Annotated in this window: 52 protein-coding genes; 6 read left to right on the top strand and 46 right to left on the bottom strand. The window is 45.9% G+C overall.

Features of this window, described 5'->3' with window-relative positions; all coding sequences use genetic code 11:
* Positions 1-387 precede the first annotated feature (387 nt).
* The 22 genes from K8O68_RS08615 to prfA all read right to left on the bottom strand — a co-directional run bounded on the left by K8O68_RS08615 (position 388) and on the right by prfA (position 21,439).
* A complete protein-coding gene (locus tag K8O68_RS08615) occupies positions 388-795 on the bottom strand; it encodes a F0F1 ATP synthase subunit epsilon (RefSeq protein ID WP_093053087.1) in 408 nt (135 codons plus the stop codon).
* A gap of 249 nt (positions 796-1,044) precedes the next feature.
* Positions 1,045-2,457, bottom strand: a complete 1,413-nt coding sequence (atpD, locus tag K8O68_RS08610) for a F0F1 ATP synthase subunit beta (RefSeq protein WP_230896496.1) — start codon at positions 2,455-2,457, stop codon at positions 1,045-1,047.
* 125 nt (positions 2,458-2,582) lie between these two features.
* The gene (gene atpG / locus K8O68_RS08605) at positions 2,583-3,482 is read right to left on the bottom strand and encodes an ATP synthase F1 subunit gamma (protein WP_230896495.1); all 900 of its coding nucleotides are present in this window, start codon (positions 3,480-3,482) and stop codon (positions 2,583-2,585) included.
* 54 nt (positions 3,483-3,536) lie between these two features.
* Positions 3,537-5,042 carry a F0F1 ATP synthase subunit alpha gene (atpA, locus tag K8O68_RS08600; protein WP_230896494.1) on the bottom strand — a complete coding sequence of 502 codons (1,506 nt, stop codon included), beginning with the start codon at positions 5,040-5,042 and terminating at the stop codon, positions 3,537-3,539.
* An 11-nt stretch (positions 5,043-5,053) separates the two neighbouring features.
* Positions 5,054-5,608 (bottom strand): F0F1 ATP synthase subunit delta, encoded by a 555-nt coding sequence (locus K8O68_RS08595; protein WP_230896493.1) that lies wholly within the window; start codon positions 5,606-5,608, stop codon positions 5,054-5,056.
* Complete coding sequence (atpF, locus tag K8O68_RS08590; RefSeq protein WP_230896492.1) at positions 5,605-6,102, bottom strand: F0F1 ATP synthase subunit B; 498 nt, start codon at positions 6,100-6,102, stop codon at positions 5,605-5,607. Before atpF ends, K8O68_RS08595 begins: the two co-directional genes overlap by 4 nt.
* A 96-nt stretch (positions 6,103-6,198) precedes the next feature.
* Positions 6,199-6,420, bottom strand: coding sequence for a F0F1 ATP synthase subunit C (gene atpE / locus K8O68_RS08585; RefSeq protein WP_093053068.1), 222 nt, complete (start codon positions 6,418-6,420; stop codon positions 6,199-6,201).
* A gap of 126 nt (positions 6,421-6,546) precedes the next feature.
* Positions 6,547-7,269, bottom strand: a complete 723-nt coding sequence (gene atpB / locus K8O68_RS08580; RefSeq protein WP_230896491.1) for a F0F1 ATP synthase subunit A — start codon at positions 7,267-7,269, stop codon at positions 6,547-6,549.
* A 95-nt stretch (positions 7,270-7,364) separates the two neighbouring features.
* Positions 7,365-7,745, bottom strand: a complete 381-nt coding sequence (locus K8O68_RS08575) for an ATP synthase subunit I (protein ID WP_230896490.1) — start codon at positions 7,743-7,745, stop codon at positions 7,365-7,367.
* Positions 7,742-7,975, bottom strand: coding sequence for an AtpZ/AtpI family protein (locus tag K8O68_RS08570; protein ID WP_093053062.1), 234 nt, complete (start codon positions 7,973-7,975; stop codon positions 7,742-7,744). Before K8O68_RS08570 ends, K8O68_RS08575 begins: the two co-directional genes overlap by 4 nt.
* 558 nt (positions 7,976-8,533) lie before the next feature.
* Positions 8,534-10,858, bottom strand: coding sequence for a S8 family serine peptidase (locus K8O68_RS21430; protein WP_370640505.1), 2,325 nt, complete (start codon positions 10,856-10,858; stop codon positions 8,534-8,536).
* 579 nt (positions 10,859-11,437) lie between these two features.
* Positions 11,438-12,067 (bottom strand): uracil phosphoribosyltransferase, encoded by a 630-nt coding sequence (gene upp, locus K8O68_RS08560; RefSeq protein ID WP_230896489.1) that lies wholly within the window; start codon positions 12,065-12,067, stop codon positions 11,438-11,440.
* A 267-nt stretch (positions 12,068-12,334) separates the two neighbouring features.
* Entirely contained in the window at positions 12,335-13,600 is a 1,266-nt protein-coding gene (locus K8O68_RS08555) for a serine hydroxymethyltransferase (RefSeq protein WP_230896488.1), read from the bottom strand.
* 324 nt (positions 13,601-13,924) lie between these two features.
* Complete coding sequence (locus K8O68_RS08550) at positions 13,925-14,497, bottom strand: TIGR01440 family protein (RefSeq protein WP_230896487.1); 573 nt, start codon at positions 14,495-14,497, stop codon at positions 13,925-13,927.
* A gap of 246 nt (positions 14,498-14,743) precedes the next feature.
* Entirely contained in the window at positions 14,744-15,193 is a 450-nt protein-coding gene (gene rpiB / locus K8O68_RS08545; protein ID WP_230896486.1) for a ribose 5-phosphate isomerase B, read from the bottom strand.
* A gap of 157 nt (positions 15,194-15,350) precedes the next feature.
* Entirely contained in the window at positions 15,351-16,013 is a 663-nt protein-coding gene (locus tag K8O68_RS08540) for a low molecular weight protein arginine phosphatase (RefSeq protein ID WP_230896485.1), read from the bottom strand.
* 178 nt (positions 16,014-16,191) lie between these two features.
* Positions 16,192-16,740: a manganese efflux pump MntP gene (locus K8O68_RS08535; protein ID WP_230896484.1), complete on the bottom strand. Its 549-nt coding sequence runs from the start codon at positions 16,738-16,740 to the stop codon at positions 16,192-16,194.
* Between the two features lie 68 nt (positions 16,741-16,808).
* Complete coding sequence (locus K8O68_RS08530; RefSeq protein WP_230896483.1) at positions 16,809-17,861, bottom strand: L-threonylcarbamoyladenylate synthase; 1,053 nt, start codon at positions 17,859-17,861, stop codon at positions 16,809-16,811.
* A gap of 145 nt (positions 17,862-18,006) precedes the next feature.
* Entirely contained in the window at positions 18,007-18,462 is a 456-nt protein-coding gene (locus tag K8O68_RS08525; RefSeq protein WP_230896482.1) for a GNAT family N-acetyltransferase, read from the bottom strand.
* 168 nt (positions 18,463-18,630) lie between these two features.
* Positions 18,631-19,323, bottom strand: coding sequence for a stage II sporulation protein R (locus K8O68_RS08520; protein ID WP_230896481.1), 693 nt, complete (start codon positions 19,321-19,323; stop codon positions 18,631-18,633).
* A 150-nt stretch (positions 19,324-19,473) separates the two neighbouring features.
* Positions 19,474-20,364, bottom strand: a complete 891-nt coding sequence (prmC, locus tag K8O68_RS08515) for a peptide chain release factor N(5)-glutamine methyltransferase (protein ID WP_230896480.1) — start codon at positions 20,362-20,364, stop codon at positions 19,474-19,476.
* 7 nt (positions 20,365-20,371) lie between these two features.
* Complete coding sequence (prfA, locus tag K8O68_RS08510) at positions 20,372-21,439, bottom strand: peptide chain release factor 1 (protein WP_230896479.1); 1,068 nt, start codon at positions 21,437-21,439, stop codon at positions 20,372-20,374.
* 202 nt (positions 21,440-21,641) lie between these two features.
* On the opposite strand from prfA, the gene K8O68_RS08505 reads away from it, so the two are divergent.
* Positions 21,642-22,970 carry an FAD-dependent oxidoreductase gene (locus tag K8O68_RS08505; protein WP_230896478.1) on the top strand — a complete coding sequence of 443 codons (1,329 nt, stop codon included), beginning with the start codon at positions 21,642-21,644 and terminating at the stop codon, positions 22,968-22,970.
* Positions 22,971-23,524: 554 nt separating this feature from the next.
* Here K8O68_RS08505 and K8O68_RS08500 read toward each other — a convergent pair.
* From K8O68_RS08500 to K8O68_RS08460, 9 genes are all read right to left on the bottom strand, one after another.
* Entirely contained in the window at positions 23,525-24,034 is a 510-nt protein-coding gene (locus K8O68_RS08500) for a hypothetical protein (protein WP_230896477.1), read from the bottom strand.
* A 714-nt stretch (positions 24,035-24,748) separates the two neighbouring features.
* Positions 24,749-25,372 carry a thymidine kinase gene (locus tag K8O68_RS08495; protein WP_093053024.1) on the bottom strand — a complete coding sequence of 208 codons (624 nt, stop codon included), beginning with the start codon at positions 25,370-25,372 and terminating at the stop codon, positions 24,749-24,751.
* A gap of 371 nt (positions 25,373-25,743) precedes the next feature.
* Positions 25,744-25,983, bottom strand: coding sequence for a type B 50S ribosomal protein L31 (locus K8O68_RS08490; protein ID WP_093053021.1), 240 nt, complete (start codon positions 25,981-25,983; stop codon positions 25,744-25,746).
* Between the two features lie 285 nt (positions 25,984-26,268).
* The gene (rho, locus tag K8O68_RS08485; RefSeq protein ID WP_093053018.1) at positions 26,269-27,543 is read right to left on the bottom strand and encodes a transcription termination factor Rho; all 1,275 of its coding nucleotides are present in this window, start codon (positions 27,541-27,543) and stop codon (positions 26,269-26,271) included.
* Positions 27,544-27,910: 367 nt separating this feature from the next.
* The gene (glpX, locus tag K8O68_RS08480) at positions 27,911-28,876 is read right to left on the bottom strand and encodes a class II fructose-bisphosphatase (RefSeq protein WP_230896476.1); all 966 of its coding nucleotides are present in this window, start codon (positions 28,874-28,876) and stop codon (positions 27,911-27,913) included.
* A 73-nt stretch (positions 28,877-28,949) separates the two neighbouring features.
* Entirely contained in the window at positions 28,950-30,236 is a 1,287-nt protein-coding gene (locus tag K8O68_RS08475) for a UDP-N-acetylglucosamine 1-carboxyvinyltransferase (protein WP_230896475.1), read from the bottom strand.
* Positions 30,237-30,410: 174 nt separating this feature from the next.
* Positions 30,411-31,055 (bottom strand): fructose-6-phosphate aldolase, encoded by a 645-nt coding sequence (gene fsa, locus K8O68_RS08470; protein WP_230896474.1) that lies wholly within the window; start codon positions 31,053-31,055, stop codon positions 30,411-30,413.
* 101 nt (positions 31,056-31,156) lie between these two features.
* The gene (gene fba, locus K8O68_RS08465; RefSeq protein WP_230896473.1) at positions 31,157-32,020 is read right to left on the bottom strand and encodes a class II fructose-1,6-bisphosphate aldolase; all 864 of its coding nucleotides are present in this window, start codon (positions 32,018-32,020) and stop codon (positions 31,157-31,159) included.
* A gap of 271 nt (positions 32,021-32,291) precedes the next feature.
* Positions 32,292-32,654 carry a response regulator gene (locus K8O68_RS08460; RefSeq protein WP_230896472.1) on the bottom strand — a complete coding sequence of 121 codons (363 nt, stop codon included), beginning with the start codon at positions 32,652-32,654 and terminating at the stop codon, positions 32,292-32,294.
* Positions 32,655-32,968: 314 nt separating this feature from the next.
* On the opposite strand from K8O68_RS08460, the gene K8O68_RS08455 reads away from it, so the two are divergent.
* Positions 32,969-33,487 (top strand): DUF2529 family protein, encoded by a 519-nt coding sequence (locus K8O68_RS08455; RefSeq protein ID WP_230896471.1) that lies wholly within the window; start codon positions 32,969-32,971, stop codon positions 33,485-33,487.
* A gap of 228 nt (positions 33,488-33,715) precedes the next feature.
* On the opposite strand, the gene K8O68_RS08450 is transcribed toward K8O68_RS08455, so the two are convergent.
* The 11 genes from K8O68_RS08450 to K8O68_RS08400 all read right to left on the bottom strand — a co-directional run bounded on the left by K8O68_RS08450 (position 33,716) and on the right by K8O68_RS08400 (position 49,116).
* Positions 33,716-34,192 (bottom strand): PaaI family thioesterase, encoded by a 477-nt coding sequence (locus K8O68_RS08450; protein WP_230896470.1) that lies wholly within the window; start codon positions 34,190-34,192, stop codon positions 33,716-33,718.
* 285 nt (positions 34,193-34,477) lie between these two features.
* A complete protein-coding gene (locus tag K8O68_RS08445) occupies positions 34,478-36,079 on the bottom strand; it encodes a CTP synthase (RefSeq protein WP_230896469.1) in 1,602 nt (533 codons plus the stop codon).
* 273 nt (positions 36,080-36,352) lie between these two features.
* Entirely contained in the window at positions 36,353-36,859 is a 507-nt protein-coding gene (rpoE, locus tag K8O68_RS08440; protein WP_230896468.1) for a DNA-directed RNA polymerase subunit delta, read from the bottom strand.
* Between the two features lie 410 nt (positions 36,860-37,269).
* Positions 37,270-40,518 (bottom strand): fused isobutyryl-CoA mutase/GTPase IcmF, encoded by a 3,249-nt coding sequence (gene icmF, locus K8O68_RS08435; RefSeq protein ID WP_230896506.1) that lies wholly within the window; start codon positions 40,516-40,518, stop codon positions 37,270-37,272.
* Between the two features lie 2 nt (positions 40,519-40,520).
* Positions 40,521-41,204 carry a TetR/AcrR family transcriptional regulator gene (locus K8O68_RS08430; protein WP_230896467.1) on the bottom strand — a complete coding sequence of 228 codons (684 nt, stop codon included), beginning with the start codon at positions 41,202-41,204 and terminating at the stop codon, positions 40,521-40,523.
* Between the two features lie 4 nt (positions 41,205-41,208).
* Complete coding sequence (gene meaB, locus K8O68_RS08425) at positions 41,209-42,180, bottom strand: methylmalonyl Co-A mutase-associated GTPase MeaB (protein WP_230896466.1); 972 nt, start codon at positions 42,178-42,180, stop codon at positions 41,209-41,211.
* Positions 42,181-42,337: 157 nt separating this feature from the next.
* Positions 42,338-43,489: an acyl-CoA dehydrogenase gene (locus K8O68_RS08420; RefSeq protein ID WP_235788452.1), complete on the bottom strand. Its 1,152-nt coding sequence runs from the start codon at positions 43,487-43,489 to the stop codon at positions 42,338-42,340.
* 14 nt (positions 43,490-43,503) lie between these two features.
* A complete protein-coding gene (locus tag K8O68_RS08415; protein WP_230896464.1) occupies positions 43,504-44,646 on the bottom strand; it encodes an acyl-CoA dehydrogenase in 1,143 nt (380 codons plus the stop codon).
* A gap of 25 nt (positions 44,647-44,671) precedes the next feature.
* On the bottom strand, positions 44,672-45,523 hold the full coding sequence (locus tag K8O68_RS08410; RefSeq protein ID WP_230896463.1) for a 3-hydroxybutyryl-CoA dehydrogenase: 852 nt from the start codon (positions 45,521-45,523) through the stop codon (positions 44,672-44,674).
* A 67-nt stretch (positions 45,524-45,590) separates the two neighbouring features.
* The gene (locus K8O68_RS08405) at positions 45,591-46,769 is read right to left on the bottom strand and encodes an acetyl-CoA C-acetyltransferase (RefSeq protein ID WP_230896462.1); all 1,179 of its coding nucleotides are present in this window, start codon (positions 46,767-46,769) and stop codon (positions 45,591-45,593) included.
* Positions 46,770-47,010: 241 nt separating this feature from the next.
* A complete protein-coding gene (locus tag K8O68_RS08400) occupies positions 47,011-49,116 on the bottom strand; it encodes a (Fe-S)-binding protein (RefSeq protein ID WP_230896461.1) in 2,106 nt (701 codons plus the stop codon).
* 418 nt (positions 49,117-49,534) lie between these two features.
* Here K8O68_RS08400 and K8O68_RS08395 point away from each other — a divergent pair, with 418 nt between their 5' ends.
* The 4 genes from K8O68_RS08395 to K8O68_RS08380 all read left to right on the top strand — a co-directional run bounded on the left by K8O68_RS08395 (position 49,535) and on the right by K8O68_RS08380 (position 53,916).
* Positions 49,535-50,194: a peroxiredoxin gene (locus K8O68_RS08395; protein WP_230896460.1), complete on the top strand. Its 660-nt coding sequence runs from the start codon at positions 49,535-49,537 to the stop codon at positions 50,192-50,194.
* A gap of 15 nt (positions 50,195-50,209) precedes the next feature.
* A complete protein-coding gene (locus K8O68_RS08390; RefSeq protein ID WP_230896459.1) occupies positions 50,210-50,440 on the top strand; it encodes a hypothetical protein in 231 nt (76 codons plus the stop codon).
* 120 nt (positions 50,441-50,560) lie between these two features.
* Positions 50,561-51,757, top strand: a complete 1,197-nt coding sequence (gene cls / locus K8O68_RS08385) for a cardiolipin synthase (protein WP_230896458.1) — start codon at positions 50,561-50,563, stop codon at positions 51,755-51,757.
* 188 nt (positions 51,758-51,945) lie between these two features.
* Positions 51,946-53,916 carry a heavy metal translocating P-type ATPase gene (locus K8O68_RS08380; RefSeq protein ID WP_230896457.1) on the top strand — a complete coding sequence of 657 codons (1,971 nt, stop codon included), beginning with the start codon at positions 51,946-51,948 and terminating at the stop codon, positions 53,914-53,916.
* A 107-nt stretch (positions 53,917-54,023) separates the two neighbouring features.
* Here K8O68_RS08380 and K8O68_RS08375 read toward each other — a convergent pair whose 3' ends face one another.
* From K8O68_RS08375 to K8O68_RS08360, 4 genes are all read right to left on the bottom strand, one after another.
* Positions 54,024-54,800, bottom strand: a complete 777-nt coding sequence (locus tag K8O68_RS08375) for an alpha/beta fold hydrolase (protein WP_230896456.1) — start codon at positions 54,798-54,800, stop codon at positions 54,024-54,026.
* Between the two features lie 66 nt (positions 54,801-54,866).
* Positions 54,867-55,037: a XapX domain-containing protein gene (locus K8O68_RS08370; protein ID WP_230896455.1), complete on the bottom strand. Its 171-nt coding sequence runs from the start codon at positions 55,035-55,037 to the stop codon at positions 54,867-54,869.
* A 196-nt stretch (positions 55,038-55,233) separates the two neighbouring features.
* A complete protein-coding gene (argS, locus tag K8O68_RS08365; protein WP_230896454.1) occupies positions 55,234-56,901 on the bottom strand; it encodes an arginine--tRNA ligase in 1,668 nt (555 codons plus the stop codon).
* A 7-nt stretch (positions 56,902-56,908) separates the two neighbouring features.
* The gene (locus tag K8O68_RS08360) at positions 56,909-57,346 is read right to left on the bottom strand and encodes a YwiB family protein (RefSeq protein ID WP_230896453.1); all 438 of its coding nucleotides are present in this window, start codon (positions 57,344-57,346) and stop codon (positions 56,909-56,911) included.
* Between the last annotated feature and the right edge of the window lie 325 nt (positions 57,347-57,671).

Here is a 57,671-nt window from a genome sequence, read left to right as displayed (position 1 = left end):
CTCTTGATTTCTACCTGATACTTCGGTGGGTGTTACTTCTCTGTTACTATGGTAACACACACGTATCACCTACCTTTAACACTCTCCTCGTTTCTTTCGTTTTCTCTTGATTTCTACCTGATACGTTGGTGGGTGTTACCTCTCTGTTACTACGGTAACACACACGTATCACCTACCTTTAACACTCTCCTAATTTCTTTCGTTTTCTCCTGGTTTCTACCTGATACGTTGGTGGGTGTTACCTCTCTGCCACCCCGGTAACACACACGTATCACCCACCGCACCCATAGCGCACCCACTATTCTTAACACCCCCACCCCTTCCAGCAACTTCATACCAATACAAAAACGCTGTTTGCCCGGAGGCAAACAGCGTCTGTTTTGGTTGTTACATGCGGTTTTCGGAGACTTCCAGGCGGTTGATGGCACGTTTGAGTGCCAGTTCGGCGCGCTTGAAATCGACATTTTCCTTCCTGGCTTCAGCCAGACGGCGTTCGGCGCGTTCTTTAGCTGCGCGGGCGCGGGTAATATCGATATTTGATGGAAGTTCTGCCGATTCTGCGAGAATGTTCACTTCATCTGGACGGACTTCCATGAAGCCGCCGCTGACTGCGATGAGTTGAACTTTGGAATCTTTTTTGATGCGGATGGCGCCGATGGTAAGGGGCGTGACAAGAGGCAAGTGACGAGGTAAAATACCGAGTTCGCCTTCTTGTGTTTTGACGCTTACCATCTCTGTTTCTCCGCTGAATACACTGCCATCAGGAGTGACGACATTGGTTTGCATCGTCTTCATGGTTCATCCTCCTTATTAAAGGGACGATTCACCGGCTGGCCAGAGTGGTTTTATACGGGTCTGCTGCTCAAGGTGCTTACCAGTCCGGCGCGGCGCAGGGCGCCGGGGGCTGGATATGGCAGCGGACACGGGGTGCGTTCATCCGGCATGGAAGGTCCTGGCCCTGGCTGGGCATGAGACCGGGATGCCGGAGTGCGGCCCGTGATTTTTCCCGAAAAGAACGGTTCTGGCCTTTGGGAATATCGCTTCCTATTGCATTTGTTTCGCGCGTTCTACGACGTCTTCGATGCGGCCGACGAGTCGGAAGGCGTCTTCAGGGATGTCGTCGTGTTTGCCGTCAAGGATTTCGCGGAATCCTTTGATGGTTTCTTTAACAGGGACATAGGATCCTGGCTGGCCTGTGAACTGTTCGGCTACGTGGAAGTTTTGTGACAGGAAGAACTGAATGCGTCGGGCGCGGCTTACTGTCAGCTTGTCTTCTTCAGATAGTTCGTCCATACCAAGGATGGCGATGATATCCTGAAGTTCTTTATATTTCTGAAGCGTCACCTGGACTTCACGGGCAACTTCGTAATGGTCTTCACCTACGATTTCAGGTGAGAGGGCACGGGAAGTTGATGCGAGCGGGTCCACGGCCGGGTAAATACCCATTTCGGATAGTTTACGCTCCAGGTTGGTTGTTGCATCCAAGTGGGCGAATGTTGTTGCTGGTGCCGGGTCAGTATAGTCATCCGCTGGCACGTAGATGGCCTGGATGGATGTAACGGACCCTTTTTTGGTTGATGTGATTCGCTCCTGCAGCTGACCCATTTCCGTTGACAATGTCGGCTGGTAACCTACCGCGGATGGCATACGTCCTAAGAGGGCGGATACTTCCATACCTGCCTGTGTGAAACGGAAAATGTTGTCGATGAAAAGAAGTACGTCGGCACCTTTTTCATCACGGAAGTGCTCTGCCATTGTCAGTCCTGTCAGGGCAACTCGCATACGTGCTCCTGGCGGCTCGTTCATCTGACCGAATACCATGGCAGTTTTGCTGATAACGCCGGAGTCTTTCATTTCAAAGTAAAGGTCGTTCCCTTCACGGGTACGCTCCCCTACACCGGCGAATACTGAGATACCGCCGTGCTCCTGGGCGATGTTGTTGATAAGTTCCTGAATAAGTACTGTTTTACCTACACCGGCGCCTCCGAAGAGACCGATTTTACCACCTTTAACGTAAGGGGCAAGCAGGTCAACGACTTTAATGCCTGTTTCAAGAATTTCTGTCTGGGTAGACAAATCGTCATAGGCAGGTGCTTCGCGGTGAATTGGATCACGCGGCACCTCTGCCCCGATTTCTTCGTCGAGGTCAATGTTCTCGCCTAATACGTTAAATACACGGCCCAATGTGGCGTCTCCGACTGGTACGGCAATTGCTTTACCTTGGTCGATGGCTTCCATGCCGCGGACAAGTCCGTCTGTGGATGCCATGGCGATTGTACGTACGGTGTCATCGCCAAGGTGAATGGCAACTTCTAACGTAAGATCGACGTCCACTTCGCCTGCAGACTGGGCTTTGTGTTCAACCTTAATTGCGTTATAGATCTCAGGCAGCTGGCCTCGTTCGAACTGAACGTCTACGACCGGACCAGTTACTTGAGTGACGCGTCCTTTATTCATCGTCTTTCCTCCTTCTTTACAAGACCAGGCTTACCGCCAATAAAGGCGAAAGCGTTAGTCGCAGTAAACTTTCGCTAATCCGGGAAACTGTTATATGTGAAGTGAAGGCGGTTCAGCCCGGGCTGTTAGCTCTGGGCTGCTGCGCCGCCTACAATTTCGTTAATTTCCTGCGTAATTGCGGCCTGACGGGCGCGGTTATAGCTTAATGTCAAGTCGTCAATCATGTTATCCGCATTGTCTGTAGCAGAACGCATGGCGGACATTCGGGCACCGAATTCACTTGCTTTTCCGTCAAGCAAGGCACCGAAAATTAAACTTTCAGCATAGTGGGGAAGCAGCTGTTCAAGGATTGTTCCTGCATCCGGTTCATAAATGTAATCCAGATTGCCGGCCGGTTCACTTGACTCGCCGCTGTCTTCCGTATTTTCAACTTCTTCACCCAGGTCAGTTAACGGAAGCAGTTTTGCTTCGGTTACGACCTGGCTGATCGCGCTGACAAAGTGGTTATAGTGCACGTACACTTCGTCAAACAGTTCATCTTCAAACATTTCTACTGTTGTAGCTGCGATGCTTTTAATATCGGTATATTCAGGCTGGTCAGGCAGACCAGTGATCTCCTGGTAAATCGGCATGTTGCGTTTTTTGAAAAAATCGCGGCCGACTCGTCCGATTACAACAATACCGTATTCATCGGGAGAGCTGTGCCGTTTATTGATGAGGCGCATCGTTTCCCGTAATAGTCCGCTGTTATAGGCGCCGCAAAGTCCGCGGTCTGAAGTAATGACTATATAGCCGGTTTTCTTAACTTCCGGGCGGTCTTCGAGCATCGGATGGGATACCCCTTCCGTGCCTGCGGCAATGCTTGTAACAACTTCACGGATTTTATCAGTATAAGGCTGGAAAGATTCAGCTCTGTTCTGAGCTTTATTCAGCTTGGCGGCTGAAACCATTTCCATCGCCTTTGTGATTTGCTTTGTTTTTTTAGTGGAACTAATACGTGTTTTAATTTCTTTTAAAGAGGCCATCGTTCTTCACCACCTTCGTTTTGGAACTTGGAAAAAATCAGATCGTTCCGCTCTTTACTTTGACTGGAATGTTTTCTTGAACGCTTCGATCGCCTGTCTCATTGCATCATCATCAGCAAGGTTGCCTGTTTCCCTGATATGGGAGAGAAGATCCTTGTGATTGTGTTCTAAGAACGTGTGCATTTCGGACTCGAAGCGGCCGATATCTTCTACTTCAACATCGTCGAGGAAACCTTTTGTTAAAGCAAAGAGGATAAACACCTGTTTTTCAACTGCAAGCGGCTGGTGAAGGCCTTGTTTTAAAACTTCAACTGTACGTGCTCCACGGTTAAGTTTCGCCTGAGTGGAGGCGTCAAGGTCCGAACCGAACTGGGTAAATGCCTCAAGTTCACGATAGGATGCCAGGTCAAGACGCAGCGTACCGGCAACTTTCTTCATCGCTTTAATCTGGGCGGAACCACCTACACGGGATACTGACAAACCGGCGTCAACCGCTGGCCGTACACCTGAGAAGAACAGGTCGGACTGCAGGAAGATCTGCCCGTCAGTAATGGAAATAACGTTTGTAGGAATATAAGCTCCAATGTCGCCTGCCTGTGTTTCAATAAAAGGCAGGGCCGTTAAAGAACCGGCGCCTTTATCGTCACTGAGCTTGGCTGCACGTTCCAGCAAACGGGAGTGGAGGTAGAAGACGTCACCCGGGAATGCTTCACGGCCCGGCGGACGTTTTAAAAGTAAGGACAATTCACGGTAAGCTGCTGCCTGTTTAGTTAAATCATCATAAATACAGAGGACATGCTTGCCGTTGTACATGAATTCTTCTCCCATTGTAACCCCTGCATATGGTGCAAGGAACAGAAGCGGCGCAGGCTGGGAAGCACTTGCTGTAACAACAATTGTGTAATCGAGTGCTCCATGCTGGCGGAGAGTCTCCACCACTCCGGCTACCGTGGATTCTTTCTGGCCGATTGCAACATAGATACATATCATATCTTCATCTTTCTGGTTAATGATTGTATCGATGGCAATGGCTGTTTTACCCGTCTGACGGTCCCCGATAATCAGCTCACGCTGACCACGGCCGATCGGAATAAGTGAATCAATGGCTTTTAGGCCTGTTTGCACCGGTTCGTGAACCGATTTACGGTCCATAACCCCTGGTGCCGGACTTTCAATAGGACGTGTTTTGCCGGTTTCCACAGGACCCATGCCGTCAAGCGGCTGTCCGAGCGGATTTACAACGCGGCCAAGAAGTTCGTCACCTACAGGAACTTCCATGATACGGCCTGTACGGCGCACCTCGTCCCCTTCACGAATTTCTGTAAACGGTCCAAGGATAATGATCCCGACCGTATTTTCTTCTAAGTTCTGTGCCATACCCATGACACCGTTAGAAAACTCAAGCAGTTCCCCGGCCATCGCGTTTTCAAGACCGTGAGCAACTGCAATCCCGTCCCCGACACGGATGACGGTTCCTACATCGTTAACTTCAATCTCTGATTGATAGCCTTCGATCTGCTTTTTTAACAGAGAGCTGATTTCATCGGCTCTGATGCTCATTTCGTTCACCCCTATCTACTAACGTTCCCGTGTATCATGCGCGCCTGAATGCGTGCAAGCTGGTTTGCGACGCTCCCATCATAAACGGTATCTCCTATACGGACTTTTAAACCGCCGATGAGCTCTTCGTCTACGATATTTTGAATTAATAATTTGGCTTTACCTGCGCGTTTAGAAAAAACGCCTGCGACAGCAGCTTGTTCTTCGCCGTTCAATGCTTTGGCTGAATAAACCGTTGCTTCGGCAATGCCCTGTGCTTCATTTGCAAGCTGTTTATAATTATCAGTCACGGCCTGCAGTACATCCAGCCTCTTGTTATCTACCATTAAAAGTAACAGGTTCATAACAGAGGGGCTCACTTTTTCAGAAAAAGTGTTTTTCAGGATGGTTTTCTTCTGTTCATTCGTCATTTTCGGGTGTCTGAACACTTCGTCAAGAAGGTTCGTATCCTTAAAGACTTGTGACACAATCTCAAGGTCGTTCGTTGTTTCGACGAGACTTCCTTGTTCCCGCGCAAGCTCAAACAACGCGTAAGCGTAACGGTAACCTACGGGATGTCTTCTCATAGGTCTTCGCCCACTTCCTTAAGAGTGCCCTGGATGAGCTTTTCCTGCTCTTTTTCATCGAGTTCTTTCTCGATGACTTTAGACGCCACAAGTACAGACAAGGTCGAAACTTGCTCACGAAGCGCGGAGATTGCTTGTTCTTTTTCTGTATTGATTTCAGCAAGCGCGTTCTGTTTCATGCGCTCTGCTTCTTTTCTCGCATTTTCCAGCACATCTTCCGCCTGCTGGTCACTCATTTTCTTAGAGTTTTCTACGATTTCCTTAGCTTCCTGACGGGCTTCCTGAATCGCTTCCCGTTGTTCAGCCAGGAATTTTTCTGATTCTTCACGGTTTTTTTCCGCGGAAGAAATCTGGTCTGCCACATGCTGTTCACGCTTTTCCATCATGTCCATGATTGGACCGAAGGCAAACTTTTTCAAAAGCAATAAAAGTACACCAAACGCTAAAATCTGATAAATGGCATTAATCCATTCGATTTCCGTTACATCAAACAACGAATTCGCCTCCTTTTTTCAGTCATTCATACAAAAGGAATGGCGAAGAGTGTATGATTTACGTTCTCCGCCATTTTTCATTCGAGACTTGTTTCCTTACATGTTACCTAATAATAAGAAGGCAATAACGATTGCGAAGATCGGAAGGGCCTCAACCAACGGTACACCAATGAACATAACAGTTTGAAGCGGACCGCGAATCTCCGGTTGACGAGTAATCCCCTGTAATGTACTTCTCACAACGATTGCTACCCCAAATGCTCCTGCCAGAGCTGCTAACCCTGCTGTAATTGCTACTGCAATAGCGACTGCACCCATAATAAAAATCCTCCTTTAAGTATTAAAAAATATAATTTTTTTTATTAAATAAAGTACTCTTTAAATATGTGTAAAGAGTTCTTATTCACAAAAGATGTTTGTTCCCCCGATTTATGGGGAGACTGTTTAATGATCCTCGCTGACTTTGTGTGCCATGTAGACCATCGTCAGCATACAGAAAATAAAGGCCTGCAAAGAACCGATGAACACACTGAATGCCTGGAAAATCACCAGTGGAATGAAGGCTCCAAACGCCCAGAAAAGGGAAGAAGCTCCAAGCCCTACGAGCATAACCATAATCATTTCTTTCGCATAAATGTTGGCGTAAAGACGCATTCCAAGTGTTAAAGTGTTTGAGAAATCTTCAATCACTTTAAACGGAGCCATAAAAAAGGCTGGCCGGAAATAATCTTTCCCGTATTCTTTAGGCCCTTTCAGCTTCAGCCCGTAAATATGGGTGAGCACAATAACAAAGGCCGCGAGGGAAATGGTTAAGACCGGATTGGATGTAGGTGAATTCCACCACACATCGTGATTAGCTGTTGCGAGTTCAAACGGCACCCCCATCATATTGGCTACAAATACATAAAGAATAATTGTAATACCTAACATGACGAAGTTCTTTCCCTGCTTCCAGTCCATCGTACTGTGAATAATGTTCTTGACGAACTGGACCAGATACTCCAAAGCATTTTGGGCACCGGTGGGGTACATGCGGATTTTTCTGGACATAAAAAATGTTACAAAAAAGACGATGGCCATAGCAACCGTAGTCAAAATTAAATTAGGAACATTTACCGTCAGCCACGGAATACCAAACAAATCCATTTTGTAAAAATAACTATCCAATTCTTCTCACCTCTTTTCTGTATTGCAAAGAGCGGTCCCATGTGCTTAAGCCGCCGAGCCCCAAAGAAAGTCCGGGAACAAAGCCGCATAAAGGGTCACTCTTTAACTGCAAATGCTTTATGGTTGAAAATAGGCTCTATCAAGAGGATGATATAGGTCACAGCCAGTCCTATAATCACTCCTGTTAGATTTAAATACTGGGGAAACTGCTGAGCGGTAAACAGCGCAGCTACTACTATAATAATTCTTCCGAGAGTCCCGACAGAAAACCTGAATTTCCTGTCTGCCACTGATTTCCCTATACGTTTCACCTGGAAATATGTACTTAATAAATTCAAAAAGCTGAAACTCGCTCCGAAAGCCATCCCCCAGAAAAAAGCTGGTTCAGAACTGAACAAGGCTGTGAACAGAAGAATAAGGATAATGACAGCCGAGTAAATGGCGTAGCGCTTTACCAGGACTTTGATGTCGTTCATGATGAATCGTCCCCCATAAATTGGTGAACAGCCTGATAAATGCCGTAAACAGCTGTCGTGATACCGACCAGCAGTCCGATCACTATATACAGCCCGCCACCATCCAGCTGGTTATCCAGCCATCTCCCTCCGAAAACGCCAATCAAAATGGCTCCGACAAGATAAGAGGTAATCGTGGTCATTAACGCAAAAGCTTTCATTAATTGACGGTACTTTGACGGCTCAGACATCGTCCCCCACCTTGTCTTGTGAATGGGCGTTCACCCATTCGGTATTTTCGGAAAAACCCTCCCGCGAAACGAGTGGAAATTTGGTGGATATCCTTTGTAATCGTACAACAGCCAAGGATTCGTGTCAATATTACGAAAGCGGCAGGCCTTATGTGCAAACGATTTAAATTAGAGTGTAAAACGCTTACACGTAAGTTCATAAAAATTTCAAAAATTGACCTTGCGCACGATTTATATTATACATAATTCTGTTGTGAATGTCTTTGGAATTTTCAAGAAAATTAAAGTCTGAATTTTCAATAAAAAAGAGCCCTGGACAGAAGTACTAAAATACAGTTGATTTTCGAAAAATCATCGGTAAAGAAAGAAGCGAACTTATATATAGAAGCCCTCAGAGTTCTTTCAGCACGTGGAGAGTTTGGCCTGGCCAAAGTTCCTGTGCCTGATGCTGTGGTAATACTCCAGAGTGCAGGCAAGCGCAGGCCGAATAATTATTACTCAAAAAAGAACGGCCCTCACATGAGAGCCATTTTTTTGCAGGTTTGTCACCAGCCGTTGTTAATCACCTATATAAAGCATTTGTTCAATCGTATCTTCCTGACCATTCTTTTCGGCAAAAATGAGGGCTTTATATATTCCGCCTGGCACATCCTTTACTTTAATCTCTTTTTCAAACATTCCTCTGTGCAGATTTTTTTCGGCATCGAGGTAAGTTATAAATTGGAAGGTATCCGGATCATAAAGAACTACTCCCATTTCATCGGCCCCTCCAGGCAGATACACTTCGTAATGGTACGTATCGGGTTCATCCCCTTTTTCAAACATAAAAGACATTAGCCGGGGATAATCCGGTTCCTCTACGAAAAATAAATACGGGATATAAATTGTTTCTCCCCCGCTTTTTACGGAAATTCTGTCGTGGTAAATCCCTTCTTCAAACACAGCTGGAAACACATCGACAGTGACAGGCACTTCGGCTGTTTCACCCGGATCTAAATAGGTAGAAAAAGGGACTTTCCATTGAATGCCGTCCGGTACTTCAAAAGGAGGTTCTACAGTATATTTCCGCCGCTTGTCTGAAAGATTTTCTATAGTAAGAGTGACTTCTTTTTCAAGCCTGCTGTCGGTCCGCATCCATTGGCCAAAACTAATCTGGGCCGGGTAAACAAGCGTGTCGGCAGCCAAAGCTTTGTCCACCTGGAGCCTCCCTGTCCCCTGAACGTGCGGGGGATGAAGATTGCCATCCTTATCTGTTAACGGTTTGGCTGTATTCATAAGAGCGGCCTTTATTTTTTCAGGGGTCCAGTCCGGATATTTTTGCTTTAGCAGAGCCGCTGCGCCTGCGACATGAGGCGATGCCATACTTGTTCCATTTAAATCCAGATAACCGCTCGGAACGGTACTGTCAATTTGGACGCCCGGCGCGACTAAATCCGGTTTTACCTCCCACGTATGAGTTACAGGGCCCCTGGAACTGAACGGTGCAATCCGGTCTTCTTCTTCCCGGTAAATGGTCCGGATATGTTCCTCTCCGTTTTCTTCAAGCCTTTTTGCCAGACTCTCCCCCTCTTCTTTCGGAATACTGACGACAGGGAGATCAACAGGCTCTTCAAGCATCCCGGCAAATTCTCCCGGCAGGTGGTTGTACACTATTAAGGCTTTAGCTCCCTTCTTTTTAGCTATTTTAGCTTTCCTTGTAAAACTGATCAGACCACGTTTTGCGAGGACAATTTTATTGGCGACGTCGATATTTTCATAATCTTCCTCTCTTCCAAGGTCTGCGTTTATCACAGGATAAGAGCGGTTCAGCTTCCATTTATCAGCTTTCTGCATAGGCTGAACGGCTATTTCCCGTTTCCGGTCTGAATCTGTAATCAGATAAGGAATAAGCATCGGCGGTGTCGAGGCGCCTACAGAAATGGCTTTTGCTGAAGTGCCCGGCGAACCGACTGTCCACAGGCTCGGACCGCTGTTTCCGTTTGAAGTAACAGCTACGACTCCTTTTTCCACTGCTTTATCGAGAGCGATGCTGGTAGGCCAGTCAGGTCCGTTCACCGTGTTTCCAAGCGACAGGTTTATGACGTCCACCTCTTCTTCCACCGCTTTTTCAATAGATTCTATCACCTGTTCTGTCGTCCCCATTCCTGATGGGCCGAGTGAGCGATAGGCGTAAATGTCAGCTTCCGGCGCCACGCCTTTAAGCTTTCCATTGGCAGAAATAATACCGGCTACATGTGTCCCGTGAAGGGTTGGCATCCCCTGGTCTTTCTGCGTCTCCATTGGATCCTCGTCCTGATCTACCACATCAAAACCGCCTCTGTAATTATTTTTCAGGTCCGGATGGTTATAATCAACCCCTGTGTCTATGACAGCCACTTTTACTCCTTTTCCGGTGAGCTTATCGTTATCTCTTGTAAAAAGACTGTTTGTTTTTCCGCTTGTCCCCCCGATGAAAGGGACACTCTCATCAACGTAGGGCTCATAGTAAGCTAATTCGTCCACCCGGTTAACGCCTGCCATTTCAGCAATATTTTCCACCTGGTCGACAGGCAGCTGAATTGAAAACCCGTTATAAAGTGTGGGAAACAGTTTACGGATCTTCGCCCCTTCAATAGTGCTTTCAATTTTTTCAGCCAGCCTCTCCGGGTTTGAAGAGGATTCTATTATATAGACTGCCGTTTGTCCCTCAGTGGCACTGCTCGCTAAAGCTTCTTCCTCGATAGCCGGCCTTTCGGGAAAAATCACATGCCCGTCTTCTTCGGCTCCTGCAGCAAAACTGTAGGCAGGCAGACAGGCGCCAATTAAAATAAACGCAATCAGTGTACAAAGAGCACCTAATTTGTACAGATAAGAAGGTAAAAAGTATTCATCGTGCTTTTTCACAGGAGATCAACCTCTCTTTGTACTGGCTTCTGAACTATATCGTTTGCTGTGGGGAGCCATTTTATGTGTGAGAGGCCGGATAAGCTCACTCGGCAAGCGTCCACCACACACCAGGCGCCCTTAATTTACAACTTTTATTTTTCTTTATGTACAAAAACAAAAAGTGCCTGAGAAAAAACTAAAACAGGTCGTAAAAGACGAACTTGCTTTTATCCTCTTTTAGTGCCTGTCAACTTAAGTTTTATAAGTTGTTCTACAGCAATAATTATTCTAAGTTACTGATAGAAGGGGGAAATTCGCTGATTGATTTTGTTTTTCGCTGATTGAATCATTTTTTCGCTGATAGAAATCTTTTTTCGCTGATTGGACCCTCAATTTCGCCGATAGAGACGCTTTTTCGCTGATTAAATTTAAATATAACCGGCTTAACTGCTCTTATTCTTTGTAAAAGTTCATTTTCTTTATGTACAGAAACAAAAATCCGGAGAAATATCATCAGTTGATATTTCTCCGGATTTCTTTTGCAGCTATTTTTTTGTGCCAGCCTTTTTCGCCCTCTAATATAGGAAGCTGTTTGGTTTACTTAGTACCGAATAAACGGTCGCCTGCATCGCCCAGGCCAGGTACGATATAACCTTTTTCATTCAGCTTCTCATCCATTGCAGCCAGGTAAATATCTACTTCAGGATGAGCTTTCTGCATCTCTTCAACACCTTCAGGAGCGGCAACAAGGCACATAAGTTTAATATTTTTAGCGCCGCGCTTTTTCATTACATTAATTGCCTCGATAGCTGAACCGCCTGTAGCAAGCATCGGATCAACTACAATCAGTTCGCGTTCCTCTATGTCTTTAGGGAGTTTTACGTAATATTCGACCGGTTTAAGCGTATCCGGATCGCGGTATAAACCGACGTGCCCGACTTTTGCTGCCGGAATCAGTTCAAGAATACCGTCTACCATACCAAGCCCCGCTCTGAGAATGGGAATGATTCCTAATTTTTTCCCGGCAATCATATGGCATTTAGCCATCGCAACCGGCGTCTCTACGTCGACTTCCTTCAAAGGAAGTTCTCTCGTAATTTCAAACGCCATTAACCCTGCAATTTCGTTCGTCAGCTCACGAAATTCCTTCGTCCCTGTTCCTTTATTACGGATATAAGTCAGTTTGTGCTGAATAAGTGGATGATCAAAAACATATACCTTCCCCATGAAACCCCGCTCCTTTATAAAAAATTAGCTTTTCAGCCTGTTTACAGCAGTTGTTACAAGCTTTCTTTTTACACTCCTATGAAATTCTACATAATATGACTCTTACATTCAAGCTGAAAATTAATCCCAGCCGGTTATACCGGCCATCGGACATGAAAGTAGCACCTGCTTATTAGGTGAGCAGGTGCTACTTTCGGCTGCAGTTCCGGTTCGTGCCGGACACTTAAGGCCTGTTGTCTGTTGGTTCACCGGCAACTGCGCGTAAATTTATTCGCTTTCGTAAAGAGGGAACTTGCCAGTCAATTTGCTGACCGCTTCTTTCGCCTCTTTTAAAGTCGCCTCATCTTCCGTGTTTTTAAGAACACGAGCCATAATTTTTCCTACCTCTTTCAATTCCTCTTCTTTAAACCCGCGGGAAGTAACGGCCGCTGTACCGATTCTGAGGCCGCTTGTAACAAACGGGCTTTCAGGATCAAACGGAATGGTGTTTTTGTTGGTAGTAATGCCAACTTTATCAAGCGCTTCTTCCGCGATTTTTCCCGTCAGGGAGAGACTTCTTAAGTCAAGAAGAACAAGGTGGTTGTCAGTTCCGCCGGAGACAAGGTTAATGCCTTCTTCATTTAGCGATTTAGCGAGTGATGCAGCGTTTAATTTAATTTGTTTTGAATACGTGACAAAGTCATCAGAAAGGACCTCTCCTAATGCGACAGCTTTTGAAGCAATGACGTGCATCAGCGGCCCGCCCTGAAGTCCCGGAAAAATAGCTTTGTCAATTTTCTTGCCGTATTCTTCTTTGCACAGAATCATACCGCCGCGTGGTCCGCGAAGCGTTTTGTGAGTGGTAGTGGTCACAAAGTCGGCATACGGGACAGGATTCTGGTGGTGGCCTGCAGCAATAAGGCCGGCAATATGAGCCATATCAACCATTAAATAAGCATCTACTTCATCTGCAATTTCTTTGAATTTGGAAAAATCAATTTCACGAGGGTATGCGCTCGCACCGGCAACGATCATTTTCGGTTTATGCTCCAGCGCTTTAGCACGGACATCCTCGTAATTTATTCTCCCTGTTGCTTTATCAACTCCATAATCAACAAACTGATACTGTTTACCGCTGAAATTGACCGGGCTTCCGTGAGTGAGATGTCCGCCGTGGGATAAATTCATTCCGAGAACTGTATCTCCCTGGTCTAAAAACGCAAAATAAACGGCCATGTTAGCCTGCGCTCCTGAATGCGGCTGAACATTAACGTGGTCTGCACCGAATATCTTTTTCGCTCGTTCACGGGCGATGTCTTCCACTACATCCACATGTTCACACCCGCCATAATAGCGTTTGCCTGGATAACCTTCTGCATATTTGTTCGTCAATACCGATCCTTGCGCTTCCATGACTGCTTTTGAAACAAAGTTTTCAGATGCGATTAACTCAATGTTTTCCTGCTGGCGTTTTAACTCTGCGTCCATAGCTGCAAAAACTTCTGCGTCCTGTGTTCTTACGTGACTTAATTCCCGCTTATCAATCGTCGTCATTTGTCGGAACCTCCCTGAACTCATTCCACGCTGATTATCATTAGTAAGTATATACGTGTTATAGTTATCAATCTGCTCTCTATTCTATACGTTTATTCCCCCGTTGTAAAAGGGGTGACGACTTGTCAGACAAATGTATCCGTTACCAATTTAAAAAAATAGTTAATTGTCGAAAATTTGTTGGTAATTATACTTGTTTCTGGGTGTTTTTACTGGATGAGGAGTCAGACGTATTTGGAGGAATAAGGGAGCACGGGGCACCTCCTCTTTCTCCTTATTAAAAAATAAAAAGACGTTACCTGTTTTCAGGTAACGCCTGGAGAATTACTTTTGTGGAGGCGGTTGTACAGTATAAACAGCCCTCGCTCCTCCGATAAGCTTCGGGCGGGTGCGGGCCAGAGTCAGGTGCGCCTCCCCGATTTGGTTAACAGTAGTGCGGACAGGAACAGCGACTTTTTTCAAATGCATACCGATAAAAGTGTCTCCTATATCAATACCGGCGTGCGCTTTCACTTCTTCCACGGTGACCGGGTCTTCCATTTGCCTGTAAACAAACGAAGCCATTGAACCTCCGGCTTTGGCTACAGGGACGGCTGCTACTTCGTCGAGCCTCTCTGCTTCTGCCACTTTCCTTTCAAGAACAATCGCGCGGTTCAAATGTTCACAGCATTGGAAAGCAAGATTCACGCCTGTTTTTTCCTGGAACTGTTTAATTGTATGCCACAGTTCAGCAGCTACCTCTTCAGAACCGGCACTGCCGATATGCCTGCCGATTACCTCACTTGTGCTCGCTCCGATCACGAACAGCTGGCCGGCTTTAAGCTGTGCCGCTTCCTGGAATTCATCCAAAGCTTTCATCAGATCGGATCCTGTTTGTCCTGCGAATGTCTCTGCCATCAGACACCGCTCCTTCCTTATTATCCAAGTAGCCTTAAGTCCCTCGGTTTTTGAAAAAGAAAGAAAGATATCTCACCATCTCATCACTGCCGGCGGACGCTTTCTCCCCTGAATGGGGACAAGCATGGGGCTTGTCTTCAACTAATTCTGACTCAGCGAGGCATCTTCAGAATGGATTTTCAGACTGCGCTTATCCCATCGGAGTCGCTGCCTTTCGTTCTTCATCAACCTAAAATGAAGGATGTATTATCCTTCATTCTTTGTTTCGTATTCTGAAATTTTTCCTATGCGGCGCTCATGGCGGCCGCCTTCAAATTCAGTTGAAAGCCATATTTTTGCAATTTCCTGAGCTACTCCAGGCCCGACAATGCGTTCTCCCATCGCTAACACATTGGAGTCGTTGTGTTCTCTTGTTGCTTTTGCGCTGAATAAATCATGCACAAGAGCACATCGAACACCCTTCACTTTATTAGCGGAGATGGACATGCCGATCCCTGTGCCGCAAATGATAATGCCTCTGTCCGCTTCTCCGGAAGATACTTTTTCCGCAGCAGGGATGCCGTAATCTGCATAATCTACCGAGTCTGCGCAGTCGCAGCCTACATCTATCACTTCATGGCCTAATTCTTTCACTACTTTAACGATCTCTTCTTTTAACGCGTAACCTGCGTGGTCCGATCCCATTGCAATTTTCATTGTAACGACCTCCTTTATAGTTAAACAGTAAAACGTGGAACAGTTTTTTTCAAGTCATCAGCTCTATGTATCCGGCCGCCGGCGCATAGTTGCCGGCGGTTTTTAAAACCCGGGGCCGGGTATTTAGTCATTCTTATTTTCCCTGCAATTTCGCAGATTATTTACTTTGCTCTTCTTTTAAGATTTTCAGGAGTTTTTCTATCGCCTTTTCCATTTCCAGATATAACTCTTCGTATACTTCATGGCCTGACCCGAAAGGATCGGAAATATCAAGAGAAGGCATGTCCCATTGAAGACGGTCAATGGCAGCCTGGTGCGGGTGAAGCTGGTTTAGCAGCTCTTGTTCCAGATCAGACTGTTTGTTAATTTTTTTATTTTTGTTGTACTTCTCGACCTGGTTGTGGTTATCAGCTAAGAAAGACGCCCGTTTAAGTTCCAGCTGTGTCATATGATGTTCCAGATCTTTAATCTTCTGCTTGATTTCCGGATCGTCAATAATAAATTCTTTTAATGTAAAAACATTGGACACGAGCTCAGGGTACTGTTCTACCACGATCCGTTTATGGTTTTCTGTCATTGTTAATACCACGTCAGCCCAGTTGATTAATTCCTTTGACAGGGAATCTGACTGGTGGCTTTCCATAATTCCCCTTTTCGCGAGCGCGCTTTTCGAGCCTTCAGACATCGGCATACCCTCCATGCCATGAATGCCTGCTGACCGGGCTTCAAGTTTCTCATCATCTTTTTTGTGTTCAAAAATTGCCTCTGCCATCGGACTTCTGCACGTGTTTCCCGTACATACAAAAAGTATTCTTTCCATTTTATCCACCCTCTGTTTCTTAAATTGCTCTATTTTCCAATAAAAAAACCTGCTTTCAGCCAGGCACTGGGCGAAAGCTTTCCATTTCTTATAAATTAATTCCTGAAAATAAGGACGATCTTCCTATTATATATTATCATAAGCTGCCATGATTTCGCATTGTCTGACAAAATATTGGCTAAAAGACTCCTGTAATCATTTTTACCCCGAATGCAATAAGCACCAAACCGCCAATCCACTCGCCGCTTGAGCCTACTAAATGCCCTGCCTTTTTTCCGAGAATTAATCCAGCCCAGGTGAAAACGGCGCTGACGATGCCGAAGCTTCCTACAGTCAGCCATGTTTGCGCCCCCAGCATACCGAGACTTAGTCCTGCCGCAAAACTGTCCATGCTGACACTTAGCGAAAAAATAAACAGCCCTATTCCACGCGGCGAAAAAATAGGAGACTCATCTTTATTAAAGGAAGAAACAATCATCTGCAAGCCAATTATGATCAGGCCGCTTCCTCCTGTAAAAATCGCGATGACGCCTAAATACTGCGAGAGCATCTTGCCTATGACGAGCCCGCACAAAGGCATCACAATATGAAAAAATCCAACTGAGGTACCGACTGCCGCGATCCGGCGGTAACGCATGCCGAAAAGCCCCAGACCTACAGCTATAGAAAAGGCGTCCATACTTAAAGCAACAGCCATAACAGCAACAGTGACAAGTTCACCAGACACAAAATCACCCCTCGGACCAGCTATTCCAACTTATGCATGTCCGAAGGGGTTTATTATGATTATTTAACCTATTCCTTTTGGCTGATTATTTTTCCACCGGCTGCTTTCCTGAGACGGTTCATTATGGCGCCCCCAAGCTCTGTTTCCGGGAACACCTGTGCATAAATGACGTCCACTTCATTTTGATTAAAAGCCCGTAAAGAATCATACAGGCGGCGGGCTACAGCAGGCAAATCGCCTGAAGGCCCCAGCCGGATTTCCTTGTCGGCAGGCATCCCTTCATACTCATCAGTGATAAGGACACCGACCTTTTTCCCTTCCCTGCGTGCCTCCTCTGCTTTTTGGGCAAAAAAACGCCGGTCGCCGTCTACAAGAATAAGCGGTGCGTGCGGGGCGTAATGAGTATATTTCATTCCGGGCGACACAGGTGCCTGATCCTCTTCCACTAACGCCGGATCAGTCGTCACCGGGCCCGCCACTTTCTCCAAATCCTCTTTCGTTATTCCTCCAGGCCGAAGAATAACAATCTCATCGTTCGTACAATCCACTACTGTTGATTCCACCCCTACACCTGTAGGGCCGCCATCAACTACCCCGGCAATCCGGCCGTGCAGATCATCTGTCACATGAGCGGCCGTCGTTGGGCTGGGACGTCCGGAACGATTCGCACTCGGAGCTGCCACCGGCAAACCGGATGCTTTAATTATTGCTGATGCTACGGGATGATCCGGCATTCTCACAGCCACTGTAGGAAGGCCGGCCGTCACTTTATCCGACAATTCCCCGTTATGCTCTAAAACGATCGTCAACGGTCCCGGCCAAAACGCTTCAATCAGCTTGTCTGCTTGAGAAGAAACAGAACGGACATACCGGTAGAGCTGTTCTTTCTCAGCTATGTGGACAATCAACGGATTATCTGAAGGTCTTCCTTTCGCTTGAAAAATCAAGTCGATCGCTTCATCCGATTCAGCATTTCCGCCCAGCCCGTATACGGTTTCGGTAGGAAATGCGACCACTTTATTCTGCTTTATAAAACCGGCTGCTTCATGAATCTGCGGGGAATTTTCCAGATTACCCACAGACTTATCCACAATCCAGTGTCGAGTATGTTGATATGTCATAAACGTGCCTCCTTGCTCTTCATTATTTTGCTTATCATTTGAACGTATGTCAATAGCAAAGAAGCCGGCAGACACCAAAAAAATAAGTTATCCACACGATCCGGTGGATAACTTAAGTTGTACTGTTTATAACTTGTGGGTAAGACTACCTTTTATCCACAGGTTTCGAAGCTTTATACACAGGAAGGCCATTTTCCAAGTGGGTGAAGATTTCCGGAACTACTGTGATTTCCACAGGCAGGTCCTCTTTCTCCACTTTTTTAAAGCCGAGATTTTCCATCATCTCCCCTGCTTCTTTAACCATCATGTAAATTTCTTCGTTTTTTTTCTCCCAGGCGTATTGCACCGCAGTCTCCAGCATTTTTAATACAAAACTCGCTCCTACTTTTTCAGAATCAATGACGAGTGCTCTGATCAGACTTGATGTGTCTGTTACCGGCTGAAGTGCGGCTGTGGCTGCAATCGCCCCCTGTCCATCTTCAGCTACTATAAACTGTTTCCAGTCCAGAGGGACTGACCCCAGCTGCACACCTGCTTTACTAATAAAGTGCTGAATCAACAGCACGTCTTCTTCTACTGCTTCACGAATAGCAACGCTCATTGAGATCCCTTCTTTCATAACACATTTAATAGAAATCAAAAGCAATTCTATCAGCTTGTACTATATCGTATTCATAGAAAGCAGGAATATGATTGCTATTTTAATAGAAAAGAAATTCAGATGTTTGTGGAAAAATCACCGAACCTGTGGATAAGTTGTGTAAAACTTTTAAGCGGACGTTATTTTTCCCCACAAGCTCTGTACGACTTCCACGACGAAGAATGAGACTTCCACTTCTTCTTCACCCTCCGGAACGTCAGTGTTTTCACTCTCAGCACTTTCTTTGGAATCACCCATATCGACAAAGCAGAGTGGTGGAAAAAGCACACACCACCAGTTGTCCCCAAGCCCATCACCAATTTCAATAAAGACCGCTTCATAATCCCCTGCAGGGTAAACGCGTTTCCCGTAATGTTTTGTAGGAAAGTCCACTCCTTCTTTAAGCGACACATTAAACGGCGTGGACACATTCATTTTATCCAGTTCGTTCTGGATAACGGTCTGAAGTTCAGGCATTCGGTTTTCAATTTCTGCCCGTGCTTGTTTCAGGTCCTCAAAATCCGAAGTCCACGTACTGACATGCCTGTTCACTTCATTGCGTATATTTAATTTAAGCTGCTGGTCAGCCGGTGAATTGCTGTTCGATTTAATTCTTAGCCGGATGGATTCTTCAGGAATATAATCCTCTTTTCCGTCCGCCCAGTTATAGCTGGTTAATGGCGTTGAATGCGCCTGATAAGCCGGATAAAAGAAATGAGCCTCCCATGACATAAGGAACATAGATAATATAAATATAAAGTATAATGGCATTTTGGCATTTTTCTTGTATTCTTTGAAAATATAATTAACTTTTTCCCACATGTTACGTTCCCTCCCTCTTATGTTCCCTAGTCTTGGCGGAGAGGAAAAAAAATAAACATAAGAGTGTCCGACATTTTCAGACAATGGAAAAAAAAGGCGGGTCTGACCCCCCAGAAGCTGGGGGGTCAGACCCGCAAAAAAATCCCATATTTACCATACTTCAGCCAGAACGATCCGTTCGTTTTGGTTGATGTCGCGGATCACCTGAATGGTTGCCGTTTGAGGGAGTTCTTTTTTTAACAGGCTGCTGACAGCCTCACCTTGGTCGTGCCCGATTTCAAAAGCGACGAGGCCTGGCGTTTTTAATACAGCCGGCACCTGTTTAACAAGTCGTCTGTAGATATCCAGTCCGTCCTCCCCTGCAAACAGGGCGTTTTCAGGCTCGTGTCCGGTGACATTCTCTTTCATGATGCTTCTGTCCCCTTCCGGAATATAGGGAGGATTGGACAGAATGACCTCTGCTTTGATGCCTGACTCTATAAACGGAGTGAGAAGATCCCCTTCTAAGAAATCAACCCGGGCTCCGAGCCTGTCTGCATTCATTTTCGCGACCGTGAGAGCTCTCGAGCTGATATCGGACGCGAGAACATGGGCTGCACGCAATTCAAGCGCCATCGTCGCAGCAATAATTCCGCTTCCCGTTCCGACATCAATAACGGCAGGCGTTTCTTCTCTGTTTTTCCAGAAAACATCTTTACGGCTGTTCAAAATGTGCAACACCCGCTCGACCAGTTCTTCCGTCTCAGGCCGTGGAATCAGCACATCCGGCCCTACCTTAAATGAACGCCCGTAAAAAAACTCTTCACCTGTCAGGTGCTGAACAGGTGTCCCGCTCGCTGCTTCCCTTACATCTGCCTCAAACCGGTTAAGCACTTCTGTTTCTATCACGGTCTGAAGTTCCGTCAGCATGCGTGTCCGGCTCCATCCTGTATGATGCATGAGAACCCGGCGGGCGATCTCTTCTTCATAATCATGCCTCTGTAAAAAAGACGAAGCCCAATTGAGGGCTTCGTACACTTTTTTTCCTTCATTCGCATACATAGACGGGTTACTCCGCATTTTCCATCATTTTGGATTGTTCCTCAACGATCAGCGCATCGACAATTTCATCCAGCTTGCCTTCAAGGATCTGATCAAGCTTCTGCAGAGTCAGACCGATCCGGTGATCGGTAACCCGGCTCTGCGGGAAGTTATAAGTGCGGATCCGTTCAGAACGGTCCCCTGTCCCTACGGCAGATTTACGGTGCTCATCGTATTCGGCCTGGGCTTCTTTCTGGAATTTATCATATATTCTCGCCCGTAAAACTTTCATCGCTTTATCTTTATTTTTAATTTGCGATTTTTCATCCTGGCACGAGACCACAATTCCTGTCGGCACGTGAGTCAGACGTACGGCTGACATGGTGGTGTTAACACTTTGCCCTCCTGGACCGCTCGCTGCAAAAGTATCCACACGAATATCTTTTTCGTGGATATCCACTTCAACGTCTTCCGCTTCAGCAAGTACTGCCACTGTGGCGGTAGATGTATGAATACGGCCGCCGGATTCCGTTGACGGCACACGCTGTACGCGGTGCGCACCGTTTTCATATTTCATTCTGGAGTAAGCACCTTTTCCGTTAATCATAAAAATGACTTCTTTAAAGCCGCCTATTCCGGTTTCATTCGATTCGATGACTTCTGTTTTCCACCCTTGCGAATCGGCATAGCGGGAGTACATTCTGAACAGATCACCCGCAAAAAGAGCTGCTTCGTCTCCGCCAGCCGCTCCCCGCACTTCAACAATGACGTTTTTGTCATCATTCGGGTCTTTAGGAAGAAGAAGAAGTCTTAGTTTTTCTTCCAGATCCGGCATCTGTTCCTCAAGTTCATCAAGTTCCATCTTGGCCATTTCGCGCATCTCATCATCCAGATTGTCGTTCAGCATTTCTTTTGTATCGTCAATCTGGCTTTTAATCTCTTTGTATTTCCTGTAAGTTTCCACAGTTTCCTGAATATCGGACTGCTCTTTGGAGTATTCACGCAGTTTATTCGTATCGCTGATGACATCCGGATCCATCAGTAATTCATTAAGTTTTTCATATCGGTCTTCAACTGCTTGCAGGCGGTCAAACACATTCTTCACCTCATTTTAATGACTATTTTAGTCCTTCTATAGTATAGAACCTATAGGTTGTAAAATCAATTGCTTATTGCCGCGGCGTTATTTTTGCAATAAAAAGAGCTTTTATTATACCCCGTAAAGTATACGTTTGATAAACTGTTAATAGTGGAATACTTTTAAACAGATACTATTTTTCACAGAGGAGGAGTAACTAATGAATGTGGTGATTATTGGCGGCGACGCAGCTGGCATGAGTGCAGCGATGCAGATTGTAAGAGCCCAGCCTGACTGGAAGATTACAGTACTCGAAAAAGGGGCTATTTATTCCTATGCCCAGTGCGGACTGCCTTATTACATAGGAGGCGTTGTCCAGGACAGCAATGATCTGATCGCCCGGAAAAGGGAAGTCTTTGAAGAAAAGCACGGAATTGACGCGAGAATTTATCACGAAGTTACAGAAGTGGATCCTGAAGAACAAGTCGTGAAGGGAACCGTGACGGATAAAAATGAGACGTTTGAAGTTCCTTACGATAAACTGCTGGTGGCAGCCGGCGCTTCACCTGTCATGCCTCCATTTGACGGAAATGAGCTGGATGGCATCCACGTACTTAAAACTATTCCGGATGCCCGGAAAATAGTAGAGGATATGAAAGAAGACGTCTTAAATGTCACGATTGTCGGGGGCGGATACATCGGCCTTGAAGTAGCGGAAAACCTTGTAGAACGAGGACGCAAAGTACGTCTGATCGACCTTGCCGACCGGCTCGGATCAGCCTATGACCCTGAAATCAGCGAAAAAATCCAGGCGGAAGCTGAGAAAAATGGAATAGAAGTTATCCTTGGTGAATCAGTTAAAGCATTCGAAGGTGAAAACCGGGTGGAACGTGTCGTTACCGACCAGGGTGAATACCTGGCCGACATGGTCGTCGTAGCTATAGGCGTAAAACCTAATTCCGGTTTTATGAAAAACACAGGGGTTCACTTACATGATTCCGGCGCCATCCTGGTCAATCCTTACATGGAAACAAATGTGAATAACATTTATGCTGCCGGCGACTGCGCCACCCAGTATAACCGGATTAAAGAAAAAGATGACTATGTTCCTCTCGGCACCCACGCCAATAAACAAGGCCGGATTGCCGGTTCAAACATTGCGGGTCATACAAAAACATTCAAGGGAATGGTCGGCACTTCAGTCGTCAAATTCTTCGACATCACGATCGGAAAAACGGGGATCGGTGAAGAGGAAGCGAAAGAACTGGGATTAAACTATAAAGCGATCGGCTACGATACGGCTCCTTATTCCCATTACTACCCGGGAAGCGACGCCATTTTCATCCGGATGCTTAAGCATAAAGAAACTGACCAGCTGCTCGGCGTTCAGGCTGTCGGAAACACCGGCATTGATAAGAGGATTGATGTCGCAGCTACGGCCCTTTATCACCGGATGACGACCGAAGATATGGAAAACCTCGATATCGGCTACGCCCCTCCTTACAACTCCCCATGGGACCCACTCCAGCAGGGCGCCCGGCGAATTTAACCTTCTGTCAGGGCAGCTTAGAGGGATAGCATAGAGGGAAAGCATAGGGCGAAAAATATAAGTGCGGTCAAGAGCATGATTGTCAGGCTCTTGACCGCACTTTTTATGGCTTGGGGTTGGGTGGGGTTGGGAAGTGCGGGTGGAGCGGGTGGGTGTTACTTGACTGTTACTTGCGTAGCACATACGTAGCACCCACGTATCACCCACCCGACGGGACCTCTTGTTTCCTTCCGTATCCTTCGATTAGCTCCCTGCTACGTTGGTGGGTGTTACTTGACTGTTACTTGCGTAGCACCTACGTATCACCTACGTATCACCCACCCGACGGGACCTCTTGTTTCCTTCCGTATCCTTCGGTTATCTCCCTGCTACGTTGGTGGGTGTTACTTAACTGTTACTCCCGTAGCACCTACGTATCACCTACGTATCACCCACCCGACGGGACCTCTTGTTTCCTTCCGTATCCTTCGGTTATCTCCCTGCTACGTTGGTGGGTGTTACTTAACTGTTAATCCCGTAGCACCTACGTATCACCTACGTAACACCCACCATGCCTAAGCTTCCATAAATTTGTTTATAATAACCTTATAGTCATAGCGTGGATTAACTTCTTTTAACCTTTTTTCAATATCGGCTAATATTTGGCTTTCCTGCTCTTGTGAGGAGGTTTCGTACTGATCTTCCAGCATAACGTTCACCCACGCGTTTCCGCCTATTAAAATAACCATACCCGGGGTCACCCCTGGCATATCATATATTGCAGTTTCAATCTTATCCTGGTCATCAGCTTCGGTTTGACGCGGAGTATCCAGCGACCGGAAACTTTTCCCTGTTACGTTTGATTCCGTTATAGGGTCGTAGGGCTCTTTTTGACGGTTAATGGATTCGTAATTGATGGGTCCTGGCCCAAACAGGCTTCTCCCCCAGTCTTTTCTTTGGAAGAGGGTTTCACCCTGATACTGCCCTTGAGCTTCTCCATCCATTTCCGGAGGATTTGGTCCGTTACATCCGGCTACCATAAGAATAATTAAAAGCGTGTAAAGAAATATATTTTTCTGTTTCATAACCTCACCACCTTATACATATAGCTTTAGGTTTTCCGTAAGGCTATGATTCCATACAGTACTTTTATTTTCTCTTAAGTTCGAGTTATACATGGGCGGGCGCTTCCTCTGTTGCACTTACCTTTTCAAACACTCTTTTACCTCCTTACAGCTCTCTTTTCCTTCTGTTTTCGTCCTGATACGTTTGTTGGTGCTACAGACGTAGCACCTACCTCTCCAAACACTCTTTTACCTCCTTACAGCTCCCTGTTTCTTCTGTTTTTGTCCTGATACGTTTGTTGGTGCTCCGCCCGTTGCACCTACCTTTTCAAACACTCTTTTACCTCCTTACAGCTCCCTGTTTCTCCCTGTTTCTTCCTGATACGTTTGTTGGTGCTCCGCCCGTTGCACCTACCTTTTCAAACACTCTTTTACCTCCTTACAGCTCCCTGTTTCTCCCTGTTTCTTCCTGATACGTTTGTTGGTGCTACACCCGTTGCACCTACCTGTCCAAACACTCTTTTACCTCCTTACAGCTCTCTTTTTCTCCCTGCTTCGTCCTGATACGTTTGTTGGTGCTACACTCGTTGCACCAACCCTTCCAACCATGAGTGCTCCTGCGCCGCTGTGCTTGCTCGTCGCAGGTGAAGAATGCTACGCCCATTGCATCTACCTTTCAGTTTTTTTGCAAAAAAAAGCCCTGCAGCTGTTTTGCTGAGGGATGAAGGTGTTGTTTTAGTTGTTTGTGGTGTAGGTGCGGCATTTAGTGTTTTCCAGCTGGGGTTTGCCTGGTACTTCATGGCAGTGGCGGCAGCGTGGTTCGTATGATTCTGAAGCGCCTACGAGAATAATCGGATCGTCGTAGGATGCGGGTTTACCGTCGATCAGGCGCTGTGTTCTGCTTGCAGGCGATCCGCAGGATAAGCAGATTGCCTGCAATTTAGTGACTGTTTCAGCTAAAGACATAAGGACAGGGACATGACCGAAGGGTTCGCCGCGAAAATCCTGATCAAGTCCGGCTACGATCACGCGAATACCGTCATCAGCTAAATACTGAACGATTTCAATGACGTTTTCGTCAAAAAACTGTACTTCGTCGATCGCTACCACTTGTGTGTCTTTTTCCAGCCTGTTCAGAATATCTGCCGATTCCTGAATCGGCTGTGCGTAAATTTTGGTGCCGTTGTGGGATACGACTTCCTTCTCACTGTAGCGGTTATCCATTTGTGGTTTGAAGACCTGGATTTTTTGACGGCCGAAACTGGATCTGCGCACACGGCGGATTAACTCTTCTGATTTTCCCGAAAACATGCTTCCGCAGACGACTTCCAGCCAGCCTTCTCTCCTAGTTAAATGCATATTCGACTCTCCCGTTCCTTTTCGTTCTTTGAGGCCTATAAAGCCCCCTGAATATAGGTGGTATGTAAAAAATTTTAATTAGTATAGTGAATGACGACTCTTCTATTATAGTGCTTCATTGTTTAACAAAACAATGGATATTTTCGAAATTAGGCGGTTCTTTTATTATTTGAATGAAGGGCAGGTTTTTAAATTTTGGGGACATGAGTGTGGTTTTTTCGACATTTGATTACATTTTCCCCTGATCGTTTTGTTTAAAACCGGCTAATTATTTTTACCAGTAAATGGGGGGACAGACCCCCCATTTACTGGTAATAAAAAAAACAGGCAAGAGCAATCCTTGCCTGTTTTGATCATTTTGCGGCTGTTGATTACATACCGTATTTTTTCTTGAAGCGGTCCACACGTCCACCTGCATCGGCAAACTTCTGTTTACCTGTGTAGAATGGGTGGGAATCCGAACTTACTTCCACAGTGATTAATGGGTATGTTTCGCCCTCAAATTCAACTGTGTCATTTGAATAACGAGTTGATCCTGTCAAGAACATGAAACCTGTACTTGTATCCTTGAAGACAACTTTACGATAATTCGGGTGAATTCCTTCTCTCATGCTTTTCATCTCCTTCCGCCCTGAATCTTTCGAAACAGAGTAACGATTCAAGTCCTATTAGACCTTTTTCACACATGACGAAATTATATCAACTGGAAGCTAAGATTGCAATAGCCTGGCTGCAAAAAATAATTAGAGCTCTGCGGCCGGAACTCCGGCTCCATAAAAGCTGCCAAAACAACGATATCGGCCGGCACCGTTTCAAGATTGAGGCCACTGATTAACTGCTTGCCCGGCATATCAGGCAGCCGGTACTCCGGGCCCCCTAAAAAAAGAACCGGCAATTTAATTCCGGCTTCTGGAAGTACCGGATTTTTCGCGTTCAAATGACTCGAAAAATTCTTCGTTTGTTTTCGTGCTGCGGACTTTCTTCAGGAAACGCTCCAGGAAGTCAGGCTGGTCGTTCATTGTTTTTCTAATCGCCCAGAGATTTTCAATCTGGTTCTTAGGCAATAGCAGTTCCTCGCGGCGCGTGCTGGAACGGCGGATATCGATGGCCGGATAAATACGGCGCTCTGCCAGCTTGCGGTCGAGATGAAGTTCCATATTACCGGTTCCTTTGAATTCCTCATAGATTACGTCGTCCATGCGGGAACCTGTTTCTACGAGAGCAGTAGCAAGAATAGTCAGGCTGCCCCCTTCTTCAATGTTACGGGCCGCTCCGAAGAAACGTTTCGGCCGATGGAAACTGGCCGGGTCAATCCCCCCTGAAAGCGTCCGTCCGCTCGGCGGAATAACCAGGTTGTAAGCACGGGCAAGTCTTGTAATGCTGTCCATAAGGATGACCACGTCTTTTTTCGCTTCTACGAGACGCATCGCCCTTTCAAGAACAAGCTCGGCTACTTTAATATGATTTTCAGGCACTTCATCAAATGTAGAACTGACAACTTCCCCATCAACCGAACGCTCCATATCAGTTACTTCTTCAGGCCGCTCGTCTATAAGAAGCACCATCAGTTCCACGTCCGGGTGGTTGACAGCGATGCTGTTCGCTACCTCTTTCAGTAACAGCGTTTTACCCGCTTTAGGAGGGGCAACGATCAGTCCGCGCTGGCCGAAGCCTACAGGCGAGATCATATCAAGCACACGGGACGCCACCATTTTCGGCTGGTATTCCAGCGTTAATTTATTATCCGGATATAAAGGCGTCAACTGAGGAAAATGAGGGCGCTCACTTGCTTTATCAGGGTCTTCCCCGTTTACTGCGGCTACCTGCAGCAAGCCGTAATAACGTTCGTTTTCTTTAGGCTTACGCACTTTACCTGAGACTGTGTCCCCGTTTCTCAGCTGGAAACGGCGGATTTGTGAGGCAGAGATATAAATATCCTGTGAGCTGGGCTTATACGTATTAGAACGTAAAAATCCAAATCCTTCTGAACTGATAATTTCCAGAATGCCTTCCATAAACATTAAATCTTCATTTTCAGCCTGCTTTTTAAAAATAGCAAACATTAATTCTTTCTTCGTCAATTGGCTGTAATACTGTACTTTATGTTCTTTCGCCAATTCGTATAATTCTTTGAGCTTCATATGCTCCATTTGTTTCAATGTCACGCCCATGCGTTTCATCACACCTTTTCTGAATCTTTTCCATAACAGCTTGTCTGAGTGAAACAGAAGCTTCCGGAAAGTAGACCTGTCCCTGAAGGCAGGCAGTTGTATTTAAAAAAGTAATCTTCTCATATATGAAATCAAACGATGTGTCAATCAAACTGGAATGAAGGATGATTTTAATACCAAGAAGTTGTTGGCAGAAGTATCGTGAGGTAAGGAAAGGGTTATTTGAAGTAAGCTCACGGCAAATTTCAAATACAGAGAAGAACCGGATTTTCACTCTTAATCTAAGCATATTTTTCTGTGTAAAACAAGGGGGACGACCTTCCTATACCATTCAACCCTCCAGATGGAGAGCTGAGGGAGAGGCCCCTCAGCGGATAACGAGATCCGGTTTTTTTGTAAGTGAGTGTTTACCGTCAATGAATCGGACAGTTCCTGATTTGGCTCTCATAACGAGAGACTGAGTCGTTCCTTTTGAACCTTTATACTGCACGCCTTTAAGAAGTTCACCGTCAGTTACCCCTGTGGCGGCAAAAATCGCGTCATCACCTGTAACAAGATCGTTCATATAAAGGACACGGTCAACATCTTCAATTCCCATTTTTTTACACCGGGCCAGTTCTTCATCATTTTGAGGAAGAAGTTTACCCTGGATTTCTCCGCCAAGGCATTTCAGCCCGATCGCCGCAAGTACGCCTTCAGGAGCGCCGCCTGAACCGAGAAGCATATCTACACCGGTGTCTTCAAACGCTGTATTAATCGCGGCTGCTACATCTCCATCGCCCATCAGTTTAATACGGGCACCCGCTGAACGGACTTCTTCAATGATACGCTTGTGGCGTTCACGGCGAAGGATCGCGACCACAACATCTTCAACATCTTTATTCTTTGCTTTAGCAACAGCCGCCAGATTCTCGGCTACAGGTGCGTTTATATCAATTTTTCCTACCGCTTCAGGTCCCACGGCAATTTTGTCCATATACATGTCAGGCGCATGAAGTAAATGGCCTTTATCCGCTACTCCAAGTACAGCTAAAGCATTCCATTCCCCATTGGCTACAATATTTGTTCCTTCAAGCGGGTCAACAGCTACATCCACGCGGGGACCGAAGCCGTTTCCAAGCCGTTCTCCGATATAAAGCATAGGCGCTTCATCCATTTCCCCTTCACCAATGACGACAGTTCCTTTCATCGGAATCGTATCAAACACATCCCGCATAGCTTCAGTGGCGGCCTGGTCAGCCTCCTCTTTCCTGCCTTTTCCCATCCATCTTGCTGAGGCAAGGGCCGCTGCTTCTGTCACCCTTACCAGCTCCATTGACAAGCTCCGTTCCATTTCATTTCCTCCCCTTTGTTTTAAAAAATAAAACATATCGTTAAATATAAAAATTTAACTGCGACTGCTGATATCAGGAACTTTTCAGTTCACGAAGTTCTTCCGGATTAAGAGATTCACGCCAAATATTTGCTCCAAGGCCTTTCAGTTTATCCTCCAGGTAAGCATAACCCCTGTCAATATGGTTGACCCCGGTAATTTCAGTGACACCTTCAGCCATGAGGCCTGCGACTACGAGCGCGGCTCCGGCCCTTAAGTCTGAGGCTCTCACTTTCGCCCCTTGCAGGCGGCTGCCGCCATTTACCAGCGCCGAACGGCCTTCAACTTTAATACTGGCTCCCATTCTTCTAAGCTCATCAATATGTTTAAAACGGGCATTATAAATAGTATCTGTTACAATGCTGGAGCCCTCTGCCTTTGTAAGAAGGCTCGTCATAGGCTGCTGCAGGTCTGTAGGAAAACCCGGGTATACAAGTGTTTTAACATCTACAGGCGATAATACGGGTTTACTTTCTATGTAGATGGCATCGTCACTTACTCCAACACCGACATTCATTTCACGAAGCTTTGAGCTGAGCGATTCAAGGTGAAGCGGGATCACGTTGTCGACTTTAACCGCCCGGCCCTTAGCCGCAGCTAAAATCATATACGTCCCTGCCTCAATCCGGTCCGGGATAATCGAATGACGGCATCCGTGAAGTTCGTCTTTCCCCTCTATCCGGATGACGTTAGTACCGGCTCCTTTTATATTCGCGCCCATACTTGTGAGTAATGTCGCTACATCAATAATCTCAGGCTCTTTTGCTGCATTTTCAATAATTGTCTGCCCTTTTGCCTTAACTGCAGCAAGCATAATATTAATAGTCGCACCTACACTGACGACGTCGAGGTATATTCTTGCACCTCTCAGTTCCTCCGCCTGCAGGTAAAGGGCCCCCTGCTCATTTGTTACTTTGGCTCCAAGTGCTTCAAATCCTTTAATATGCTGATCAATCGGGCGCGGACCAAGATTGCAGCCCCCAGGCAGCCCGATAACTGCTTTATTAAATTTTCCAAGCATAGCTCCCATCATATAATAGGAAGCTCTTAACTGCTTCACCCGGCCGTTTGGCAGCGGCATAGAGAACATGTTCTCAGGATGAATCACGAGAGTGTCATTATCAAGTTCTGTCTTACCGCCGATCTCTTCAAGCAGAAAGGCCAGCGTTTCTACATCAGAAATGTCAGGGAGATTGTCGATTGTCACTTTCGAGTCAGCTAATATGGCAGCTGGTATAAGCGCAACTGCACTATTTTTTGCTCCACTGATTGTAACGGTTCCTTCAAGTGAATGACCGCCTTCAATTAATAATTTTTCCATTTAAAAACAGCTTCCCTTCTGTCATACGTTGTGTAAAAATCTTCTGTAAAACTTCTTAATTTCCATTTTACACGATGTACCGGTCATTTAGACAATCAATTTTCAGAAGATGGGTAAAGTTTACTATACTATAGAAAGAAAGGCACCTTCTCGAAGGTGCCTCTCTTTCATGTTTTATTTATTAGCCTTATTCCAGTCGGTCAGGAATTTTTCGATTCCGAGGTCTGTTAAAGGATGTTTAACTAACTGCTCTATCACTTTAAGAGGCATTGTGGCAATATGCGCCCCGCTCATTGCTGATTCAGCCACATGCTGAGGGTGGCGGATCGATGCTGCGATAATTTCTGTTTCAATTTCATGAAGGTAAAACATTTCTGAAATTGTTTTGATGAGATCCAGGCCGTTATGCCCGATATCATCAAGCCGCCCGAGAAACGGAGATACATATGAAGCGCCTGCACGTGCCGCCAGAAGTGCCTGGTTTGCCGAGAAAACAAGGGTTACATTTGTCTTAATATTTAATTCGCTGAACGTCCGGACAGCTTTTAACCCTTCCAGTGTCATCGGCACTTTAACTGTAATATTCGGAGCAATAGCTGCAAGCTCTTTGCCTTCTTTAATCATTCCTTCCGCATCGGTCGCAATGACTTCCGCGCTCACAGAGCCGGGAACAATGTTCGTAATTTCCCGGAGCCTCTCATGAAAATCCACTCCTTCTTTTGCAACGAGTGAAGGGTTGGTGGTCACTCCTGCCAGAATACCTAAAGAATGAGCCTCTTTAATTTCATCTGTATTAGCCGTATCAATGAAAAACTTCATTGTTTCACCTCTCCATCCAAAGTCATAGTCATAGTGACAGCGCTTACTATTGAGTGATTATAACAGCACCAACGGGTGTTGGTGCTGTCAATATACTGAATTTAAGCTTTTCCGGAAGATCCGAATTCGCGCATTTTACCAATAACTGTTTCTTTGATTGCTTCACGGGCAGGTCCTAGATATTTACGAGGATCGATCATTTCAGGATTCTCGTTTAATACCTCACGAACACGCTTTACAGAAGAAATCTGGTTCTCAGTGTTAACGTTGATCTTAGCTGTACCGAAAGAAATCGCCTTTTTGATGTCGTGAGTCGGAATTCCAGTTCCGCCGTGAAGAACAAGAGGAACATCAGTCAGGTTAGAGATCTCTTCCATGCGGTCAAATCCAAGGTTTGGTTCCCCTTTATAAGGACCGTGGACTGAACCTAATGCAGGCGCGAAGCAGTCTACTTTTGTTTCGCGGATTAACTGGTCACATTCAGCAGGAATCGCATAAGCGGCTTCAGCATCGCTGACAACCAGGTCATCTTCCTGGCCGCCGATTCTGCCAAGCTCAGCTTCTACAGATACACCTAATGTGTGAGCTACATCAACCACTTTTTTAGTTAACGCAATGTTTTCCGCAAGCGGGTAGTGAGATCCGTCAATCATAACAGACGTAAATCCGGCATACATTGCTTCCACACACTTTTCAAAGCTTGAACCGTGGTCCAAGTGAATAGCTACTGGAACTGTAACTTCATAATCAGCCATAAGTGCTTCAACCATTGATACAACGGTATAGAAACCTCCCATGTAGCGGGCAGCACCTTCAGATACACCTAAAATAACCGGTGACTGTTCTTCCTGGGCTGCTTGCAGAATCGCCTGAGTAAACTCAAGGTTGTTCAAGTTAAACTGGCCGACTCCATAAGAGTTTTCTTTTGCTGTTTCGAGCATTTCTTTCATTGATACTAAAGGCATTCTTTAAATCCTCCTTTGATTTACCGTGCGTGATTCGTCTGTCCTGATGCTTCTCACAAAACAAACATACAAATAACACGATTATGAGGAAAACTGCTCCCCCCTTAATCTTTGCCATTTGTACGTTTCGGACGTTTTAAGTGAAAAAAGCCTTGAACTTCCGCGGTCCCGGGCTTACATTTCGACAGACGCACAAACTCATTATAGCATATAGCTTGTGTTTTTCACGTTTATATTATGACAAATTCATTCACAAAAATAAAGCCGGCTTTTAAGAATCGAAAAAGGTGCGGATTTTTTTGCGGACTTCATCAATGTCAAACGGCTTGGCGAAGTGGGCTATCGCGCCAAGTTTCTTTGCTTCGTTTATCATTTCAAGCTCTCCGTAAGCTGTCATCATAATAACGTTGACATTTAAATCCCGGTTGCGGATTTCCCTCAGAATTTCAAGCCCGTCCATTCCCGGAATTTTCATATCAAGCAGTATAAGATCCGGGTGTTTTTCTTCAATCAGTTCAAGTGCCATTTTTCCATTGGAAGCATCATAAGTTTCATAACCATCTTTTTCAAAAACTTCCTTCAAAAGGACACGAATACCGAATTGATCATCTACTATCAGCACTTTTTCGCTCATAAAACGTCCTCCCCATCCAGTCTTCGGTCTATTAAATTGAATGATAACAATGAATGTTTTATCCTTCTTTAATAAAACATTCTCTAAAACTATACTAATTCCTCTAGTAAAACAGAGCTATCTTTTAGAAATTCGCCATAATTATGTAAGTATCTACCGTTTTACCATTACTTTAGATATAACTATATCGGACTGTTCGATAAAAAACAACTTCGGTTATTTCATGTATTTCTCCAGCCGTGCGGGAAAACCCTGCACATAACTGGTAAAATAATTTTTACAGAGCATTCTTCAGAAAGGAGACGATTGAAGAAATGAAGATTTTCACCACTCAATTAACAGGTTTAATCAAACGTTTGAATAACTATGAAGAAGACATAGAAGATGCGTCACGAGCCATAGCCCAAAGTGTCATAAGTGACGGCCGCCTCTTCTGGTGCGGCGATAATGAAATGGAAGGATTAACGATCCAGGCATGTTCGGGAGAAGACCGGATCCCCGGGAGCATAAAAATAGGCAAAGCCCCCTCTTTTACTGAAATGGATACGCTTGTTACTGCCTCATCAAGCTTGGAAAACCCGCGTTTAGAGCATTTGGCTGATGAAGCAAAAAAGCAGGGCGCCACCGTTATTTCCATCTGTTCAGGAGATAATGCAGAAAAAAATGTATGGCAGGATAAAGCTGATTTCTCGTTTAACACTCATATCCAGCACGGGCTTGTTCCGATGGAATCAGGAAACCGAATTGGCAAACCCCACCTCTTAATAGGGCTCCACATTTATTATCGTTTGTACTTTTCAGTTATGGAAATTCTTGAAGAACATGACATGTGATCAAAAAAGCGGGGATTTTTTCTATTCCGGGAGGCAAAGGGGGCGTCCGTCTCGACTGATTTGAGAAGACCCTCTTATATAAGTAGAGGCAGCTGCCCGGATGACTGAACGGAGCTTATTGGCGGTATATGGCCCGCTCGGATGCTTTCTCGCTCACTGAGCGGACCTTATTTCCGATAAAGGCAGCTGCCTTATTTTAAATCAGGCAGCCGCCTTTTTAATGAAATGTTATTTTTTAAATGTATCCGGCATTTCCACAGCTGTGACCTCTCCTGTTACTACAAGGGCATCTTCAGCATAGACATCCACTTTTATTGTAATTTTCTTACCCTCTGTCTTTTCGTGCCTTCCTACCGCACGAAGCGGGACTCCCTGTGGGGTCGGTTTTAAATATTTCACTGCCAGTGATCCTGTTACGAAGCGGGGAGCGTCTTCCGCGTCTTCCGGCTCCAGCCCATTGTCCCTGTGCTTAACCAGCGCTGCCGAACCGGTACCGTGGCAGTCCACAAGAGAAGCGATCAGTCCGCCGTATACAAAGCCTGGAATCGCTTTGTGTTCTTCCTTCGGCGAATAAATCGTTACAGTTTTGTCCCCGTCCCAGCCAGTACGGAACTGGTGGCCCTGTTCATTCATTCTCCCGCAGCCGAAGCAGTGGGCAAAATCTTCAGGATAATAGTCTTGAATAGCATGCGTCACTTGATCCATTCTTTTCACCTCTTTAGTTTAAATTACCGGCCATTGCAGCTTCCTTTACGATTCCGCAACGGCACGACCTCGTAAAGACCATCGCTTAAAGCATTTTTACCAGAAGGAAGAAGAAGTTACTTCTTCTAGTAGTATTTGACATAAGCAGCTGGAACCCTTTTTTAATTCCAGGACTTTATTGGAAAACATAGCTTAACGAAAGCAATGCCTGCGCATAAAAAACCGCCTCACCCCCTGCCTGCAAAACGCAGGCCCGGATGAGACGGTTTAATTTACTGGTATTCCTTATTTTCCTGTGGCGCTCGCCCCGATAAAATCTCTGAACAGAGGCTGCGGACGTGTCGGCCGGGAAACGAATTCCGGATGAAACTGGGAAGCCATAAAAAACGGGTGGTCTTCCACTTCAATAATCTCAACGAGACGGCCGTCTGGACTTAAACCTGAGAAGATAAAACCTTTCTCTTCCATTTGTTCGCGGTACTCGTTGTTAAATTCATAACGGTGACGGTGGCGTTCATAAATCACTTGCTCGTCATATGCGTTGTAAGCTTGTGTGCCTTCTTTAAGTTTACAAGGATAGAGGCCAAGCCGAAGTGTGCCGCCGAAGTCTTCCACATCTTTTTGTTCAGGAAGCAAATCAATAATTGCGTGGCTTGTTTCAGGATCCAGTTCTGCTGAGTTGGCTCCTTCATATCCTAATACGTTCCGGGCAAATTCTACAGATGCTAGCTGCATTCCGAGGCAGATGCCGAGGAATGGCACTTTATTTTCTCTGGCGAATTGAATGGCATTTATTTTACCTTCAATTCCTCTGTCTCCAAATCCGCCAGGAACTAAGATGCCATCAGCGCCTGCCAGCTTCTCAGCCACATTCTCTTTTGTCACTTCTTCGGAGTTGACCCAGTCGATTTCTACATCGGCATCGAAAGCAAATCCTGCATGCTTCATTGCTTCAGCCACTGATAAATAGGCGTCTGGAAGAGCGACATACTTTCCTACAAGGGCAATACGGACTTTTTTAGACAAGTTCGTCACTTTTTCAACGAGGCCGAGCCATTCAGTCATATCCGCTTCGCCGCAAGAAAGATTCAAATAATCGCAAACAAACTGATCAAGTTTCTGTTCCTGAAGATCGAGAGGGACCTGATACAGTGTTCCGGCATCCCGGGCTTCAATGACTGCATTTTTGTCAATATCACAGAAAAGAGCAATCTTATCCTTCATTTCTTCAGGGACAGGGCGCTCAGTCCGTACGACAATCACGTTCGGCTGAATGCCCAGGCTGCGAAGTTCTTTAACACTGTGCTGCGTCGGCTTTGATTTCATTTCACCGGCAGCTGCAAGGTAAGGAATTAATGTACAGTGGATATACATAACATTCTCTCCGCCTACATCCCCTTTAATTTGTCTGATCGCTTCCAGGAAAGGCAAGCTCTCAATATCCCCGACAGTTCCGCCAATTTCAGTTATGACTACATCCGGGCTTCCTTCTTTCGCTGCCTGGAAGACACGCTCTTTAATTTCATTGGTAATATGAGGGATGACCTGGACAGTCCCGCCCAGGTAGTCACCGCGACGCTCTTTTTTCAAGACGGAAGAGTAGACTTTCCCTGTAGTGACGTTGCTGTATTTATTTAGATTAATATCGATAAACCGTTCATAGTGCCCTAAGTCGAGGTCTGTTTCAGCCCCATCGTTTGTGACAAATACTTCTCCGTGCTGGTACGGGCTCATTGTTCCAGGGTCCACGTTAATATACGGGTCAAACTTCTGGATAGTCACTTTCATTCCTCTGTTTTTCAGCAAACGCCCAAGGGAAGCAGCAGTAATACCTTTCCCTAATGATGATACAACTCCGCCTGTGACAAAAATATACTTTGTTGACATGATTCTTTCCCTCACTTTTTAATGATTTAGATACTGGCCGGGGTGATTATAAAAATCTGCTGTGACAGTTAGTCTGCTTCAACAGTTATATAAAATTAAAAAAACAAAAGGCCCCCTCTATCCACATAAGGTAAAAGGGGGCACTTTTGTTTTTAGAAAGGGCAGCACACTACGGCGCTTTCCTTTCTTATATATCATTAGCTTTTTAGTTAAACTTTTTGTAAAGCCCAAAAATGATTTTAGCGATATCAGAGGGAAAAGTCAAGCCTATTATTAACGTTCCTCTTCCTCAGTTTCTTCATCGCTTGTTTCGCTATCATCATTGGTATCCGTGAAATCATCATCTTCCACTTCATCAAAGTCTGTATCTTCTTCGTTGGCGAGGTCATCCAGCTCATCTTCCAGATCTTCGAATTCATCGAAGTCTTCAGAAAGATCATCGTATAACCCTTCCTCTTCCTCTTTCTCCTTAGCACGCTTTTTCCGCGCTTTAGTCGCTTCCTGGGAAAGGTCTTCTTCCGTCTGGTCGAATGGATACCAGGAGCGGAGTCCCCAGCGGTTATCTCCTAAATTAACGAAACGGCCGTCCATGGACATTTCGGTATAAAGATGGGAGATGCGATTTGTCAGCTGCTCATCGGAAAGTCCTTTAGCCTCACCCACCTGTTTCAGCAGAGAGTGGTACTCGATCGGATTGTTTTGTTCAGTGAGAAGATCGTTGGCAATTTCAATCATTGATGTTTCCTGAAGCTGTTCTTCAGTATAATCCTTTAAACTCATTATGGGCACATCCTTTCACCATAAATATTGGCAAATTTTCTTCAATAAATCCGGGCTTACTGCCAATTTCCGGCAAAAGCCTTAGATTTTTTATACTGATTTAATCCTTTAACAGAGTGATACTTTGTTAAAGTACTAAAAAGGCTGCTGTATTTAAACCTTTTTGATCTTATACAAGTATTACATTAAGTCATTTGTTGCAGTTGTTAGTCAGTCTTTGTTTGCCAGCCTGTAAATCCATACCTTCCATTATAAACACAATTTTATCATTTATGCCATAGTCAGGCGAAGTTTTTTGATGGCGCCGGCCAACCAGGCAAATGAAAAGAATCTGCAAAATGGGGTCATACCCCCCATTTACTGGAAAATAAACCGGCTCCTCCGGGAGGGGCCGGTTTATGCTGGCATTTTTAAAGGTTTCGTCTGTATTGCCCGCCTACTTCGTAGAGAGCGCCGGTAACTTGTCCGAGACTTGCAGAGCGGACGGTGTGCATCAATTCTTCAAACAGGTTTCCTCCAGAGAGGGCTGTTTGTTTTAACCTATGCAGCGCTTCTTCTGCCTGCTCTTCATTCTCGCTCTGGAACTTTCTCAAATCTTCAATTTGCGCTTCTTTTTCTTCTTTAGATGCCCTCGCCAGTTCCATATCGAATTCTTCTTCAGATGGCGGGTTCGGGTTGAGATACGTATTGACCCCAATAATCGGAAGCTCACCGCTGTGCTTTTTCGTCTCGTACAGCAGGGACTCTTCCTGGATTTTTCCGCGCTGGTACTGAGTCTCCATTGCGCCGAGAACCCCGCCGCGGTCGCTGATCCGCTCCATCTCAAGCAGAACAGCTTCTTCCACCAGGTCAGTCAGTTCTTCAACTATAAAGGATCCTTGCTGCGGATTTTCATTTTTAGCAAGACCCATCTCTTTCGTAATAATCATCTGAATCGCCATCGCCCGCCGGACACTTTCTTCAGTCGGCGTGGTCACCGCTTCATCGTATGCGTTCGTATGAAGCGAATTACAGTTATCATAAATGGCAAGCAGAGCCTGCAGGGTCGTCCTGATATCATTGAAATCCACTTCCTGCGCATGGAGGGAACGTCCTGACGTCTGGATGTGATATTTCAGCTTTTGACTCCGTTCATTGGCTCCATATTTGTTTTTCATGGCGACTGCCCATATACGCCTGGCCACCCGGCCAATAACGGTATATTCCGGATCGAGGCCGTTACTGAAGAAGAAGGACAGATTAGGAGCAAAGTCATTGACGTCCATTCCCCGGCTCAGATAATACTCAACATAGGTAAACCCGTTGGAAAGGGTGAATGCCAGCTGGCTGATCGGGTTCGCCCCCGCTTCAGCTATATGATAGCCGCTGATCGATACAGAATAGTAATTTCGAACTTTATGGTCGATAAAGTACTGCTGGATGTCCCCCATCAGCCTTAGAGCAAATTCAGTTGAGAAAATACATGTATTCTGCCCCTGGTCTTCTTTTAAAATATCAGCCTGAACAGTTCCTCGCACAACCGATAACGTTTTAGCCCTGATATCAGCTGCTTCTTCCGGAGATGGCTCCCGGCCTTCCTGTTCACGGAAGCGGTCAAGCTGCTGGTCGATTGCCGTGTTCATAAACATCGCCAGAATGATCGGTGCAGGTCCGTTAATTGTCATCGAAACGGATGTGGACGGATCGACAAGGTCAAATCCGCTGTACAATGTTTTCATATCATCCAGCGTACAAATGCTCACTCCGCTCTCTCCGATTTTCCCGTAAATGTCCGGACGGTGGTCCGGATCTTCCCCGTATAATGTCACCGAATCAAACGCCGTGCTTAAACGCTTCGCCTCATCATTTTTTGACAAGTAGTGGAAGCGGCGGTTTGTTCTCGCCGGGCCCCCTTCACCGGCAAACTGCCGCTTAGGATCTTCCCCTTTCCGTTTAAAAGGAAAGACGCCTGCCGTATAAGGGAATTCACCAGGGACATTCTCGCTTCTGATCCAGCGGATAATCTCTCCGTAATCAGCAAATTTAGGCAGAGAGACTTTCGGAATGTTAAGCCCTGATAAACTTTTCGTTTGAATATCAGTCACTATCTCTTTATCCCGGATCTTAATCACATACTGGTCTTCTTTATAAGCTTTTTTCTTATCTTCCCATGTTTCCAAAGCCTTTTGAGCTTCAGGAAGCATGGAGGTGCGGTAATAGTCGCGCAGCTTTTCCAGTTCTGCCGTATCGGTACCCGAGGCTGAATGCTCTTCAAGAAGTTCAAGAGTCCCTTCAAGCTGGAACACCCGCCGGGCTTTGCTGACTTCCGCTTCTGTCTCCCCGTGATACCCTTTTACCGTCCTGGCAATTTCCCGCAAGTAGTGGATCTGGTCGGCAGGAATTACTGCATTGCGAAGCTTAATCTCATCACCTTTGCCAAGCTCCGTCTGCCAGTCTTTTTCGCACTTCTGATTAATCACTTGAACCAATTCATAAAAAAGACGGTTTGTCCCCGGGTCGTTAAACTGGCTGGCCATTGTGCCATAGACCGGCATAGCTTCCGGATCTTCTTCAAAGCGGGTATGGCTGCGCTGGTAGGTCTTCCTTACTTCTCTTAGCGCATCCTCACTGCCTTTACGGTCAAATTTATTAATAGCAATTAAGTCTGCAAAATCAATCATATCTATTTTTTCCAGTTGTGAAGGTGCCCCGAACTCGCTGGTCATCACATACATTGAGACATCCGCCACATCGGTTATAGCTGCATCTCCCTGGCCGATCCCGCTCGTTTCGACTATGACCAGGTCATAGCCTGCCCGTTTGACGACAGGGATTGCTTCGGAGATTGCTTTAGACAGTTCCTGCCGGCTGTCCCTTGTAGCAAGCGAGCGCATATACACTCTTGAAGAATCGATAGCGTTCATACGGATCCGGTCCCCGAGAAGTGCCCCTCCCGTTTTCTTTTTCGTCGGATCAACAGATAATATCGCAATATATTTATCAGGAAACGCCATGAGAAAACGCCTGACGAGCTCATCCGTCAACGAACTTTTACCCGCTCCTCCAGTCCCGGTAATTCCAAGTACGGGCGCTTTCGGCAGTTCGCCGTCGAGAAGCGCCTGCTGAAACTGTTCGTGTTCATCTTTCGTCATCGTTTCGCCGAAGGCTTTCTTTTCAGCGACCGTCACAAACCTCGCCACAGCCCCGCTGTCTTTTTCCAGCAGCAAGTCTTTAGGAAGATCCTGAACGGCGCTCGTCGCGAAATCACAGGCTTCCATCATCCCGTTTATCATTCCCTGAAGGCCTTGTTTACGGCCGTCTTCCGGTGAAAAAATACGTGCGATGCCGTAATCATGAAGCTCTTTTATTTCTGACGGAATAATGACCCCTCCGCCTCCGCCGAAAATCTGAATATGGCCCGCTCCTTTTTCCTGCAGCTGATCGTGCAGATACTTGAAGTATTCCATATGGCCGCCCTGGTAAGAAGAGATGGCGATGCCTTGCACGTCTTCCTGGATTGCTGCCCGGACCACTTCATCAACTGAACGGTTATGCCCTAAATGGATCACTTCAGCTCCGGAGGCCTGAAGCATCCTGCGCATAATGTTGATGGAAGCGTCATGACCATCAAAAAGACTTGAAGCCGTGACAAATCTGACTGGATGAACCGGCTCATACATGCTCATATCGTTTCCTCCGTTTCCGGCTTATTTTCTGATATTTGAAAGGTGCCGTTAATGTTTTTGTTTAAACCAAACCCTCTGAACAGCTGAGCAATCTGCCATTTGCAATATGAATCAATATCATGGTCTCTCTGGACTGCCCACCGGCGGAACGTCCACATGTGGCCGGCGACAAGGATATTATGGCAGGCGAGGGAGATTTCTTCGTCATGAAGACTGATAATTCCTGAGTTCCTCGCTTCCTTAAGCTCTTTTTCAAACATTGCTTTCATACTCATTTCTTTCTCAAGCACGTATGCGAGAGCATCGTCAGATAAAGATTTGGACTCCTGGTAAAGGACAAGCACTTCATCCTGCAGACTGTGTATGACCCTGAAGTAAGCTTCTATTACCTGATACAGCCGGTCCAGGCCTTCCAGGTTGCCATCCCTCAGCTTTTCCCATTTCCCCATGACCTCGTCATATACCGCGTCACAGACGAGGTAAAGAATATCTTCTTTAGAACCGATATACTCGTACAACGTCCCGATACTGAACCCCGACGCTTTAGCCACTTCTCTCGTCGTCGCTTTATGATAGCCTTTCTCGTTGAAAAGCCGGACAGCCGCTTTAATAATCTGGCCCCGCCTTTTTTTAATCAGGCGCTGGTCTTTCACTAATGACGGTACGTCTTTCTTTTTCACGTGCTCACTCTCCTCTCTCTTCATTCCGGTTCATTTTTGCCAGCCACTGTTTATATATTACTTCTGCCAACTCATAAGGATCAGCCTCCTGCAGCTGCCCTTTTCCATGGTTGCTTTGATTCAGAGACTCTTTAATATAAGGAGTGAACTCCTCTTTTAATCTCTCAATCAGCCGTCGTTCCACTTCGCTTTCCTTCTGGCTGATCCGCCGTTCAGATTTTTCTTCTGATAAAAGCAAGTGGCGGTGATGGTTATCAAGCGACTCTGCCACCTCGGACACCCCGCGCTTTTCTGTAGAGATCGCCGGTAAAATCGGCGGTTCCCAGCTTTCCGGAAGACTTGTAATATGCAGCAAGTCTTCCAGCTCCCCTTTAAGCTGTTCCACACCGGGAAGATCAGCCTTGTTAATAATAAACAGGTCGGCTATTTCCATAATTCCTGCTTTAAATGCCTGGATGACGTCTCCACCGGAAGGATAAAGCACGAGGGCAATCGTGTCCGCGGTCTTCATAATATCCAGTTCTGACTGGCCGACCCCGACCGTCTCTATAACCACCTTGTCAAACTTGGCAGCTTCCATCAGCCGGACCGTGTCCTGGCAAGCTTCAGATAACCCGCCAAGGCTCCCCCTTGTCCCCATGCTTCTTATAAAAACGCCTTCATCATCTTCATGATCCTGCATCCGTATCCGGTCACCAAGAAGAGCCCCTCCAGAGAAAGGACTTGTTGGATCTATGGCAGCAATGGCCACTGACTGGCCTTTCTTTCGCCATTCACGGACAAGCCCGTTTACGAGCGAACTTTTCCCCGCTCCCGGAGAGCCAGTAATGCCAATAATATGGGCGTTTCCTGTATGCGGATAAATCTGTTTCATAAGTTCCCGGTGAGAAGGCTTTCTGTCTTCCACGATGGAGATGGCTTTGGCCAGTGCCCGTTGTTTTCCGTTTAAAAGTTCATCCGCTATTTTTTTCTCCATCGTGTCTCATCCTTTCTTTCTATAAATCTGGTATTGGTTTTGCCTGTAAACCCGTACAGGCCCTTTTTAAGGAGGGCCTGTTCACTGTCCGCAAGAGACTGGTCTCTTTCCGCCCTTATTGGCCCTCATTGAGGAATTTCCGGCCGGAAGCAGACTATTAATCTTTTAACAGCATTTTAGAGATAACCAGTCGTTGAACTTCGTTAGTTCCTTCGTAAATTTGGGTAATTTTAGCGTCACGCATGTAACGCTCGACAGGGTAATCTTTCGTATAGCCGTACCCGCCGAATACCTGGACGGCTTCAGTCGTCACTTCCATCGCAGAATCCCCTGCAAACAGCTTGGACATAGCCGATTCTTTACCGTAAGGAAGATTATGCGACTCTTTCCATGCGGCCTGGTAAGTGAGCAGTCGTGAGGCTTCAACTTTTGTAGCCATTTCAGCAATTTTGAACGCGATTCCCTGGTTGGTACCAATCGGTTTCCCGAATTGCTTGCGCTCTTTTGCATAATCAACTGCAGCGTCAAGAGCGCCCTGGGCAATCCCGACTGCCTGGGCGGCAATTCCGTTACGCCCGCCATCGAGGGTCATCATTGCAATTTTAAATCCTTCTCCTTCTTCGCCGAGCCTGTTTGCCTGTGGAACCCGCACCCCGTCGAAAATAATTTCCAGTGTGGGAGAAGAACGAATGCCAAGCTTTTTCTCCTTTTTACCCATTGAAAAACCTTCCATCTCTTTTTCAACAATAAAGGCCGTGCATCCTCTATGTTTTTTCTCTGGGTCTGTCATAGCGAATACGACATAATAATCGGCTTCTCCGCCATTTGTAATAAAGATTTTAGACCCATCGAGTATATAGTCGTCCCCGTCCCGCTTAGCTGTTGTCTTCATGTTAGCCGCATCACTTCCGGAACCAGGCTCTGTCAGGCCGTAAGCACCCATCTTCTTTCCTTCAGCCATCGGACGAAGGAACGTCTGCTTTTGTTCTTCAGATCCAAATTTGAAAATCGGCCAGCCGGCAAGAGAAAGGTGGGCTGATAAGGTTACCCCTGTGGACGCACACACTCTTGAAAGCTCTTCTACGGCAATCACGTAGCTCACATAATCAGCTCCGATACCGCCATATTCCTCAGGCCACGGAATGCCTGTCAGCCCGAGCTCACCCATCTGGTCAAAAATTGCCCGGTCGAACCGTTCTTCTTCATCTCTTTCTGCCGCAGTCGGCTCCACTTCGTTCTTTGCAAAATCGCGTACCATTTTACGAATCATTTCCTGCTCATCTGTCAGTTGAAAATTCACCGTATCCATCCCCTTCAGTTATATTAATCTCTTAAATAATGTTTACCAATAACGATCCTCTGGATTTCATTGGTCCCTTCATAAATCTGGGTCACCTTGGCATCCCTGAAGAAACGCTCAACTGGATAGTCTTTTGTATATCCGTAGCCGCCGAAAACCTGTATTGCTTCCGTTGTTATTTTCATCGCCGCATCAGAAGCGAACATTTTAGCCATGGAAGCTTCTTTCCCTGCCGGCAGCCCTTTTGCTACGAGATCTGCCGCGCGGTAGGTGAGCAGTCTGGCCGCTTCAAAAGCCGTCGCCATGTCAGCCAGTTTAAAAGCAAGCCCCTGCATCTGGCCGATTGGTTTTCCAAACTGTTTTCTTTCTTTCGCGTAGGCTGCTGCAGCATCAAGCGCTCCATGGGCGATACCGAGAGACTGGGCCGCTATCCCTATCCGTCCGGTATTAAGATTGGCCATAGCGATTTTAAATCCTTCTCCTTCATTCCCCAGCAGATTTTCTGCAGGAATCCGGCAGTCTTCAAACGACAGAGGGGTTGTGTTGGAACCGTGCAGACCCATTTTTTTCTCTTTAGGAAGGACATAAAATCCCGGTGTATCTTTTTCTAAAATAAACGCACTGATACCTTTACTCCCGGCGCCAGGGTCGGTTTTAGCAAAGACTATATACGTGTCCGCCTCTCCTCCGCTCGTAATCCAGGCCTTCGAACCGTTTAATATATAATCGTTTCCATCCTTTTTAGCAGTTGTTTTCATAGCCGCGGCATCACTGCCGGCCCCTGGTTCTGACAGGGCGAAGGCTCCGAGATACTGGCCGGAAGCCAGTTTAGGCAAATACTTTTGCTTCTGCTCCTCTGTACCGAAATAAAGGATTGGATTAGTCCCTACTGATGTATGGACCGACAGGATCACACCCACTGCCGCGCTTACTCTCGACAGTTCATGGATAGCAAGAATATAAGAGGAATAATCCATTTCTGAACCGCCGTATTTCTCGGGAATCGGAATTCCCATAAGTCCCAGATCCCCCATCTCTTTTACGATGTGACGGGGAAACTCGTCTGTTTTTTCCATATGTTCTGCCGCTTTGGCTACTTTTTCTTCAGCAAACTGGCGCACCATCCGCTGCATCATCTGCTGTTCATCTGTCCATGTGAAATTCATGGCGGTCACCTCTCATGTGTTGTCATCAGCTGTAATTGTAAAAACCACGGCCTGATTTTTTGCCGAGCCAGCCTGCTTTCACATATTTTCTCAGAAGCGGGCATGGCCTGTATTTGTCATCTCCGAAACCTTCGTGGAGGGTTTCCATAATATACAGACACGTGTCGAGACCAATAAAATCAGCAAGTGTCAGAGGGCCCATCGGATGGTTCATGCCTAACTTCATCACTTCGTCCACATCTTCAGGAGTGGCTACCCCTTCAAAAACCGTATAAATCGCTTCATTGATCATCGGCATGAGAATACGGTTTGATACAAAACCAGGGAAGTCGTTTACTTCCACCGGTGTTTTCTTTAATGATTCCGACATACTTTTAACGGTATTAAATGTCTCATCCGAAGTAGCCAGCCCCCTGATGACCTCCACCAGTTTCATCACAGGGACCGGGTTCATAAAGTGCATCCCGATCACTTTTTCAGGGCGCTTCGTTTCAGCTGCGATTTCTGTAATTGGAAGCGACGACGTATTGGTTGCCAAAATAGCGTGGGACGGTGCAAACTCGTCCAGCTGGGCAAAAATATTTTTCTTTATTTCCATATTCTCCAATGCCGCTTCAATCACAATATCTGCTTCTTCTGCGTTACTGAGGCGTGTAGATGAATGAATTTGCCGCATAAAACGTTCCATATCCGTCTCAGAAATCCGGTCCTTCTCTACTTGGCGCTGCAATTGTTTCCTTATCCCTTTAAGTCCTTTTTCAACGTATTCTTCCTTTAAATCATGAAGCATCACATCATAGCCGTTCATCGCACACACCTGGGCAATACCGGACCCCATTTGTCCTGCCCCGATTACCATAACCTTTTGTATTTCCATACCGGACTGAACCCCCTTGTCATTTTTATGCTCTATTGTATTTGGTGCTTTCACCCTTTGGCTTCTTTTACACTTGGATCATAATCGCATCGCCCTGGCCTCCGCCGCTGCAAATAGAGGCAATGCCTGTACCGCCGCCGCGGCGCTTTAATTCATAAGCAAGTGTCAGAATAATTCTCGTTCCGCTCGCACCGATTGGATGCCCAAGTGCTACGGCACCTCCGTTAACGTTTATTTTTTCAGGATCAAGGCCGGCAATTTGTCCGCTTGCCAGTGAGACAGCAGCAAATGCTTCATTTACTTCAATCAGGTCGATATCATCGAGTGACTTCCCTGATTTTTCGAGCAGCTTATTTATGACGAGACCTGGTGTTTTAGGAAAATTTTCAGGCTCTACTGCCAGCTGGGTATGAGCAATAATGGTTGCAAGCGGGTCCAGCCCTTTTTCTTTTGCTTTTTCTTCAGACATTAAGACGAGCGCAGCGGCTCCGTCATTGACTCCAGGAGCATTACCGGCAGTGATCGTGCCTTCGGCTCCGAATACCGGCTTCAACTTGCCCAGCCTCTCTAGTGACGTATCTTTCCTTGGTGATTCATCATTCTCTACGACAAGTGGGTCGCCTTTTCGCTGCGGTACTTCAACAGGGACAATCTCTTCTTTAAACTTTCCTGATTCAATTGCCGCACCGGCTTTTTGATGACTCTGATAAGACCACTCATCCTGAGCTTCACGGGTCAGGTTATGCTCTTTCGCCACGTTATTTCCGTAATTGCCCATATGGACGCCTGTAAATGTACAAGTCAGCCCGTCATGGATCATCATGTCATGAAACTTTTGTTCACCCATTTTAAAACCGAAGCGTGCTCCCTTAACAAAGAACGGAGCCTGGCTCATGGATTCCATCCCTCCGGCTACAATGGTCTCCTGCTCGTTTGCCCTGATCAGGATATCGCCCAGTGTGACGCTTCTCATCCCGGAGGCGCACACTTTATTGATCGTTTCAGTTTCTGTCTCCCAAGGAATTCCCGCTTCATGCATCGCCTGTCTGGATGGAAGCTGTCCCTGGCCGCCCTGGAGGACAGATCCCATAATGACATGGCCAATATCGTGCCCTTCAAGGCCAGCCCGTTCAAGTGCCGCTTTGATCGCCTTTCCTCCAAGCTGTGAGGCTGTAAAACCGGATAAAGCGCCCCCCAGCTTTCCAACCGGTGTTCTTGCTCCACTGACAATCACTGTTTTACTCATGAAAAATTTCCTCCCTTTATATTCGTTATGTGGCCTTTCCTGCACCAGACTCTTCCTAAAAGTAACTTTACATCAGGAAAACAAATGATCGAACGCTCACTCAGCAGCTCCATAGCTTAATAGTTAAGCGCTTACAACCGTCGCATATGTCTATTGTAAAACATAATTATTCGGATGTCTCGTAAATTTTCCGAGACACCCGAATATTTTGAATTTTGTTTCATAGAGTTATAGGCCTCTGTTAAACTGTCACTGGTTCTTCCTTTTTAACAATGGATTTTTCCACAATTTCCGCAATATCCATTGTTTTAACATCTTCTTCCACTTCTTTGGCCTTCGTTCCGTCACTCAACATCGTTAGGCAGTATGGGCAAGCACTTCCGATGACACTGGAAGAGGTGGCAAGCGCCTGCTCTGTTCGCGCTTCATTGACACGTGTGCCGGTATCTTCTTCCATCCACATCATCCCCCCGCCGGCTCCGCAGCACATCCCATTTTCGCGGTTGCGTTCCATTTCAACAAGTTCAACACCCGGAATCGCTTTCAAAATCTCACGAGGCGGGTCGTAAACGTCGTTGTAACGTCCCAGATAACAGGAGTCATGGTAAACGATCGTTTCTTTCACTTCCTGTGTCGGCTTGATAAGCCCGTCTTTGATCCACTGGTAGATCAGTTCCGTATGGTGATAAACTTCCGCTTCAAGTCCAAAATCAGGATACTCATTCTTAAACGTATTATACGTGTGCGGGTCTATCGTAACGATTTTCTTAATCTCGTTTTTCTCAAATTCCTGAATGTTAGCTGCAGCCAGCTCCTGGAACAGAAACTCGTTTCCGATGCGTCGCGGCGTATCTCCGGAGTTCTTTTCCTTGTTTCCAAGAATGGCAAATTTAATGCCTGCTTCATTCATGATTTTAGCAAAGGACAACGCAATTTTCTGGCTTCTGTTGTCGTAGGAGCCCATAGAACCGACAAAGAATAAGTATTCAAATTCTTCACCGCGTTTTTTCATCTCTTTAACAGTTGGAACGTCTACGTCTTCACGCGCGTCACGCCAGTTTTCACGTTCCTTACGGTTAATCCCCCATGGGTTACCCTGCTTTTCGATGTTTTTCATCGTCCGCTGGGCTTCAGTATCCATTTTACCTTCTGTTAAAACAAGGTAACGGCGCATATCAATAATTTTATCTACATGCTCATTCATAACCGGGCACTGGTCTTCACAGTTCCGGCACGTTGTACAGGCCCAAAGCTCTTCTTCAGTAATAACGTCGCCCACAAGGTTGACATCATACGGGTTAAAGTCCAGTGACGCAGCTGCTTCTTCATTCCCTGCTGCAGCCAGCTGGTTTCCTTTTGTATTATTAAAAGCAAAACTCGGCATCCACGGGTTTCTGGAAGTTACAGCCGCCCCTTTATCTGTTAAATGATCCCGCATTTTTATAATAAGATCCATCGGTGACAGCATTTTACCTGTCCCTGTAGCCGGGCACATATTCGTACAGCGTCCGCATTCCACACAGGCGTATAAATCCAGAAGCTGTTTCTGGTCAAAGTCTTCAATTTGGTTCTTGCCGAATTTTTCAGCTTCTTCATCTTCAAAATTTATGGCTTCAAGCTGGCCCCTTTTATGTGTAGGCCCAACCCATACATTAGCAGGCCCTGCGATCAAGTGGGCGTGTTTGGATTGTGGTATATAGACAAGGAACGTAAGCAGGAACAAGAGATGCGCCCACCAGAAAATGAAGAACCCGGCTCCTGCCGCAGTCGGCCCGATCCCTGCAAAGACGGTCGCAATTCCAGATGCAATCGGTTCAGCGCCAGTTGTAGCCTTATCAAGCCAGATCATTTCCATTCCTTTGGCAAACAGTTTGGAAATCATTAAGCCTCCGATAAAGATGAGCACAAGACCGGCTTTAAAGTTTCTTTTTAGCCTGACCAGCTTTTCAACATACCGGCGGTGGAACGCCCAGACGACTGCCACCAGAATAGCGAGGACGACTATTTCCTGAAAAAAAGTAAAAACAGGGTAAACAGGCCCTAACGGCAGATGGCTGCCTGGATTTAATCCTTTCCAGATCACATCAATTGCACTGAACTGCACGAGAAGGAATCCGTAGAAAAAGATGACATGGATAATCCCGCTCTTCTTATCCTTCAATAATTTTTTCTGCCCGAAAACCATCGTCATCATGGCTTCCTTGCGCTCTTTCATCGACAAAATAAATTCCGGCTTCTTACCAAGCTTGATATATTCCATTCTTGTTTTTACCAGTGAAGCGAATAAATAAACCGCGTAACCGGTTACAAGAATGAACATGATCCAATTAATTAAAATCGGGTTCATGGAACCATCCCCTTTCAATGTATTCAGAAAATAACTTCAATTTGAATTTTATTATATCACAGAAAAATATGAATGAGTATTCATTCATAGATTTTTTTGTATAATTTTTTTATTTAACACCACACCTGACGTGCTATTCAATTATTTTAAATTTTTGTATATTTTTTTCAGCCCGTCTCTAAAGACGTAACGGCCATCACCTCGTTAAAACGCATGAAATAAGCTCGCCATTTCTCAACTAAATCAGATAATTATCATTTAATCATTTCAACTTAAATTGTTTCTTTATGCTCTCTCTTTTAATTTCACAAAGAATTCACACTAAATTTGCGCTAAAAAGCTTTACTTATACCCTAAGGTGTATTAAATTAATAGATGTATTACAAAATAATTATTATAAATAAGGAGCTGTTAAGTCATGGAAAATACGAACCACGAAGAAAAAGTTGTCTCACTTCCCCGTATTGGAGATACTGCGCCTGATTTTGAAGCAGAAACAACGCACGGGACATTGCAATTAGAAGATTTCAAAGGGTCATGGGTTGTTCTTTTCTCGCATCCCGCTGATTTCACTCCTGTTTGTACAACCGAATTTATCGCTTTCCAGGAGATCGCCGATGACCTGCGTGCCCTTAACACAGAGCTTCTCGGGCTTAGCGTGGACAGCGTCCACTCCCATATTGCCTGGGTAAGAAATGTAAAAGAGAAAATGGGTGTGGAACTGACCTTCCCAATTATTGCCGACTTAAATAAAGATGTCGCAAAAAAATACGGCATGATTATGCCTGGCGAAAGCACCACAGAAACGTCACGAGCTGTATTTGTGATTGACGATAAGCAAATTGTCCGCGCGGTCATTTATTATCCACTTTCAACCGGAAGAAATATGCCTGAAATCCTCCGTTTAATTAAAGGATTGCAGACGACCGATGAACATGGCGTAGCTACCCCGGCTAACTGGAAACCGGGTGAAAAAGTCATTATTCCTCCGCCGAAAACACAGGAAGAAGCTGAGGAACGTGCCAATGATGATAGTGTTGAATGTACTGACTGGTACTTCTGCAAGAAACAACTGTAAAGGAGAGATTCACTGATGGCTTGCGTAAACGGTGACGGCAAACTGACACAATCAGCAAAAAATATTCTCGAGGCAGTGGATGAGTCCCCTAAGTCCCCAGCAGACTTGTCCAAAGAACTTGCCATTCCTCTGTTCAAAATCAGAAGCTCAATGAGAGACATGGTCTCAATGGGGCTCGTACAAGAAACAGAAGGTGCTTATCAACTGGCACCCGGGGGCAGAAAAATGCTTGAAAAATCCAACTGATATAACGTTTGAAAAACCGGTTTGCCCAGGCAGACCGGTTTTTCACTTACCAGAATGATTGATTTTTCACGAGACGGGGAATAATAGCGGGTGACAAACTTTTAAGAAAGTTGGATTAACATGACTATAGTCTTAGCTGTGATCGCCGTCATTATTGCCTGGATTACTATTGATTTATATATCGGTTTTAAACTCCACCGTGCAAATATCCGTCCGATGGAAGAAAGTGTGCTCAGAAAAAGCCATGTCGATTTCTTCCCCCGGGGAGATAAACTGTTTGACCATATGCTTGATAAGATTGACAAAGCAGAGCATCACATTCATATTCAGTTTTTTATTTTCCGCGACGACCATATCGGCCAAAAGTTTCTTGACCTCCTTAAAGAAAAGGCAGTCGAGGGAGTCGATGTCCGGCTAATGGTGGACTGGGGCGGCTATGCGATCTCCAGAAAAGAGAAAAAATCTCTTAAAAACGCAGGCGTCCTTATAAAAAAGACTAACGTCCCCTCTTTTCCTTTACTGTTCTATTCAATGAATGTGCGAAACCACCGGAAAGTAACGGTAATAGACGGAATTCATGGCTATATAGGCGGATATAATGTTGGTGATGAATATTTAGGACGGGATCCTGACCTGGGCCGCTGGAGGGATTACCATATCTATGTCAGCGGAGAAGCAGTACAGGATTTCCAAAAGCAGTTTATCACTGACTGGAACGGGGCCTCAGGTGAAAAAACCAGCGAAAAGGAGATCGAGTCTAAACGAGCAGGCTCCGGGCCCGTCCCTCTGAAAGTCGTTTCTACTGACGGGGCCCATGTAGTTGAAATGGTGGATTCTCTCCTCGACCGGGCAAAAGAATCGGTTATTATCGGCACCCCTTATTTTATCCCTGGAAAGTCACTAAAAAACAAATTAATCAGGCTGGCCGAAAATGGGATTAACGTCAAATTAATTATTCCGAAATATGCCGATCATCCTTTTGTTAAAGATGCAGCGTTCCCCTATTTCCCGGACCTTTTAAAAGCAGGAGTAACTATTCGCCAGTTTACAGAAGGGTTTTACCATTCAAAAGTTATCGTTATCGACGATCACCTGATGGATATCGGGACCTCAAACTTTGACAAACGGAGTTTTCACCTTAACAAAGAGATCAATTGTATTATTGAGGACCGTGACTGGGTCCTCCCTGTTAAAAAGGAAATTGAAAAGGATTTTTATGAGTGCTCAGAAGAAATCACCTTGGAGTATGTTAGGAACCGCTCTGTTTTTGAAAGAGGAAAGGAAATGATTGGCACAGCATTGTCACCATTTATGTAGCTTTTCCAGTTCATATCAAAGAAAAAAAAGAGTATAATTAAATTAGAAACAATCAATAAAAATTAAAACAATCATATACTTTATTACCTGGAGTTTTTTGCTGTCACCTGACATTGGTGGCAGCAATTTCTGCTTTATCAAGGGTATTGAAGATGAATTTCTTTATCAATTAGAAGGGAGGGATTGTTATGGAAATCCAACCATTGAAATCAGACGGCCGGCGTATTCTGTCATGCCAGCACGCCTTCAAGAAAGCGTTAGTTGTTCATCGGCAGCTTATTATGTCTCTTTCAGGGGGGATATTTCTTGCAGCAGGCCTTCTCTCTGACCGCGCCGGAGAGCCGGGCTGGGCTGCAGCCGCTATTGTCTTTTACGTTCTTTCTTATGCTGTTGGGGGTTTCTACAAAGCAAAAGAAGGATTAGACGACTTGATTCAGGACCGGGCACTTAATGTAGAAGTGCTTATGATTCTCGCAGCCCTCGGAGCGGCATCCATCGGCTATTGGAGTGAAGGCGCGATATTGATCTTTATTTTTTCATTGAGCGGCGCCATGGAAACGTATACTTGGCAAAAAAGCGAAAAAGATTTGTCTTCGCTCGTTAAACTGGCTCCTTTAGAAGCCAACCGTGTAACTGCAGGCGAAGAACTTGAAACGGTGCCGGTGGACGACCTGCTTGTCGGAGACCGTATACTCATCCGCAGCGGGGAAAGAGTGCCGGCAGATGGTGTCGTTGTTCGGGGAACAACCTCAGTTGATGAATCTGCTATTACTGGAGAACCTGTCCCTGTCGATAAAGATTTAAAAGATGAAGTTTACAACGGGACAATGAACGGGCGCGGCTCCATAGTGGTGGAGGTCACAAAGGAAAACGCCAATTCGCTTTTTCAAAAGATGATCCGTCTTGTCGAACAGGCAAAAAGCAGCCGCCCCCCTGCCCAGCAGTTTATTGAAAAAGTTGAAGGCCCTTATGTCATTACGGTATTAATTGTTGTCGCTCTGATGTTAGTGATCCCTCCTCTTATATTCACTGCGCCTTTTCAGGAGACTTTTTACAGAGCCATGGTTCTGCTGGTAGTCGCTTCCCCTTGTGCTGTCGTTGCCTCAGTAATGCCCGCCCTCCTTTCGGCCATTTCAAATGGCGCAAGAAAGGGCGTTCTAATGAAAGGCGGGACCTACCTTGAACAGTTGTCAAAAGCCTCAGCGGTCGCTTTAGACAAAACAGGCACCATTACTAGAGGAGAGCCCGCCGTAACTGACTTCTGTGTTGTGGAAGAAGCGTATTCCGAGGAGATATTAGAGACGGTGGCAGCAATTGAAGCTCAGTCCAACCATCCGCTTGCAAGAGCGATCACTGCTTTTGTAAAAAAGCAGGGAATAAGCGGCTCAGTCGATGTAGAGTCCACGGAAGATGTGACTGGATATGGTGTAAAGGCTGATACAGGAACTGATCAATGGAAAATCGGCAATCTGGAGATGATGACGATGGCGGCCTGTACGGAAACAGGCGGCACGACTGAGGAGCAGCCGCTTCCTGAAACCATTGATAACTACAGAAAAGCATGGCAGGCAGACGGAAAAACAGTTGTCTACGTTTCTAAAAACGGAACAGTCCTTGCTTCCTTAGCTATTAAAGATGAGATCCGCCCTGAAGCAAAACAATTAATTGATGACCTGCATGACCTTGGGATTAAAACGATTATGATTACAGGCGATCATGAATCCACAGCAGCGTCCATTGCCGATGAGGCAGGGCTTGATGACTGGGTATCCCAATGCCTCCCTGAGCGGAAAGTGACGGAAATTGACCTGCTTAAGGAAAAATACGGTTCGGTAGTGATGGTCGGTGACGGCATTAACGACGCCCCTGCTATGGCTAAGGCTGACATTGGAATCGCAATGGGCTCCGGTACTGACGTCGCCATCGACACAGCCGACATGGTCCTCATGAAAAGCGAACTGGAAAAAATCAGTTTGTCGTTTAAGCTCTCTAAACGCCTGAACCGGATCGTGGCTCAAAACCTTATATTTTCTGTTTCTGTTATTCTCATTTTGATCACTGCTAATTTTGCCCAGCAGCTGACTTTGCCATTAGGGGTTATAGGTCATGAAGGAAGTACGATTCTTGTCATACTAAACGGGCTAAGGCTTTTGCGGTAGGCTGTTTCTGTGTGACGCATGAGTGGGTGTTACCTGCCTGACACTCCGGTAACACCCACTTCTCACCCACCCGATTTTCTACCTGATTTTCACCCGATTCCACCGGGCTAATTATACTTTTTAACAAATTGTTTTATAAGGTGGTGGACTGCTGATGATTTTTTTGTAGGAAGCTGGTGTCCTACGTCCCCTAACAGGATGGTTTCTACCGGGCCCGATACTTTTTCGTGGAACAGGTGCCGGTAATGATGGACATAATCGTCCCTGTTGCCGTAGAGCAGCAAAACCGGACATTGGATTTGTTCTAACCTGGCTGTGGCCGAGTAAGCCAATCCAAGCCGGTAATACTGTTCTAACAGGTGCGGCGACATCCGCTTCACGTAGTCAGCCAAATCTTTTTTCCTTCGGGGCTCCCGTTCATGCGCCAGAGCCAAGACATTGGCTATAAGGCCCATCTGCTTCGCCCTTGCGGCATAAATGCCGAGGCGAAATTCATTTTTTAACAGAAAACTGTTAACTTCAGAGAACCCTCCCATAAGAATAATGCCGCGAACCCTGTCAGGATATTGAATCGCCGTTTCCTGAACGATCGACCCTCCGTTTGAATACCCGCAGATAAAGGCTGATTTAACGTTTTCCGCATCAAGAACCCTTATGACGTCTTCAGCCAAAAGCGGCATTGAAAGAGGCCTTTCATCCATTCCGCTCCGGCCGTTCCCTCTCAAATCCATCGTCATGACTTGATAATCATTGGATAACCTGCTTTTTTGACGCCGGAAGGTAACATGTCCCATCGAAGGAGGATGCACAAAAAGGAGCGGAATTCCTTTCCCCTCCTTCTCATAATATATATCTGCTGCATGCTCATCTTTAGTAAAAGGCATTGCCAAAACCCCCATATTCATCTCACAGATTCATAATGGGTTTAGCTTATGCCGCTGCCGGGATTCTTATCCAAAAAATGTGGTGGAAACCCACTGGAACAATTTAAATCCGAGATAGACCCCAAAGATACCCATAACACCCGGTAAAGCCGGCGGCGCCGGGATCGGAAGCTTGATAAGGGCAAACACAAAACCGACGATCAAGCCTGCAAGGAGGGCTAATATGATTTCTTGCATAATTTCACCTACTTTTTAACGACTATATTTTTCAGAAGAAAGCGTTTGACTTAAAAAACATTGTCTTATTAAACACTATTAAATCTACATGTTCTATACTAACAGAAAGAGGTACGTACATCTATATTTTTGAAAAAATATTAGTATTTCTTTTGGAAAAACCAAAAGCCCCCCTGAAAAAGGGAGGCTTGATTCTTTACATTTTTTCCGGTGCTTCCACTCCAACGAGAGAAAGCGCATTTTTAAGAGTGATACGCACGGCATCCATCAGCGCCAGACGGGCTTTCGTCAATGCCTCATCGTCGCTGATAACTTTTTCTGCATTGTAAAAGCTGTGCAGCGCCTGGGCCAGTTCGTGGACGTAGTTTGTAATTCGGTGCGGGGAACGCCGTTTAGCCGCGTCAGCTACAGCCTCAGGGAATTCGCCCATTTTTTTCATAAGATCCTGTTCTTTCTCTGCCGTAAGGCTTGTCAGATCGGCTGCGGGATCGACAGTGTAACCTTTATCTGCCGCCTGGCGGAGCATGCTGCAGATTCGGGCATGCGCGTACTGGACATAATAGACCGGGTTTTCATTGGATTGGGATTTAGCCAGATCCAAGTCAAAATCCAGGTGGGTGTCAGCCGCACGCATCGCAAAGAAGTAACGGGTAGCGTCGATTCCAACCTCTTCCATCAGTTCACGCATCGTTACAGCTTTACCTGTCCGTTTACTCATCTTAACTTTTTCGCCGTTTTCAAACAGGTTAACCATTTGAATGATTTGCACGTCCAGCTGTTCTTTATCATAGCCAAGAGCCTGGATAGCTGCTTCCATTCGTCCAATATAGCCGTGATGGTCTGCTCCCCAGATGTTAATCAGCTCTTCAAAGCCCCGGGCGAACTTGTTTTTATGATAAGAAATATCCGGGGTGAGGTACGTGTAGGAGCCGTCGCTTTTAACAAGGACACGGTCTTTATCATCGCCGTAGGCTGTTGACCTGAACCAGACAGCACCATCCTGTTCGTATGTTTCGCCGCGCTCCTTGAGTTCTTCAAGTACTTCTGTGATGTTTCCGCCGGTATAAAGGGACGTTTCCGAAAACCAGTTATTAAAGTTAACGCGGAAATCAGCCAGGTCATTTTTCAGCTTGTCCAGCTCGCGTTTCAGCCCGTATTCACGGAAAAATTCACGGCGTCCCTCTTCATTAGCTTCTTTAAAACGGTCACCGTACGTGTCGGCAATTTCCTTCGCAAAGTTAATGATGTCCTTGCCGTGGTAGCCGTCCTCAGGCATCGGCACGTCTTCGCCAAGCTCCTGAAGATAACGGGCTTCCAGGGAAAGTGCCAGGTTATCAATTTGATTTCCTGCATCGTTTATATAATATTCACGTGCCACATCGTACCCTGCTTTTTCAAGCACATGGCAAAGGGAGTCGCCGACTGCTGCTCCGCGGGCGTGGCCAAGGTGAAGGGTGCCAGTCGGGTTGGCTGAAACGAACTCAACCTGAATTTTTTTGTCATTGCCTACATTTGTTTCTCCAAATTTATCCTTTTGTTGTAGAACGGTTGCTACGATGTCTGTTAAATAATCTTTTTTCATAAAGAAGTTAATGAAGCCAGGCCCTGCAATATCGAGTTTTTCAACCTTCCCGGCCTCATGGTCAAAGTTGGCTGCAATATCCTCAGCGATCATTTTCGGCGCCTTTTTAGCTATGCGTGCGAGCTGCATAGCAAGGTTTGTTGCAAAATCCCCGTGACTCTTATCTTTCGGCGTTTCAATGACCACGTCTGGCATTTCTTCTTTTTCAGCGAGCTCTGCTTTTAATACGGCTGCAATTAACTGTTCCTTCAAGCCTTCTTTCAGCTGTTCTACTTGGCTCATCGTTAATTTATACCTCCTTGATTTTTACGTGCATATGATAATTCCCTGTTTTTGACCCTTGCATCACCAGTGCATAACGCAAGTCTATGAAGCCTTCCAGGGCCTGGCTGTCCCATTCATAATCAACTTCAGACGTGTCGGTACGCATATCCATCGGTCCATACGGGCTGTGGTACATTCCTTCTGTCTCACGGCCCGGGATAAAGCGCTGGTTCATTGTAATGGCGCCTTTCCTCTGAACAGACATCTGCCCGCGGTGAAGTTTGACTGTTTGAATAGTTGACTGAGTATCATTTTCTTCTTTAGGCTCAGAAAAACGGATCACAGTCATCCCGCCCCGGTGAAAAAGCTCTCCTGAAGCTTCCATCGAATGGACCTCTTTACGTCTGCCATCTTTAATTGTCGTTCTCATGTGTATAGTTACAGGTAATCCGCTTGAAGACATGGGGCTTCATCACCTATTCCTTCCTTTTAATAACTCTACTATTATAACGAAAATAAAGTAAGAGGTTCAAGAGCAGAGCCAAGTTTTCTATGATTGGGACAGCAAACGAAAGTGGAAAACCCGATTCATCAAGGGGCATGGTACAAATCAGCTGGTCATAAAAGGGTTTTTCATAAAAGGTTATTTCATAAATGGGGTTTTTCACAAAGGGGTCAGACCCAGTAGCCTTGCATGAATGGAATATAATGTAATTTTGAGTTTACAAACACAAAAAAAGCTCCTATTGTAGAGGAGAGACCAATACTTGTTCCCAATCCTCTACAAA

Source organism: Salipaludibacillus sp. CUR1 (assembly GCF_021028955.1).
Classification (GTDB): Bacteria; Bacillota; Bacilli; order Bacillales; family Salisediminibacteriaceae; genus Salipaludibacillus.
The sequence above is the reverse complement of the archived record's forward strand: the minus strand, read 5'-3'. Positions and strand labels throughout refer to the sequence as shown.

Bases quoted from the DNA above. Each gene is read 5' to 3' on its own strand.
- K8O68_RS08615 (WP_093053087.1), bottom strand. From the start codon at position 795: ATGAAGACGATGCAAACCAATGTCGTCACTCCTGATGGCAGTGTATTC.
- atpD (WP_230896496.1), bottom strand. From the start codon at position 2,457: ATGAATAAAGGACGCGTCACTCAAGTAACTGGTCCGGTCGTAGACGTT.
- atpG (WP_230896495.1), bottom strand. From the start codon at position 3,482: ATGGCCTCTTTAAAAGAAATTAAAACACGTATTAGTTCCACTAAAAAA.
- atpA (WP_230896494.1), bottom strand. From the start codon at position 5,042: ATGAGCATCAGAGCCGATGAAATCAGCTCTCTGTTAAAAAAGCAGATC.
- K8O68_RS08595 (WP_230896493.1), bottom strand. From the start codon at position 5,608: ATGAGAAGACATCCCGTAGGTTACCGTTACGCTTACGCGTTGTTTGAG.
- atpE (WP_093053068.1), bottom strand. From the start codon at position 6,420: ATGGGTGCAGTCGCTATTGCAGTAGCAATTACAGCAGGGTTAGCAGCT.
- K8O68_RS08575 (WP_230896490.1), bottom strand. From the start codon at position 7,745: ATGAACGACATCAAAGTCCTGGTAAAGCGCTACGCCATTTACTCGGCT.
- K8O68_RS08570 (WP_093053062.1), bottom strand. From the start codon at position 7,975: ATGTCTGAGCCGTCAAAGTACCGTCAATTAATGAAAGCTTTTGCGTTA.
- upp (WP_230896489.1), bottom strand. From the start codon at position 12,067: ATGGGGAAGGTATATGTTTTTGATCATCCACTTATTCAGCACAAACTG.
- K8O68_RS08555 (WP_230896488.1), bottom strand. From the start codon at position 13,600: ATGACGACGATTGATAAGCGGGAATTAAGTCACGTAAGAACACAGGAC.
- K8O68_RS08550 (WP_230896487.1), bottom strand. From the start codon at position 14,497: ATGGCAGAGACATTCGCAGGACAAACAGGATCCGATCTGATGAAAGCT.
- rpiB (WP_230896486.1), bottom strand. From the start codon at position 15,193: ATGAAAATTGCAATGGGATCGGACCACGCAGGTTACGCGTTAAAAGAA.
- K8O68_RS08540 (WP_230896485.1), bottom strand. From the start codon at position 16,013: ATGGAAAGAATACTTTTTGTATGTACGGGAAACACGTGCAGAAGTCCG.
- K8O68_RS08530 (WP_230896483.1), bottom strand. From the start codon at position 17,861: ATGACATATCAACATACTCGACACTGGATTGTGGATAAGTCTGTGGGT.
- K8O68_RS08525 (WP_230896482.1), bottom strand. From the start codon at position 18,462: ATGAGCGTTGCTATTCGTGAAGCAGTAGAAGAAGACGTGCTGTTGATT.
- K8O68_RS08520 (WP_230896481.1), bottom strand. From the start codon at position 19,323: ATGTGGGAAAAAGTTAATTATATTTTCAAAGAATACAAGAAAAATGCC.
- prmC (WP_230896480.1), bottom strand. From the start codon at position 20,364: ATGTATGCGAATGAAGGAAAAAAAGTGTACGAAGCCCTCAATTGGGCT.
- K8O68_RS08505 (WP_230896478.1), top strand. From the start codon at position 21,642: ATGAATGTGGTGATTATTGGCGGCGACGCAGCTGGCATGAGTGCAGCG.
- K8O68_RS08500 (WP_230896477.1), bottom strand. From the start codon at position 24,034: ATGAAACAGAAAAATATATTTCTTTACACGCTTTTAATTATTCTTATG.
- K8O68_RS08495 (WP_093053024.1), bottom strand. From the start codon at position 25,372: ATGCATTTAACTAGGAGAGAAGGCTGGCTGGAAGTCGTCTGCGGAAGC.
- K8O68_RS08490 (WP_093053021.1), bottom strand. From the start codon at position 25,983: ATGAGAGAAGGAATTCACCCGAATTATCGTAAAGTTGTCTTCAAGGAT.
- rho (WP_093053018.1), bottom strand. From the start codon at position 27,543: ATGGGCGTGACATTGAAACAAATGGAGCATATGAAGCTCAAAGAATTA.
- glpX (WP_230896476.1), bottom strand. From the start codon at position 28,876: ATGGAACGGAGCTTGTCAATGGAGCTGGTAAGGGTGACAGAAGCAGCG.
- K8O68_RS08475 (WP_230896475.1), bottom strand. From the start codon at position 30,236: ATGGAAAAATTATTAATTGAAGGCGGTCATTCACTTGAAGGAACCGTT.
- fsa (WP_230896474.1), bottom strand. From the start codon at position 31,055: ATGAAGTTTTTCATTGATACGGCTAATACAGATGAAATTAAAGAGGCT.
- fba (WP_230896473.1), bottom strand. From the start codon at position 32,020: ATGCCTTTAGTATCAATGAAAGAAATGCTCGAAACAGCAAAAGAAAAC.
- K8O68_RS08460 (WP_230896472.1), bottom strand. From the start codon at position 32,654: ATGAGCGAAAAAGTGCTGATAGTAGATGATCAATTCGGTATTCGTGTC.
- K8O68_RS08455 (WP_230896471.1), top strand. From the start codon at position 32,969: ATGAAGATTTTCACCACTCAATTAACAGGTTTAATCAAACGTTTGAAT.
- K8O68_RS08450 (WP_230896470.1), bottom strand. From the start codon at position 34,192: ATGGATCAAGTGACGCATGCTATTCAAGACTATTATCCTGAAGATTTT.
- K8O68_RS08445 (WP_230896469.1), bottom strand. From the start codon at position 36,079: ATGTCAACAAAGTATATTTTTGTCACAGGCGGAGTTGTATCATCATTA.
- rpoE (WP_230896468.1), bottom strand. From the start codon at position 36,859: ATGAGTTTAAAGGATTATACTGAAGAACAGCTTCAGGAAACATCAATG.
- icmF (WP_230896506.1), bottom strand. From the start codon at position 40,518: ATGTATGAGCCGGTTCATCCAGTCAGATTTGTCACGGCTTCAAGTCTT.
- meaB (WP_230896466.1), bottom strand. From the start codon at position 42,180: ATGGAGAAAAAAATAGCGGATGAACTTTTAAACGGAAAACAACGGGCA.
- K8O68_RS08420 (WP_235788452.1), bottom strand. From the start codon at position 43,489: ATGGATACGGTGAATTTTCAACTGACAGATGAGCAGGAAATGATTCGT.
- K8O68_RS08415 (WP_230896464.1), bottom strand. From the start codon at position 44,646: ATGAATTTCACATGGACAGATGAACAGCAGATGATGCAGCGGATGGTG.
- K8O68_RS08410 (WP_230896463.1), bottom strand. From the start codon at position 45,523: ATGGAAATACAAAAGGTTATGGTAATCGGGGCAGGACAAATGGGGTCC.
- K8O68_RS08405 (WP_230896462.1), bottom strand. From the start codon at position 46,769: ATGAGTAAAACAGTGATTGTCAGTGGAGCAAGAACACCGGTTGGAAAG.
- K8O68_RS08400 (WP_230896461.1), bottom strand. From the start codon at position 49,116: ATGAACCCGATTTTAATTAATTGGATCATGTTCATTCTTGTAACCGGT.
- K8O68_RS08395 (WP_230896460.1), top strand. From the start codon at position 49,535: ATGGAAAATACGAACCACGAAGAAAAAGTTGTCTCACTTCCCCGTATT.
- K8O68_RS08390 (WP_230896459.1), top strand. From the start codon at position 50,210: ATGGCTTGCGTAAACGGTGACGGCAAACTGACACAATCAGCAAAAAAT.
- cls (WP_230896458.1), top strand. From the start codon at position 50,561: ATGACTATAGTCTTAGCTGTGATCGCCGTCATTATTGCCTGGATTACT.
- K8O68_RS08380 (WP_230896457.1), top strand. From the start codon at position 51,946: ATGGAAATCCAACCATTGAAATCAGACGGCCGGCGTATTCTGTCATGC.
- K8O68_RS08375 (WP_230896456.1), bottom strand. From the start codon at position 54,800: ATGCCTTTTACTAAAGATGAGCATGCAGCAGATATATATTATGAGAAG.
- K8O68_RS08370 (WP_230896455.1), bottom strand. From the start codon at position 55,037: ATGCAAGAAATCATATTAGCCCTCCTTGCAGGCTTGATCGTCGGTTTT.
- argS (WP_230896454.1), bottom strand. From the start codon at position 56,901: ATGAGCCAAGTAGAACAGCTGAAAGAAGGCTTGAAGGAACAGTTAATT.
- K8O68_RS08360 (WP_230896453.1), bottom strand. From the start codon at position 57,346: ATGTCTTCAAGCGGATTACCTGTAACTATACACATGAGAACGACAATT.